We start from the raw sequence: 57,671 nt of genomic DNA, 5'->3' as shown, positions 1-57,671 counted from the left end.
CATTCGCCTTTCTTGGCTGATGAGGCTAAGACAGTTTTCACACGTGTTCGTCTCTGACCAAAGACGTGCCCTGTAAGATTTATGAGCAGATAGACACGCCGCGTCAGGTATGCATGATAAATATGGGTATTTTTGCTTGTAACATATCTATCAATGCTACTTTTTCATCTATTTTATAATGAAGTTAATAGAGAATATTTGGTTCTTGTTTGTGTTAATTGATGATCATTATTATTCCTGCATGTATTTGTGCGCAGAATAAGGCCGCAACGCCAGAGGTCGTTGTATTGTCTTTGGAGGAACCATGAAGGGGTCACCATAATAATATCCGGGGGAAAACCCACGCTAAGGAACCGATAGGGAGAGCGAATGCTCTATTGACTACTCTAAGCACTTTGACAATGTAACCTGACATTAAGAATTTTGTCTAGAAGAGCATCAGGAATAAAGCATCTGTGTGAATAGCCTTCAAGCAAAAATATATTATGGCGAATACTTGAGCGTACTGGATATATTAATTTTGGGATGACGCAATAAGGTGGTGAATGCGTGTTGATAGGCACCTTCCTCTTGAGCCTCCGGGTCCAACTCCAGCTCGTGACGACGCTGTCGATAGGTATGATAGCACTCGTTAAACGGCTTGAACGCCTGCTCATGCGCCTCGCACTGCTCGGCGATATGCGCCATCGTCATCGATATATCGTTCTCATTCTCATCACACCATGTCGTCGTACACTGAGCCTCCTCGGCATATTGACGGAAGTGGCGCAGCAGGCTCGTCTTGCCGATACCACCTTGCCCGAACACATTGAAAATAAAAATGCGTCGATCATCGCTCAGATCGAGTGCGAGGTTGCGCCGAAACGAGTGCAGCTGTCCCTCGCGTCCGACGAAAGCCTCTTGCTGGCGACGCTTCAAGATGGACTGCAGGCTAATAGGGTTTTTGTATCCATCACTATAGTTCCTTGCGAAGAAAATTGGCAGATAGACGACGTTATTAGAAACGTGTAAACGCCTCATGTATAAAACTTCGAAGTATTATATATAAGTTTACTCTATTTAAATGGCAAATTGTTGATTGCCGAATAAATTTGCGGCTTTCCGATACCATATCTCTTCACTGCTCATCTCTGAATGAACCAGAAGAGCGGATTGGAGCCATTTGTGAGCTGTCCAACTCTGCCAGATAAATTTTCCAGGCAGCATGAAACAGTTTTTCTCGACCGAAACTATCCTCTCGCAAATGAAAACACACGATTTTCTGCCATATAATCTTTCGTGCAGGGCTTTGAAGGAGAACCCGAAGCGGTGTCAGAAGGCAGTATTTCTGCCTTCTAACTTTTCGCGATTCAGCGAAAAGGGCCGTTTGTACGATCCTGGTAGACAAGAAAACGCTTGGTTTGCTGCAATGAAATTTTATAAGGCAGAGTGCGCCTGTTTTGCATCTCAATTTTGTTGATACCGCGAAAAGTTATGGCATAGATACAGAAATTTATTTTGGCAAACAACAGTGAAGTGCTAGAGGTGATTTCTCCTCGGAACTGGTGGAAAAATCTACGAGGGGAGAATACGCAGGTTTCGGTCTTGCTACAGGGACAATGGTACCGTGGCGTAGCGGAAACGTTTCATGGTGATGAGACGGTTGCCGCTGGCTATCTCCGCGCGATGCACCGTTCCCCCTCTCTGATCCGCATGTATCATGTGCAAGTGGACGAAATTGGTCAGCCAAAGCCAGAGCTTGATCTGGCTACAAGCCTGAACAATTTGGCAGCCTTCTATCACAAACAACGCACTTACGTGGAGGCTGAACCATTGTACCAGCGGGCGTTCACAATCCGTGAGCAGCAGCTTGGTCCTCATCACGCTGATACGGTCTTCGTCCTCAAAAATCTCGTGGATTGCTATCGGGAACAGGGGAAGATGGTAGAAGCTGAGGCAGTGCTCTTGCATTCCCCTACCAGAGGTTGACCACAGGAAAGGCCGTTTTTTTGAAGTGTCTTGAAGAGTAACAAAATCGTCCGTTTCTTGGCACTCACCGTTCAGCTGAATGCGAGTGCCTCTGAACACGCTTAGCGTTCAAGCTCTTGTGCTTTTTGCAGGAGGTGTACGGCTTCGTCTGCGCGTCCGAGTTCTTGGAGAATAAGGGCTTGACCTCGATAGCCGTCGGGGTCGTCTGGGTTCAGGCGAATCGCTTGTTCAAAAGAAGGGAGGGACTTCTTAAATTGTCCAAGCTCGGCAAGCACGCATGCTTTGCTGTAGTGGGCAAGAGCGTTGTCAGGCGCTAGACGGATAGCCCACTCAAAAGCAGGGAGAGCCTTTTTGAACTGTCCACGCTCGAAGAGTTCAGCACCTATCACAAGATAGACTTTGACATCGTCAGAGTTCAAACGGACCGCCTGCTCAAGAGTGCGCAGAGCCTCTTCGCGTCGCCCAAGTTGTTTAAGCACGTTGGCTTTTCGGAGGTAAAGATCAGCATCGGCAGGGTTTAGACGAATAGCCTGCTCAAAAGCGAGAAGGGCTTCCTCGAAGCGTCCAAGCATACCGAGCACTAACCCTTTGTCCCGGTAAGCAGTAGGATTGCCAGGGTTTAGGAGGACGCCGTCCTCAGCAGAGGCAAGAGCCTCCTCAAAGCGTCCAAGCTCGTTGAGTACAGACGTATAGATGAAGATACACTCAGGTTTGAGTCTGATAGCAGCCTTAAGAACAGGTAAAGACTTCTCTTGCTGCCCAATTTGTACAAAGAGACTAGCTAGCTCAAGGTAGGGATTAAGATCGTTAGGCTTCAACTGAATAGCCTGCCTAAAAGAGGACTCAGCTTCCGCAAGGCGTCCGAGCTTGACAAGTGCAGATCCTTTACCATAGTAGGCATTGGCGTCCTCGGAGTTTAGGCGGATCAATTGATCGAAATTGGCCACAACCTGCTCGAAGAGTCCCAATTTGGTGAGTACCAACGCTCTTTTGGAGAAGACAGCAGAGTTGTAATGTTCAGGTACAATAAACGACATCGATGTGTCACGATAGGCTGAATACTCGTCAAGTTGCAATGGCATCGCCAGCAAGAGGGCTGTTAAAGCCTCACGGAAGCGTCCAAGCGTAACGAGTGCATCACCTTTTTGGTAATACGCAAAGAGATTGTCAGAGTTCAGGAGAATGGCTTGCTCAAAAGCGGGCAGAGCCTCCTGGGCCCGTCCAAGGCTACTAAGTGCAAATCCTCTGTACTGGTAGGCATCAGAACTTTTGGGATTCAGACGGATAGCTACGTCAAGAGCAACTAGAGCCTCCCGAAATCGGTTGAGTTGCGTGAGTACAACACCTTTATAGTAATGAGCCTCGGCATCTTTAGGAGCGAGGAGGATCGCCTGATCAAAAACGGGCAGAGCCTCCTCAAAGCGTTTGAGTTGCGTGAGTACAACCCCTTTGTGCCGATAAGCAACAGTAGCCATATCTTTTTCATACCCACCGAAAGCAATGAGCGTGAGTGGGTGATGAACATTGCTAGAAGCGAGGAGGATCGCCTGATCAAAAACGGGCAGAGCCTCCTCGAAGCGTCCAAGATCGACGAGAGTTTTGCCTTTGTTGTAGAGGGCATGGGTACTGTTTGGAGTGAGGCGGATAGCTTCGTCATGGGCGAGCAAGGCTTCTTCTGGACGTCCGAGTCGTCCGAGCACATTTCCTTTAGCGGTGTAAGCAGAGCTATTATCCCGTTCCGAGAGGATCATCTGCTCAAAAACAGTAAGGGCCTCTTCGTACTGTCCGTTTGTTGTGAGTACGAGACCCCGGACAAAGTCGCTGGGAGCAGGAGAGGTATTGGCAGAAGCGGCAGAAGTTTCCTCGAAGTTAGGGGCTTTTGGTTTTGGCGTGCCTGGACTCTTGTGTCGGGGGCCAAAGAGTTGTTGTAGCCAGTTCGTTCTGCCGTTCATATCTCTACCTCATTTTGTGATGTAGTAATGGTTCCTCTACAACCTATTTTACCTGAAAAAGGGGTTCTTTGATAGAGGCTTGTATATTCGATTCTCTTCGTGTTCCTCGTCCGATGACAAAAACAACGTCTGCCTCTCCTCTATTAGTGCCGCCTTCTTTGGCTTTGAGCTTGCCCCGTTTTTGACACTGCTGGCAAATTCCTAGGACGTGTTTTGCTTGAGTTTGCTAGGATGGGAAGGAACAAACACCTTGTCGTGTTGGAACAGATCACCAGAAGGGAACCAGATTATGACCTTGCGTGCTCAAACGGAGTTCACCATCCCCGAAGAAACTGTTCGTGTTGCCCATGCTGCCTATCCACAAGGAAATCCCCTCATGAAGATGCGCAATGTACTTGGAACTCTTTACCAGGATCAGGCGTTCGCTTCCCTTTTCCTTCACAATGGGCGAGGCGTTGAGGCCCCGTGGCGCCTGGCTTTGATTACCGTGATGCAATTCATGGAAGAACTCTCCGACCGACAAGCGGCTGACGCTGTGCGCGGTCGCATTGATTAGAAATATCTGCTGGGACTGGAGTTCACTGATCCCGGCTTTGATGCCAGTATCCTCTGCGAATTCCGCAAGCGCCTGGTGCAAGGGAAAGTCGAACACCTCCTGCTCGATACTCTATTGGCTCTCTGTAAAGAACGAGGATGGCTCAAAGCGCGGGAACGCCAGCGCACCGACTCGCCCTATGTCCTGGCCAAAATCCGAGCAATGAACCGGCATATGTGTGTGGGAGAAGCCATGCGCTTTGCTCTCGGGCATCCTTGCTGTTGTGGCACCTGACTGGCTTTTGGCCCACAACGAGGCTGAGTGGGTTGAGCGCTATAGGCATCGCATCGAGGAGAGTCGTTTGCCCAAATCGGAGGCCGATCGACTTGTTTTGGCCGAAGTGATGGGAGAGGACGGCTGGAAAATTCTCTCTGCAGTGTTTAATCCGCTGGCTCCAGCCTTTCTGCGAGAAGTCCTTGCCGTTCAGATCTTGCGTTAGATCTGGGTCCAAAACTCCTGGATGGAGGATGGGCACCTGAGGTGGCGAGATGCAGAACATATTCCCCCTGCCACCCTGTTCATCAACTCGCCTTACGATCCTGACGCCCACCTGGCGAAAAAGCGCAGCATCCTCTGGACCAGCTACAAGGTTCACCTCACTGAAACGTGTGAGCCAACACTCCCCCACTTGATCGTTCATGTGGCCACGACTCCCGCTCCTCGAACGGATGAAGCAATGACGGAGAGCATTGAGCAGGAGTTGCACCAAGCCGATGTCCCGCCAAGAGTCCATTTGATGGACGCCGGGTACGTGAGTGCTCGGGTCCTGGTCAAGAGTCAGGAGCGATTTGGGATCGAGGTTGTTGGACCTGTCTCTGTTGATACCCAGTGGCAGGCCCATACCCCATCTGGCATTGATACGAGTCAGTTCGTCCTTGATTGGGAGAACCGACAAGCGATCTGTCCGCAGGAGAAAACGAGTACCAGTTGGAGTTGGCTCAGCAGGAAGAGCCATCCTGACCTGATCAAGATCCAGTTTTCCACCACTGATTGTCGGTCGTGCCCGCGCCTTTCCGACTGTGTTCAGTCAACGAGCAAATATCCACGCCGAACACTGTTCATCAAACCACAGGCGCAGCATGCCGCGCTGCAAGCTGCACGACAGCGGCAGCGCACTGAAACCTTCCAGCCATGATATGCTTTGCGGGCAGGGGTTGAGGCAACCATTTCACAAGGGGTACGGGCCTTTGACCTGCGTCGTTCTCGATATGTGGGGGTGCCGAAAACACATGTGCAACACCTCGCCAGCGCGACGGCGATCAATCTGGTTCGCCTTATCGACTGGCTAGATGGCAGCCCGCTCACTCCTACCCGCGTTTCGGCTTTTGAGAGTCTCTACAAGTCTGCCTGAGGAGTTTGCCAGCAGTGTCCAAACCGGGGGAAGCTCAAATTCTCTCCCACCTTTCATATAAGGAAAGCGCCTTACATCCTCATACTTGAAAGTCGGGAGATGTAAGGCGCGCTTCGCTAAAGGAGCATGTAATCCTTAATTGATACTGATGTCATCGATGTAGCCACGATAGCCGCCGGTGTTGGCAGGCTGATCGTAGCCTAGGTCGATGCGCTGGATGGTTTTGCCATTGTTTTGGCTACCCAGATTGACGGTCACATGGTTCCAACTATTGAGTGTCAGATGGTTACACTGATAGGCTGGGTGGGCACGATTGCCATTCTGATCAGTGGCCCCTGAATCGCGCAGATTTGTATTGTTACTAAAGATTAAGTCGATTGCTATGCAGGTGCTATTACTGCCACTGGCCAAATTAGCGCCCTGTGTTGTTCCACTGGAACTCTGCGGGAAAATCCAATAGGAGAGTGTGGTGTTGCTAGAAACGGTCAAGTTAGCACTACTGACATCAAACAGTTTCATATAGGCGTAGGACGTAGTGCTACTGTTGTCGAGACCAGAATACAAGAGTGCATTGCTACCGGTATGGGTACTCTCAGCACGTATTCCGGTCTCCGGTCCACTTAAACCGCAACAGATGGCATTAACGTTCTGGATATCTCCGGCTGGACCTCCTCCATTGTCAACTGAATTGGTCCATGTGGGCTGTGTATCAGCGTTTTCGAAGCCGCTAGTGAAAGTATTTCCACCGCCGCCAGTGGTGCCAAAGCTGATGGCAAAGATGTGAAGCTGACCACCTTTATTCAGGATAGATGGTAAGGTGATGCTTTTTACCGTTTTCCCATCATTGATGCTGACATTATTGGCAAAGACATGGGCTTTGTTCGTATCTTTACCAGTAATGTTGTTCCGATAGCTGGTTGTCAAGGCGACCGTTTCTCCGTAAGACGGCGAGGTATTTTGGCCGCCGTTCAAGGTCCAATCACTCAGGCCCAGATTAAAGGTAGCGGTCGAGTTATCTGTGTAGGTAACGGTGCCGCTACCGGTGACTGGTCCATTGGATGAGGCTCCCAAGAAGCCGATTGAGTTTGTCTGCGGAGGTGAGGAGAAATTGATGGTCTGGCCGTTGGCGACAACATTATCGGAGGTACCTGCATTGGTGTTAGGCCAGATGTAGGTTTTACCGCCTGCATTGATGGTACCGCCAGGAGTTGCTCCTTGGGTCGAGAGGGCATCGCGGGAATAGCTATAGTTTACACCGTCGAAATTAGCCGCACTCGTATTAGTATCGCTGCTGATGCCATTATTGTTGAAGGCCTCTGCAACACTATTAAATGTGCCGGGACCATAAGAAGGTGGGGCATCATTGGCATTTGTTCCCCAGTTTGATGCGGTCGTATCTAGTGCATAGGAAATGTTGGCTCCTCCGCTAATGGTATTCAACGCGAGCCAGGGACTATTGTAGGTGTTCCCGTTGAGCGACATACTCTGTACATAGCGTGAGGGTGCATTATTTGCAGTGATGGAGACGGTATGACCATTGCCTAGGGTCAAGGTTGTTGAAGAGAAGAGCGGAGACGCCAGGGCAAAGCCTGCGACCCCTGGAATCTCTGGGTACATGCCCAGTGCGCCCCAGACATACCAAGAAGAGGTTGCCCCTAGATCATCATTGCCAGGTAATCCACCCGGGCCGGTAGTGAAGGTTTCATCGAGCACGCGGCGCACCACATCCTGTGTGTGTGAGGGGGCTTGGGCCCAGTCGTACATCCAGGGGGTGGCGAAGTTTGGTTCATTACCAATGTAGAAGTTGGGGTCGTTCAGTCCGGCGTTGAGTTTGGTAAAGAACTGGTCTAGCCGCAAGACGGCGGTGTTATTTCCGCCCATCTTATCAAAGAGCGTACGTGGATCGTAAGGGACCATCCAACTATACTGGGCGGCATTGCCTTCCACATAGCTATCGGTGGAATTGGGATCGAAGCTACCTTTCCAACTGCCATTCTGGTTGCGCGGTTGGATATATTTTGTGTTGGTATTAAAGAGATTCTGCCAATAGGTTGAATGGGCCAGCAAACTGTGATAGGTGCTGGTATCATTCTGTGCTTTGGCAAATTGGGCTACGGCAAAGTCTGCACTGCTATACTCGAGGGTCGTGGAGGTACCTCCCCACTCCGGTGAGTTGTCGTATGGGATGTAGCCATTGCCCTGGTATTGATTTTGAGCCACACGCAGCCCGTAGCCCCCACAGTTCACCCCAGGTTGTGTGGAACTCTTGATCATATAGGAGAGGGCCGTTGCGGTATCGAAGTTGGTGGCTCCGAAGGCGTATCCACTGGAGACCACAATGGAATCTGGATCTCCGACCATGACGCCGGTATCGCTGTTGTTCTGGGCCCACTTAGGAAACGCGCCACATTGTTGTGCATCGTTGACGAGCGACTTGAGGATGTCACTGGCTTCTGTTGGGAAGAACAGAGAAAGCAACTGGATCTCGGAACGATAAATATCCCAGCCCGAGTAGTTGGCATACTGTGTAGTAGTAGTGGTATGTATCTGATTATCAAATCCAATATACTCTCCATTGGTATCACTGAAAACATTGGGATGCAGCAGAGAGTGATAGAGGGCCGTATAGAACTTGGTGAGATTATCGGTTGTGCCCCCGCTCACCAGTAGGTGATTGAGCCGATCATTCCAGGCTGAATGGGCTGCCCCTTTGACTCCATCAAAGTTCCAGCCGGTATTCTCAGCGTTGATGTTCCCACGGGCGTTGTTTACGCCCACATAGGAGATACCAACCTTGATATTGATCGTTGGGTTAGAGGTCGTGTCAAAGCTGACCAACACTCCGCCATTCCAGGTTTTGGCAACCGTGAAATCGCGATCGAATTGCACATCAAAGTAGATGGTATAGTGATTGCCGGCTCCACAGAAATTGCCACTGGTCTCCTGCCCACTTACTTCGTGCGTGCCTGTGACCGTCACACTGGGATTACTGGTGCCGGTGGCGGCTCGGCTGGCGTCGAGGGCGATGTTGGCATTGGTGGTTGAAGGGAAGGTATAGCGTCCCATGCCGGTGCGCTGGGTCACAGTCATTTCGGATTTGACTCCGTTCGCTAGCGTCACACCGTAATAGCCAGCGGATGCAGACTCTTGACTATGGGAGTAGGTGCTACTGGTGTTGGTGTTCCCGGAGCCAACTGTTGGGGTGATGGGAATATCGGCGCTATTGGCACAACCAGGACCACTAAAATGTGTGAGGCTAAAACCGTTGATTGTGGTGTCACTGTAGCGATAGCCAGAAGGACTGGCATTTGGGGTATCGGGGCTCCATTGTATCATACCAAAGGGGTAAGCTGCCCCTGGGAATGTACTACCGCCCGCTCCTCCTGGAACTGCATTGGGTGCATTACTATCATCGGTACCGATCAATGGATTGATGTACTGCGCTGGATCTTGCGTTACATGTGGAGATGCATGGACTGAGGCTGGGAGCAGGCTGAGGACAAATCCCTGCGTGAGAAGGAGACCCAGCAGAACACAACAACGAAAAAAAACGCGTTGCATATTGTACATGACCTTTCATTGTCATCCTAGACGTACGGCTTTTGTACAGAACAAGACTCACGTGTGCTACTACCCAGAAACATCCTTGAGGGTATAATTATGCATGCACATCATCTGAGTCATAAGCGTATTTTGCTCGACTAGTCGAATGCAACGATGCATTCTTTGTTTAGATAAAAAACATGTACCTGGATGGCTAAAAATAGGTGCACATCACCTCCTTTCCAAAAAAGATTCTGTGTGTCCGAAGGATTTTCTATTAGAAAGGCAAGAGTTATTTTTTATATAGATATGTGCATAAAAGCTGTAAAAACTATCAGAGGGAAGAATGAGTAATGTAGGGAGAAATAGGTGAGATTGTGGGCATGGCGAAGGCGGCGTCGATGACAGATAGAGCCGCCCCCAGCGCTACCGCATGTCCGCCTAGTTCGCTGGTCAAAATAGTTGTATTGCATCTTGCGATTGGCAGAGAAGAAGCTTGCGCTACCCGGCGCAAGGGAGTCAGCAACAGGTCGCCCGCACGGATCATTCCTCCGCCGATGACGATGGCTGAAGGATTAAAGCTATTGATCAAACCCGCCAGAATAATGCCAATACGCTCGCCTGCCCGCTGAATAGCAGCGATACAGGCGGCATCTCCCTGTTGGGCAGCCTGTATTACTGCTGAGATATCGCTGATTTTAACGGGACTCTCTTGATGTGTAGAGGATGACTGGACCGGACGTTCTCTGCTCATCGGAATCTCACCCATCTGTATTTGAGCTTTTGCTTGTTTCTGCAAGAGCGAGGTTCCGTGTACTGCATCGGCTACAATTGCGTGGGTACCTGCGAAGGTTTCTAGGCAGCCATGATTGCCACAGACACAGAGTGGACCGTTTTCATCGATGGTCTGGTGGCCAATCTCGCCCGCGCTCCCGCTGTGACCACGATAGATATGGGCATCGAAAATGAGACCCCCACCGATACCGGTCCCGCTCTTGATATAGGCTAGATTGAGATGACCCCGACCAGCGCCGCAGCGATTCTCAGCCAGCGCACCCATATTGGCATCTTTATCGATAATTAGTGGAATGGAGAATGCATCGTGCACTGTTTGCCAGATCTTCACATTATCCCAGCCAGGCATGTGCGGTGGAGAGCTCAGTGCCTGAAAGTTTGACGTGAGAGGACCGGGGATGCCCAGTCCCATACCAGAGATCGCGTCCCAATTGACTTTTGAGCGCTCGATGAATTCGCGAATCTCGGTGATCAATAGGGGGATGCACTGTTCGGGGCCGGTCTCGGTATAGAATGCACACGTATGTTGCGCGAGAATATCGGCGGAGAGGTTGGTCAATAAAAGGGTCAGATGCGATCGTCCGACATCGATGCCGAGCACACAAGCGACCTCGGCATTAAAATGGACCAGAATAGCACGCCGACCACCACGCGGAGTTGCATCCAGCAATTTGCCCTCACGAATCATGCCATCGTGCAGTAGGACATCGATAATGCTACTCACAGTTGCCCGCGATAAGCCCAGACGCTGTGCAATCGACACGCGTGTTAATGGGCCAAATTGCCGAACGTGATTGAGGACTAATAGACGATTAAACTCTCGCAACAGATGCATATCAGCCCCTTGCATTGCTGCTAACGGCTGATCATATTCGTGCGATGCCCGCGTAATGCGTTGCGTAATCTCTTCCATGAGTAGCGTGTCTCTCTCTTTGCCGACGCTCTAATCGTCTTTGTGTTGGTTAGTTTGTAATCCTAACAAACCAGTGCTTAAAATAACTATACAATAAAAATAGTTATTATTCAAGTAGTAATGGATAGCAGATAGCACGGCAGGGCTTCGCAAAAGTCCGGGGGAGGTGAAAAAGAAGAGTCAATCCAGTAGAATGAAAAAAAACAAATCAACGCCATTCGAGGAAAGACTCTCCATGGAATAGACCACACTGAAGACGCAAGGCAAACCATTGAAGAGGTGAGCGCATCGCACCTGCGTTCGTTGTACGAGATCTGTCTGCAGATCACTGATCAACGAGCAGCCCGCGGAAAGCAATATGCATTGGCAGATGTACCCATCATATTGATTCTCGCGAAGATGGCTGGGATGAAAAGCTTGTTGGGAGCCAGCGATTGGGCGCGAGACCAAAGGGAGAGGCTGCGCGAGCAGTTGAACGTGAACTGGAAGCGCATGCCATGTGCCAACACCTACAAATACGCGCTCGCTCGATTGGAGAGCCAGCAGATCAATGAACGCTTTCGCGATTGGTTGGTGCGCCAGCAAGCAGAAAGTCGGTGTGGGGACGAACCAAGTCGTTTGGCCATGCAGGCAGATCAGTGCGCGGTTCATGTGGCCATAGATGGCAAAGTGTTGCGGGGAACTGGCCAGCAGAGCTACGGAGGAGAAAAGCCACAGAAGCACGTTTTCCATGTGTATGAAGTGAAAACGGGGATTGTCTTGCATCAATGTCCAATTGTTGACAAGCAAAATGAAGTTAGTGCCCTCAAGCCATTATTGACAGAAGTGTTGTGCAAAGGGCGCATTTTCACCGTCGATGTGGCTCAAAGGTATCATGCGTTTGGACGCATGGTCAAACGGGCAGGAGGAGAGGTGATTCTGATCATCAAAGACAATACTCCAGTGACGCGGCAGGATCTCGAGTTGTTTTTCGAAGATCCCCACGCAGATCGAAGCACCTGGCATGCCTACGAACAGGTCGCAAAAGGCCATGGCCGACTGGAGCGGCGCTCCCTGCTCACTTCACCGGACCTCAACGAGTTTCTGCATCGAGAATGGGGAGAAATCGGACAGGCCTTTCGCTTACAACGGGAACGCAAAACGGCAGAGAAAAGCAGCGTAGAGGTCGTGTACGGCTTGACAACGTTGAGCCGAGAGCAGTGTTCGATCCAGCGACTTTTCCGGATGATTCGCGCCCACTGGGCGGTAGAAAACCGTTTCCACGGACGCCGCGATGTGACATTGGGAGAAGACCGATGTGGTGTTCGCGTTCCCCCAGTCGCTCAGATGCTTGTCGTTCTCAACTCGCTCGTGCTTTCCTTGATGGATTTGCATCAGGTTTCCAATGTGGCTCGTCAAATCCGGCGATTTGCATCTTACCCCGAGGAGGCACTTGCTTGGTTGTTCTGACTTTTGCGAAGCCCTGTATGTTCTTATTGATCCTATGTTTCCTCATAATAGGCGTGATATACTATAAATATGCATTTGTTGATAAGATATCCCGTATTTCCTCTCCCCCATCCCTCCATAAGACTCGTGGTGAGCAAGAAAGAAGACAAGGATGTTCGAGCTTTTTCGCTATAGAAACTATACCTTACTGTGGTGTGGGCAATGTATTTCCAATATTGGAGACTGGGCGATCTAGTTTGCACTGGCGTATTACAGGTAGTAAAGGGGAACTATCAGAACTGCTCCAGCGTCCTTCTGAGAAGAAACTATATTGTGAGTAAGGTATCAAAGGAGCCTGCCTATGTCGCGCTTTTCTCTTATTCCATTCTGGAGATATCCTCTCCTGTTTTGTCTTTTCTCTGGTGTTCTCTTGCTCCTCGCAAGTTGTAGTCAGAATACTACCGCCGGACAAACCTCAACCCAAGCCGGAGGAACATCCACTCAGGGTTGCGATATCGAGGTGAGCTGGGCTGTGGGCTATGGCTCGCTCAAGGAGTTAAAACAGGCCAGGGTTCTTGATCTCACGGTCCAGGGGACCTTTACTGCCATCCAGAGCACACAAGGTCAAGCTTCACCCAGTGGGCAGAATAATCTCCTCTCCACCGATTTCACCTTCCTGATCAGCAAGGTGCTCCTAGACCCGCATCATTTCCTCAAGGATTCTTACTCTAAGATCACCATTCACCAGACCGGCGGAAGTATTGGCAACACGCTCCACCAGGTTTGCGGCGACCCACTGTTTGGCATTGGCGAAGAGGCTATTCTCTTCTTGCAGCAATTGAGTCCGGGCCACTACTTCGTTATGGGTGGTCCCTCGGGCCGTTTTGACGTGCGCAAAGGCCTTGTACAACCAATAAATGATGAGGGAGTGAAGTTGCCGCAAGGCGCGACTGAGCAGCAATTTTATACTCTGCTGTCTGCAGCATGAGGATGGAGATCCTCAATGAGGTTCCTCTCCTCGAGATGAGGTCATACCAACCTGACAAAAGGCTGATTTACAAGGCGTCAATGGAAGGAAACCAGATAGGAAGTGGCATTGCTGGTCTCTAAGCGCTCCTCGAGTGGATGAAGATTTCCCAGGCACTCTCGTTGCGAGCTCCTGGTTGACTGGGTAGAGAGCACGAGCACGATGGATACCTCTTCATGGTGGTGGTGTGTTGATTTTTTCTCCCCTCTGGTGGACGTTGCATGAACCCGTTGTTTTGCATGGATGGCCTGACGAGTTCCCCCTTGGTTCCAGTTACATGGACTGGAACCAAGGGGGAACTCGCGTTTGGAGGATGGGGATGACGGAAAGACGGGAGAGAAAGATGAGGCTGGCGTGCTGGAATGGCTCTACCAGACCAGGGCGCCGTTTCCATTATCATTCTCGATGGCATTGTACAATTGTTGCTGAGAGATGGTATAGTGGCCCGTCCCCGCCGTTCCACAGACTCCAGCTGTGCAGGTCTCGGCATAGGTGAAGGTGCCGGAATTGTTGTCGTAGCCGATGACCGCGATATCATGGCTGCCGCCACGGTATGGGCTATTGCTCCAGTCTGGTAGGTAGGCATCGTTAACCGAGACCACTGGAGGCACATTATAGTTGGCGATATCAGAGGCGACATTATTTTTCAAGGTGGTCAGCGATAGATTGCTGGGTTGGACGAGCAGATAAAAGTAGGTAAACCAGTTTGAGCTATTGTGGTTGGAAGCTTCCCAGTTCAGGGCGTCTGTCAGATCCTGATTGGTGGTGCCCGCGTTGGGATAACTTCCGTAGCTCATTTCGCCGGCAGATGTGTAGTAGGGGGGATAAACCTGAGTGGCGATATACATCATATAGGCTTGTTCATGGCTATCGTTCCAATAGGTTGTGATGTACGGATCACTATAGTTATGGCCACCTACAGCACGGGTGTTAACATTATTCCAGTAGTCCAGGGCAACAGTGGTTGCTCCGGGGCCACACATCTGGCCCATGTAGTAATCGGTATAGGAGTGTCCAGCGGCATCAGTGCCGGCTGTGGCTGGCTCCCAGATGGTATCAGAGTAAGAGGTGCTGAGCGTTTTAGCCGCTGGCACTGATAAAGGGTGAACCCCATAGCCGGGCCGAACTACCTGATAGGCCTGTTTGCTCCGGGCCCAGGCTGTGTTCTGCGGGGTATGGTGCGATTTTCCTGATCGGTTCAGTTGACCATAGGAGAGATGTTGCCCCGGTCCTGTCATTGGGGTGCGAGCAGCGAAAGCGGCAGGGGTACACGCTACCATCCAAGCAAGCAGAGCAACAAACAACCATAAACCAGACCAGCGAGGCGTTAAAACAACTTTCATTGGTTCCTTCCTTCCACATTATGTAGAGTTGAACAATAACCACATCGGATACCCGCCATTGAAGAACATCTGCCTTCACGTTTCGAACGAAAGATTTTGCGCCTGAACGTTCTCTTGACGCTTCGCTGTTCTCCGCATCACCATCTCCGTTCAGCTCCCTGGCGCAGATCTCGTATCCGGAAACCGAGGAGTTTTCCTGGCATCCTCACTGTTGGCGGGACCTGCTTCGACTATACGCGGATCAGCTCACCGAATCTATGCCGTTTTGCTATCGTTTCCTTGCCTTTTGTACGGTGACATGGACATTTTTACCGTATCTTGACTCATTTAAAAAGAGCATGCGATATTGTATAATATTCTGGCATGAATTATTTATTTTACCGTCGATTCCTTGCTATGGAGATGTTCATGGAAGAAACTCAGGGAGAGAAGAAGAAGCGTGACCCTCTAATGAAGGCTCAATATGCACCCAATTTGAAATTAAAACGCGAGCGAGAATTACGGGGCTGGTCTCAGGCGCTGGTGGCGGAACAGATTGGGGCACAATCTAACTTGATAACGCGCTGGGAAACCGGGGCTGCTTTTCCCAGTCCTTATTACAGGCAGAAGCTGTGTACGCTCTTTGAAAAAGATGCCGCCTATCTTGGATTGATAAAAGGTGATGCGGATAGCGCCGTGAGTGAACTTCATAAGGATGTCCCTGTTCCTCATGTGCAGCAGACCGACCAGGAAGTTGGAAGTGTGGTTCAAGGAGAGCAAGTATCTGAGCCACCTGTCCGTGGGACTCCTGCTGTGGGCCGGCGAACGCTCATTTTAAGCGGATTAGGTGGAGTCGCTCTGTCTGGAATCATTGGGTGGCGTATCTGGTGGCTCGGAGGAGTGGTAAAAACGTCTGCCTCTTCATTGCCTGGAGAACACGCTCCATCAAATCCTTTGCGGTATAGGTATACACCACAAGCGGATGTATTCGTCAATGATGTAGCCTGGTCGCCGAATGGAACACAAATTGTATGCGCTGTCGGAGATAATACGGCTCAGATTCTTGATGGGAAAAGAGGCACAGTTATACGTGTGTATCGCGGCCATAAAGACTACGTGAATTGTGCGCAATGGGCCGCTGATGGGATACGGGTGGCGTCTGCTAGTGCCGACAAAACTGCACAGATATGGAGTGTGGCGACAGGGACGTTGCTGACAACATACACCAGACATCAAAAATCGGTACTCTATCTTGCGTGGTCGCACAGTGGAACGATGGTGGCTTCTGGCAGTCGAGATGGAAAGGTTCATGTCTGGGATGCGTTTACTGGCGAGAAAATCAGTATATATACAGGCCATGCGGGGAGTGTCTGGAGTATCCGTTGGTCTCCAGATGATAAAAGCGTGGTATCTGGTGGAGATGATGGTATTATTCACGTCTGGGAGCCAGTTGAGGCGAGGCCAAGCGCTGATTTTCATTATGTTGGTCCTGCCACAAGTGGCATCAATGAAGTTGATTGGGCTCCGAATGGGAAATGGATTGTTTCTGCCCATGGAGATGGACATGTCTCTATCTGGGATGCCTTAACCGGGACCCATGTACTAACCTACCCAGAGCACAAGGCAGTGGTCAGAACAGCCAGGTGGTCGCCATCTGGTACATTGATTGCCTCGGGCGGCGCTGATACTGCGATTCATGTGTGGAATGCAGTAACTGGGAAACGCCTGTTACAGTATCAGCAGCAGACGAATGACATCTTGGAAGTTTCATGGTCACCTGACAGTAATCAGCTTGCTTCTGCTAGCAAAGATAAATCTATGGTTGTGTACGCAGTAGACGCACCTCATATGTGACTACCGCCGGCTAAATCAGGGGCTTCAAGAGGCAAGCCCCAATACCACTGAGATAATGAAAACGATAAGATCGCGAAAGACGTGGTATTGCTTCAGGTCCATTCTTGGGAGGATCTCTTTCGCCGTGTGTTGCTGCCAACGGAATCGCAGCCTGAAGAGCCGCAGTTTGAATCCCTTCGAGCGAGTAACCTTGGTCAGTATCTGCGATGGATTGCTGAGTATGGAGAAGGATATCCACCGGCAGTGGTGCCAGAGCGGCAGAGTAATGAGTGGAGTGGGCTTCTCAAGGAAGAGTGGCTCACCGGTGGGATACGCTCTGTGGTGTATGTGGTGTGCCTGGTGCTCTATGGTACTGTGCACGATAGCGTGGGATGGCGCTATCCTCGGGGGGCCAGCACACGGACATAGGGAGACGTTTGCATGCTGCGCTCCTGCAGTTTTATCGACAGTATTTGCCGAATGATCAGTTGATGAGTGAGTGTTGCCGTAGCGGTGGAGAAGGCTTGTATTGCCAGGCAGACGGTCCATGAGTGGATGACTGATGGCACGGTCCGGTGGATCTATGATGCGGATCAGGACATGATCTGGCTCGATCGAGATGAGGTGGCTCGTCTGAGGCAGCGGCGATTTCATCCGAAGACGCCGCTGCCGCCCCGCAAAGAGATCTCGTGTTCTGCTTACCTGTCCTGTCCTCACTGGTGCCCAAACGTGTCTGAGACGGCTTGAGGTCTAGGTTATGGGCTTGAAATACCTGGATGGCCTCCTCTGGAGATGAAGCCAGTGTTATGAGCCTGGTCACAACAGGAAAATGGTTCCTTGCAGAGGTGGCAGATGGCAGGTGCACCTATCCCTGGTGGGGAATATGCCATTCAGTCGAGCCAGATCCGGCAGTGGTTGAGAGCGTTTGTGGATGTGCATCGGGAGAGAAGATGCTATCTCGCGGGAGCATTTGGTGTGACCAAGGATGAGAAGGAAAGGTGTTTGACAGGCAGGTGATGGGAAGATATAATACATCGTGTAATATGATATTACATCTTATGATGAAAAAGAGAGGGGGAAACGAAAATAGATATGGAGCGGAAGGAATTTGGGAACCAGTACAGACGGCGGCGGTGGTGGGAGCAGCGTATGGGATTCACCGCACGACATTGACGCAGGCAGCGAAAGCGGGTGTGCTGGGAAAGAGTGTGTATCGATCGGGGGACACGTGGCTGATCAAGATGGATCATGACGATTTCTGGGCGTGGCTACGTGAGCATAAATATCATCCCCGCGTGAAGGGGTATCGCAAGCAGCAGGCGACCAGAGTGGAGCAGCAGCGGATGCTGGAGGTGCTGGAGACACCGGAGCCAGCAGAGGGGGTTCATGAGGAGCGTTCCTCCTCCATGGCGCCCCTGGACGTGCCGGGGAACCCGAGTCCAAGCCGCGCGAGGGTGTGTCGGTGGACGCCCAGGAAGCCGTTCAGCAGCGAGCGACAGCACGCGCCCACAGGGAGGCTATGACCGCGCTAGATCTCGCCGGCATCGTCGCAGAGGAGGCCGCGGATCTGCCAGCAGATGGCGCCGCGCTCTCACTTCGTCGCCGGCGGCGCTTGATTGCGTATGTGGATGTGGGCCGTGGGGAAGGGATGACGGATACGGGCGAACGGTTCATCTTTGGTGCGCAGGCCTCGTTTGGCTCGTATGAGGGCTGGGTGCTGGCCAAAGAGCTACGCCCGCGCTACATGACTGGCGCGCGGGCACTATCTCTCTGATGAACGTTCGGAGGAAACGGTGGCACGCTACCGACAGCGTGGGAGTGAGCAGGAACTGGAGATCCGTCACGTGTTCTCGTGGTTTGGAACCACCTGTACGGCGGCCGAGGCTCATGAGGCGATCGTGCTCCTCACACGCTACCTGCGGGCCACTTTTGGCGAGGAGGCCAGTGCCTATGCGACACCGGCGCTTACCTTTCAATCCCTCTGGACGCGCCTCAATCGCATCCAGAAACGGAGTTTTGCCTCGCTGCTAGCGCCGATTCGGGAGACGATCCGTGTAAACGCGAAAATTACATGAGCCCTTTTTTTCGTGGTGGCATGGTGAGAAGGAGGAAGGGGGGGACGGGGGAGAAAGCGCCTAGGGAGAGGGCAGAAGGCGGTTGAGGGAGAAGGGGAAGTGTTCAAAAAGCGAAGAAAAAAGCCCACCAAATACAAATGGAACTGAGTGTGCCAGCCTCCTTGTGTCATTCTTTGATCGATAGATGATGAATGTGTGAACAGTGAGGGGGGGAACGAGGCGAGCAAGCCCGGTGAACGTGCCGGGATTGCTCACTGCTGTGTGAGAGGAAGCAGGAGGCCGCCATGCGTGCGAGAGAGCACGCAGGAAGGCGGGCCAGCTGGGCGATGTGAATGATGTGGTCTGGGAAAGCCGTGAGGACGTGGGTGACGATGCGCTGGAGATCGGTGTCTAACTGCTGGGAGCGAGGCAGGAGCATGGCCTGCAGGCGTGTCCAGAAGGCATCGGTTGTGGCGTCGTGCAGGCCGAGCAAAGCGCGTTGCTGTGCGAGCGAGAGGCCGGAACGCTGGCGGTGGAGATGGAGGGCAGAGCCGAGAAAGCCAAGGGCACTGGCGGCAGAGATATATCAGGCTGTTAGGATGGATGTATCGTTGGTCATCATGGGTATCCTTTCAGTGGAGCCGAGAGAAGGTACCGAACGGAGAGGGACGAATGTTGGGAACTGAGGAATAGTCGTGAGAGAATGAGAAGGAAAGAACAAAGGCTGCTGATCTCGGGATCGGCAGCCTTTGTTTGTCGTCAATGTGTGTTGGCGTCCTCTGAGGGGGGTCTTACGGGGGCAACTTGGTCGACGTGGAATCGGTGTGCGATCTAGACCACTTTCTGATCGATGGCCTGAGAGGCGGGCCTTAGTACCAAGATTGGTCGGCATTACCATTACAATCCCATTGGATTGCATAGGTACCAGCCGTTTGGCTCGCTTCAGTAATACCCAAACATAGTCCTGAATTTTCATTGACAATGTTCCATATTGGCCACCCATCGCTCGTAAAAGAGCCTGTCCAAACCCACAGCCAAGATTGGTCGTGACTATTATTACAAGTATACTGAACTACCGAGGCTCCCTGGGCAGTTGATGCACCTTGAACTCCCATGCATTTACCACTATTAACGCTGGTTACTGTGAAGTATCCATAACCATTCGAATAGTAGGGTGCCATGGACCACCGTTGATTATTCTGACCATTGTAAGGCCATTGGTCGATATGCGCGCTGTTATTTGTAGAGTTCCCATAGACATCCATCTCCATATTCGCGTTGAGGTTCGTCCAATAAGATGGATTTGGGTATATATATTTAGGTACCCAACTATAGTAAGCACTGTATACTCCATTTTTGAAATAATAAGCGAAATCACATTCCCAATCTTCATTCACTCCACCGTTAACCTGTACGGTTATGCTGGCGTGCCAATAACCTGAACTTTCTGTACAGGGTGGTATTGTGGAAGCAGCATGAGCGTTTGATGGTGAACTAACAGGTATGATTAATACAAAAAGAAAGAAGGCGAAGAAGATACTTCTCAAAAGTGTTTTCATGTTCAATCTCCTCGTTGTTTTCTCTGACTGGACGTATTTGAAATGCGTAAGCTAATGTGGCCTTTGTAGGATCAGCATTGTAACTAGAGTTGCCTGAGGTCATCCTCAATCATCGCAAGACTTTTTGGCTCTTCACCCAAAAATCTGTCAACTCGTTAACTTATTAATGGATGATGTGTTAACTTTTCTTGTAGCATTCAGCATAGACCTTTGGCTGAAAGATGTGTGCTATTCAAGCTCCATGGTGTATAGTACACAATTATTTCTAAAGGATATTATAGCTGTATTGTAGGGAAAAGAAGAACATCATATAGTACAAGATGTATGACATTTATGACATTTTTTGTGATGTCCTGAAGCTGCAAAAGGCAAGGGTATGATTCTTCGTGTTCGCTTCAGCTATCGAGCACCAACATCTGTGTAAATGCGAAAATGAAATGACCACGTTTTTTTCGTGGTGGCATAGGGAGAAGGAGTAGGGGGGAAAGGGGAGAGAAAGCGCGTGAGGAGAGGGAGAAGGAGAAGTGTTCAAAAAGCGAAGAAAAAAACAGCCCAAAGAACCATGGAATTGATGGTGCCAGCCTCCTTGTGTCATTTTTTGATCGATAGATGAGATGAATGTGTGAACACGACGTGAGAGGTGAACAGCAGTGAGCAGGGCCGGCGCTCAAACCGTTCCTGCTCACTGCTGTGTGAGAGGGTGCTGGCTGCTATGGCTTCAATGGTGTGAGCAGAAAGGTGGCCAGCTGGTCGGTGTGGATGGAGGCGTTTGGGCACGAAGTGAGCACGTGGGCGACGATGGGTTGGAGAGCGGCGTCAAAATGATCTGGACGAGGGAGAGGCATAACCTGCAGGCGTGTCCAGAGTGTGTGCATAGGTGAGGCTATGACGCTGTTGATGGAGTGCGAGAGTGGCGGCGAGGAAAAAGAGGTTGAGGCTGGCACGGTGTCCAGCGCGATCGAGATGTGACATGGATGTGTCCTTTATAACATCCTCCACCTGAAGTATGTGGATGAACGAGCTGTGATGAAGATGATGTGTGAGACAGGGATGTGTGGTGATCTGCTGCGTAGGCAGTTGGTGTTTGTAATTTCACGAAAGAGACGATGATGAGCAATACAACCACTAAAAATACAAAACGTCTTTTTATAACTTTAATCCGTTCAATTCAATTAAAGTGTAAAAATCACAAGATGTTTTTATTAATAATATATCATCTGAAGTAATAATATGAAAAAATTACTACGATGAAAAGTGTTGAAAAATACAAAAGTTATTTCTCATTTTAGAGCTATATTCTTAGCTAAAAAGATGCAATAACTGATTGAAACAACTAACTGAATGCTCTTGCATGGAAGCACGATGCAGGTTCTCTCTACGATGCTCGAGGATGACCTTGCAATCAACATGCGCTATATCAAGATTTGAGTGACAAGAGCTCTTCTTCTGCCTCTAGACTAGTCGGTTGCCCTGAAGCAAACGCGCCCTACCTTTGCTTTGGGCTTTAGATAAAACATACGCAATATTTACCATACTGGCATAGAGAGAATATCCTTTCTTAAGTAAATTTTACCTTACTTGTGTAGCAAATAATAACATCATATAATACAAATCGTATGACATTTTTCTTGTCATATGCTGAAGAAGCAGAAGACGAAGACTTTCTCACGCTTGTTCTCTTCAACCATCCATCACAAGCAACAAAGGAGAGGAATGGTGACACCTAAGGTACGGATACCTTTGATCGAAGCACGACAGCAACGCCAGTGGTCGCAGCAAGAGGTTGCCGATCGCTTAGGGACCACACAGAATAACGTGAGCCGCTGGGAGCGAGGCATCACCACACCCAACCCGTATTTCCGTGCGAAAATTTGTACCCTTTTTGGCAAAAGCGCCCAACAATTGGGGCTACTCGAAGAAAAGACCCCGTCGACAACCAACGAGAAAGGAACATTAGCAGCAGTGGAGAGCTCCAGCGCCTCCCCTCCAGACAAAAGTACGCTCTGGACTGTGCCCTATAGGCGCAATCCACATTTTACCGGGCGCGACGAGTTGCTTGATTGGCTTGCCCAGCAACTCGCACCTCAATCACAGAAAGAAGAATCGAGAACGCGTGGAGCCACTCTCAGCCAACCACAGGCCATTAAAGGGCTCGGTGGCATTGGCAAAACTCAACTGGCCCTCGAATATGCCTATCAGTACGCGTTTGAATATCGAGCGGTCTTCTGGGTCGCTGCTGAAACGATTGATACTATCGACGCTAGCTTTACGACTATCGCTGAGCAGTTGCACTTGCCTGAGCATGAAGAAAAAGACCGTCATAAGATCATTAAAGCCGTTCTACACTGGTGTGCCACCCACAAAGAGTGGTTGCTGATTTTTGATAATGTTGAATCTCTCTCTCTTGTCAAACCTTTTCTTCCAACGACCAGGCAAGGTGCGATCTTGATTACGACACGCCTGCACGCTTTAGATGGCGTTGCGCTCGCCTTTGAACTTCCTCCTTTCTCGTGTGAGGAAGGTATCCAATTTCTTCTTCGTCGAACTGGGGGCAGTGATATGCGTTCGTTATCCGAGCAGGATAGCCTTGAACTACTGAAGGTCGCGAAGGCGGTCGTTGAGACAATGGGTGGATTGCCACTTGCACTCGATCAAGCGGGAGCCTATATTGAGCGAACGGGATGTAGTTTCACAGACTATCTTCATATGTATCAGAGCCATCACATCCAGTTGCTTGATGAGCGTTCTGCATTGGCTGAGCATCCTTATTCAGTGGTCAAAACAATTCTTTTCTCATTCCAGAAGTTGATGGAGGTGAATGAGGCAGCCGCCGATTTGCTGCGGCTCTGCGCTTTTCTGGCCCCGGATGCTATTCCAGAAGATCTTTTCACGCGAAAGGAAGTCTTCTTCGGGCCAGCACTTGATCTTGCCGTGAACGATGCCTACCGTTTTAATCACGTTCTAGGAGAAGCTTTACAATATTCGCTGTTATACAGGCAGCCGCAATCGCATACACTCTCACTACACCGATTAGTCCAGGTTATTTTGAAAGCCACCATGGACGAGACAACTTCCCATCTCTGGATCTCTCGGGATGTTGCTCTCATCTCGGCTAGCCTTCTCCCGTTCCAGGAGAAACATCATGGGGTATATGATGATCGCTATCTTCTACATGCACATTCTGTACTCCAGCATATCGAGCAGTGGAATGGAGGAGAGGAGCAAGCGCTCCTCGTGCCGATCTGGTATTATATTGGATTGGTGGCCGAACAGTATAGCCAGCTCACAGAGGCTAAAAATGCCTATTTGCAAGGACTTATGATTGCACACAACTCTCATTCGTCGCTTGAAGCCGCATTTCTTGTCCATGCCGGATTCATGATGAGTGATCTTGGTCATGATCAGCAGGCTCTTCAGTATTTAGAGCAAGGTGCAGAGCTCGCCAGACAGACACATGATGAGGGGACACTTTGCTTTTCCTTAGTTCATCTGGGGCAAATACAAGACAATCTCGGCAACTATCAAGTGGCCGCATCACTATACCAGGAAGGGCTAGCGGCTACAGTGCGTCGGCATGATTGGGCAATGGCAAGTGCTTTTTTGCAAGATTTAGGGATACAGTTGGTGCGACGTGGTGATTATGAGCAAGCAGAAGTGCTCTATCGCGAAGGGCTCTCGTATGCGCAGCAGAGTACTCATCTGGGTCGCCAGAGTGCCCTATTGATGAATCTTGGGATGCTCGCGATTCACCAGCAGCAGTACGATCAAGCGTTGACATATTCTCTTGAGAGTTTAGCCTTAGCTCAACAGGTACACAACCGCTATCGGATCAGTTCTATCTCACAAAATCTGGGTATCATCTACCGTTTGCTTGGTCAATTGGAACAGGCGCAGTACTACCTTGATGAGGGTTTGACACTGGCTCAGGAGATACAACATTCCTGGCTGATCGCTGAAACGCAGGGAGAGTATGGTTGGCTTTACCTGGAGCAAAAGCGCTTCACCGAAGCGAAAGAGATGTTTGAGCATATGCTTGTGGGAGCACAGCATATTCAAGCGCCAGAGCTCATTGCGCGCGCGCTCTTTGGGTTAGCCCGGGTTGCTTCTCAGCAAAGCCGCTGGGAAGAGGCACGATCTCTTGCTCAGGAAAGCCTGGAGCACTATACCCAGCTGGGAGATGCTCAACAGGACCATATCTCCCAATGGCTCGATGCCTTTTCATCCGGGCTCCCTGAAAGTTTTTCCTTCCAGTAAAGGCTGCCTTTTTTCTCGTGCAGGATCCACCTTGGTAGTGGAAAATGTGGTGTGTTCATAAATGGGGTATCTCCTTTGTATGTATAGATACAATGACGACGATCGTTGTATTCACAGGATAGCAGGAACGGAGGAGAAAGTGAGAGTGGGGTGGATCAGAAAAAACACGCACTTTTTCGGATGGCATGAATAGGGGCATTTCCGGGGCTGCGCTTCTGCTTTTGCAACACATGAGAGAGCGGATGTGGTGAGATCGGCATGCGAAAACAGAAGATGCCGGTGGGGACATGGCCCCTCTTGTTGTGTTGGAAATGTGGCGGTGCATCGTCATATTTACTCCCTGAGATGGCGACGTGAAGGAGACATGTGCTGATCGTTCACCGAACGTCTTGCCCAATCGTCTGGTCGAAACAGTTGCTACATGGATGCGTTCTCATCCAGAAATTACCATCGTGAGCCGTGATCGAGGAAGTGAGTATGCATCGGCAGCATCTCAAGGAGCGCCTCAAGCGGTACAGGTAGCCGACCGTTTTCACATCGCCAAAAACATGACAGAAGCAGTCCAAAATCTTCTTGCCCGTGTCCTGCCAGAGATGAAAGGACACGGACAGGAGGAAGATGTTTCTGAACTGACAAAGGCAACTGTCTCCCTTCCTATTGAGGAATGGCGTCCAGCGCAAGAAGCGAGCATCAAACAAACCATTGCCACACGACGTGCAGAGCGGCAAGACCGTTATCAACACGTGATGATTCTCTCTGAGCAAAAGATGACATCGCAAGAAATTGCGAACCATCTTGGGATGAAAGCACGAACGGTGCGGGATTGGCTTCAGAAAAAGGTTGCTCCTGATACGAGACCGCGTCGAAAACAGCAGAGCGATTTTGACCAACACGCGCCCTATGTGTTGAAACGATGGCGGCAAGGCGAGCACAATGGCCGACCGTTATGGCGTGAAATCACAGCTCAAGGATTTAGGGGTTCCGAACGTATGGTCTATCGGTTTCTAGAAACATTGAAAAACATAGACATTTTGTTTTCTGCTGGACATTCTCGTCTGCCTTACTACACTTCAAACACGGCAGTCTGGTTATTTGTACGTGATCCTAAGACACTCAATGAAATTGAGAGGCAAGATCTCGATGCCTTTCGCTTAGCGCACTCAACCCTTGATATGACTTATCGCTTTGTGCAAGATTTTTGGCAGATGCTTCGACATAGCGAAGGAGAACGATTGGAGACCTGGATAGAGCAGGTCATGCAAAGCCAGATTCCTGAACTCCAACGTTTTGCGAGAGGTGTGGAACTCGATAAGGCTGCTGTCCAATCAGGGCTGACACGTTCTATCAACAATGGACCAGTAGAGGGCCAAGTAACGAAAATGAAACTGATCAAACGGATGATGTATGGCCGGGCTGGCTTTCATTTGCTCCGCCAGCGAGTTTTACATATGTTCTGAGTGCGAAAACAACCAGGCAGAAATCACCAAAGTTGTGCCAGAGCCAATATATGTGTCAAACTACACCCTTCTGCTATTTTGAACGAGCGCATGTATTGTAACACAGGTATAAATTTATTCTCATGAATATGCTAGATTTGTCATTTCTGTTCTTCTTGTCCCTGACCTGTCAGGTGACAGGATACCTGCCTTCTTCCTGCTGTCAAGGGTGGGGGGATGTGGAGAAGTTTGTCATGTGAAAGGGTCCACGGACCTACACCCCAGTGCGTTATGAACCCTTATCCTGGGAGGGTAACGGAGGCGTGAAATATTCTTGTTGTGGTAGTGCAGAGAGAGGGGGACCTTGGGAAGACGAGTATGGAGCGGTGTGATCATCTGAGGATGGTGCCACTGAGGGTGCTTCCTTCTTAACAGCGATATGCTCTTGCGTGGGTGCGGCTTCTTGTATGAATGAGGTTTGCAAAATGGCCTTTTGGGGAGATATGGCTGTGGCGTTTTGCGCTGGTGGTGCTGATGGTGTGGCTTCTTCATCCACGATTGCGCCGTTGGCTTTGCAGTGAGCAATTTGTTTTGTTGTGAGTCCTGTGACACCAAGCAACAGGGTTTTGTCGAGGAGTGTATGTTTAAGATTGAGAGCATTTCTGAGATTAACTCCGCTGAGATCGGCTCCGCTGAGATCAACCATGCTGAAGTCTGCCCCTCTGAGGTCGGACCAGCGGAGATTACCCCCGCTTAGATCAGTATTGAATTCACCAAACTTACCTTGGAAGAGCTTGATCCCCCCGTTAAGATAGGCCCCATGGAGCGTGGCATTGCTGAGATCGGAACCGCCAAGTTTGGCCCCGCTAAGTTTAGCCCCGCTGAGATTGACTCCGCTGAGATTGGCCCCGCGGATATCAGCCTCGGCTAGAATGGCCCCATTGAGATCAGCTCCACTGAGAATATCCCTGCTGAGATTGGCCTTCATGAGATTAGCCTTCATGAGGTTGACTCCACTGAGATTAGCCTTCATGAGGTTGACTCCGCTGAGATCGGCTTTACTCCATTTGGTATTGCTGAGGTCAGCGTTCTCGAACGAGATAATGGGGTCAGGTTTCCCCGTCAACAGGGCTTCACTGAGAAACACAAAAATGGTGCGTGCCCTGTTACCATCCAATTGTGTTAATGTGCTGATGGTACGGGTACGTGCCACTTTGCGTACTTCGGCATCTGGCAGAGAGGTGCGCAGTCCCCTTTTTCTTTGGTGGAACCATCCGGTTGTTCCTGATTGGTGCTGTGCTTGACGCCGAGCGTATAGTCGGGATCTCCAGCAAGAACCTGATCTTTGTTGAAGCGATCGGAGACGTAAGCACGCATGTTGTTTTCTTTCACCCAGGCATACAGGTGCTTCACATCGAAGGCCACGGTCTCGCCGAGTCCAGGAATCTCGGCTTGGAGTGCAGAGACGGTGGCAGCAGAGCCACTTCGCCAACGACCCCATCATCGCCGCGGACAAACCTTATCTCTCTCAAGAGAGATTCTCGCTGCCATAAACCGCAGGATAACCTTGAGATTGTCCAGCTACACAAAGGGCTTGATGTTACAGATAAGCGCATCAAGCCCTTTGTGCTTCTTAATACATAGAAGAAGATTTTTTACCATATACCACGGCTTCTGGCCGCCACTTGAATTTTTTTAGCCTCCTCAGTCCTTCCCTGTTTGCGCAATATTTCTACCAATTCATGATACGCATCAGCATTGTTGGGATCAAGCTTAATTACTTTTTGCGCGTACTCAAATGCTTCGTCATATCGCCCTAGATAAAAGAGTGCATCGCGCTTTATGGTATTGGCAAAAGGGCTACGCGAATCCAACGCAAGAGCCTGGTCGCAAGCAAAAATCGCATCCGCATACATCCTCAATTGAAACAGGATACCCGCTTTCTTAATCAATGCCATTGTGTCGTAAGGATTTATACGTAAACTATGCTCTACCAATAATAACTTCTGCTGTTGTTTACCCACGGTTACCAGATCGGTTCTGACAGCGTTAGCAATATTGTCACTGGCATCACGCTTCAATGCCTGCTGGCAATACTCATAAGCCTCTTCATAACGTGTTAATCCGAACAGCGCCCGCGCTTTATAGGCCAGCGCCCGGCTGTTGTGCGCATCACGCTGTAACATCTGTTCACATGTCAACAACATTTCCCCATATTGCTGGAGTCCCACCAGAGCTTCAAATTTATGGAAATAATGAGAGGTATTGTCAGGCTGCAGGCGTATCAATTGCTCATATGCGGCGGCGGCCTGCTTGTAGTTGCTCGATCGGAGTTGAGCATCGGCAAACCGTTCCTGAACATATCTATTGTCTCCATTTAAACGCATAGATTGTTTATACGCATAAATAGCCTGATCATATTGTCCTAGTTCGAAAAAGATATCTCCTCTGCTGATATATGCTTTGTTCAGACGTGGATCTAACTGATTGGCCTGTTCAAATGCAGCCAGCGCCTCCTTGTAACGCTTCAATTGATAAAGCAAGGCCCCTTTTTCCATCAGCCAGGTTACGTTCGTCGGTTCCAGCTTGATACACTGCTCATAGACATTAACCGCCTCTTTATAACGCTTCAATTTGCCAAGCAACTGCGCTTTTTCCTTCTGCCAGTTTACATTAGCTGGTTCGAGTCGAATACATTGATCATAGACCTCAATAGCCTCGGCATAGCGCTTCATTTCGCTTAATGCCCTTATCTTATTACGATACACTATGACATCTTTTAATCCATGGGAAAGAGCCAGATTACTCGACTCCAATGCTTGTGGGTACCTCTTTGAGCGCAGCAACACAGTACTCTTATGCATATAAGCAGTACCCTGACCAGGGTTAAGCCTGATGGCACGTTCACAAATATCCAGGACTTCAGTAGTGCGATTGAGAGCCATCAATGCATTACACAATCCCATTAGAGCGGCATACTTATGCGCGCTTCCTTCATATGATTTTAGAACCTGGTCAAAGGCCGAAAGCGACTGTTCATACTCTTTTGCGCTCAGAAGTGAACTGCCCCTGACGAACCATTTCTGCGCAATCAGCTCCTTGACCACGCGTTGAATCTCTTTTACCACATCCACAAAGATCCTGTCGCGTTCGAATGAGGAACCGGCGGCGCTAATAGGCATTCCATCAGGCGGTAAAACCTGCAGATGGCTAAAAGGCGCATCCGCCCAATGGACATGGCGCACAATAATGGGAATGACGCGTGATTTTCCAATTTCATGGCGCTGAATCGCCAGCTTCATTTCTTTATCATAACAGTAGTCTGAAGCCAGAAAATCTGAACTGATCAGCAAAAGAACAATGTCAGCCGCCAGCAGTTGTCTCTTTGACTCCTGTTCCCACGGCTGACCTGCCCTGATCATACGATCATGCCAACTCTTGATCGAACCAGAACGCATCAGCGGCATTAAATGCTTTGCTAATTCTTCACGCGGGGAACTATCTTCCTGGGCATAGCAGTAAAAAAGCGAAACGGTTGGCGCTGGTTCACTCGCCATTTGTAAACTCCTGGTCTATCCATATCTGGCACTGCATAAATATTCACGCTATAAAGCATATCATCGCATAGTAGCATTTAGAATTCAATACTTACCTGTAAAGTATAGCAGCACTTTAGATGCCAGGCGAGTGGAGTATTCTTTGCCTAGCCGCAGCTGCTTAGAATTATAGAAAGCAATATTTAATGCTCTATGTGATTATTATATGCTAAAAGCATCGGAAAAATTTATAAGAAACACTTAGTCTGACTTGAATTTTGAAAAATATACGGTGACATAATACAATGAGGCCGCAGATAGCGGAATACAAATCGTCTCATGGTGGTTAAAGGAAAAATGAATGGGTGAATCTTCAGAGCAGCGCCAACGCCAGACCGGCACTTCTTTTGACAGATTAGCCTATGGTGCTGATCCATTTCAGTATGGTGAATTGTATGTACCAGAAGGACCTGGACCACATCCGGTCGTAGCATTGATCCATGGCGGCTTCTGGCGCAAGGCATATGATCTGACGCTGATGCAGGGGCTGGCTCAAAACCTGGTCGCGCAGGGCATCGCCGCCTGGAACATCGAATACCGGCGCATCGGCAATCCCGGTGGTGCCTGGCCAGGGACATTTCTGGATGTTGCGGCCGCCACAGATTACCTGAACGATCTGGTTCCAATCTATCAGTTGGATCTGCGGCGCGTCGTCGCCGTGGGGCATTCCGCAGGAGGGCATCTGGCCTGCTGGCTGACCTGTCGTCACCTGTTACCTTCCGACAGCGAAATCAATACCAGCCAGACGCCACTAAAATTAAGAGGAGCCATCAGCCAGGCGAGGGTCGTCGATCTGGAGCAGGCATGGCAGCTTCAACTCAGCCAGAACGTGGTACAGGAATTACTGCGGGGCAGTCCATCTGAACAACCCGCCCGCTACGTACAGGCGTCACCGGCAGCCTTGCTACCATCAGGTACCTCTCAGATACTGGTACATGGGAGCATTGATGATGTTGTGCCGATCAGCATTAGCCGCAGCTACGCCCACAAAGCCAGTGCAGCCGGAGATAACGTTTCAGCTACTGGAACTACCGGAGGCCGATCACTTTATACTGATCGACCCCAGTTCAGAAGCCTGGCAACTCACCGTAAAAGGGATCAAACACTTGATGGGTTAATACGGAAGCCCCGCATATGGACAACTCAAGGCATACAAATCTACAACCCTTGACAAATTCGAACGCGACTGTATCATAAAAACATGACGTTAACGTTACATTCGAGGTTGAGCAATGAATGACCGCATGCGCATAGGTGATCTAACAGAACGAGCCGGGGTTACCCCGCGCACCGTTCGCTATTACGAGAGCATTGGACTGCTCCCTCCCGGCGAGCGTGAAGGCCATGGCCAGCACTATTACGGCGAGGAGACCCTGGCGCGTCTGCGGAAGATTGATCAGTTGAAGAAACTAGGACTCAGCCTGGATGAGATTCGCGATGTCATCGACCTCTATTTCACTGATTCCAGCGGGATACAGCCCAAGCAGAAGGTTCTGGCCATCCTGCACCAGCACCTGGCCGAAGTGAATCAGAAGATTGGTGCGCTCCAGCAATTTCGCGCCGAACTGCAGAGCAACATCGAACGCTTCGAGTGCTGGCTGGAGGAACAGGAACATCGTTAGTCTTTTTTTGCTCTAAACATGATGTTAACGTCAACTTTAACAGCCCAACCACTCAGGAGGTCGATCAAGACCTCACGCTTCATTCAGCACTGTTTTGTAAATTGACAGTCATAGCATCGAGTAAAGGTGGAGAATACCAACAAACTTGCGCCGAGGAACAAGTGGAATGAGTCATCTCATTGCTACCTTAGCCAATATAGGCTTTTTTGGAGTCTTCCCCAACAAGTTCCCGTGCTGTTTCCTTGCTGCCAACTACTTCCCAAAGAAGCGTTGTGTGATTGTAGCAATTAACGTTACCTCGATGATCAGGCCAATGAAGGCTTCGAGGGCGGAGGCAAGGGCGAGGGGATCGCCAGGAGAGAAAGTGCTGGGAAAGAAGCCGCGTCCGTGAAAGGCGGTCATGCTGATTACAAAAGCTTCGTTCCAGAGAAGCTGTGGACCAAGTTGGTGATAGAACACCGTGAAGAAGACGATAATAAAGAGGTAAGCGAGGAAACTGCGTTCAGGCCGATAGCCATAGCCTGCTATGAGAAAAAGGAACCAGGAAAAGAGCCAAGAGCTTAGTGCTTGTCCTCGTTGCCTCAGCTTCACTCTCTGCTGGATCATCTGTAACCAGAAGACACGCCTCTGAAGTCGTTGCGCGTGGTAGGCAAATCGTGTCGCATGTTCATTCAGCCCTTGAGCTTGAAGAGCAAGGGCAAGCTGACGATTAGCCCGAACAGCTTTTTCGTGTTCATCCAATCGTATGGCACGGTCTTTAACTTGCCCATTGAGTTTCCCTTGTAAGGCATCATATTCATCCCTAAGTTTTTTCACCTGTGACCACTTTACCACTGCCAGATTTACATTCTCCCATATAGTGTCAGCTACCCAAGGCCCAATACCTTCCTGGTCACCCATGATCACGCCGGTAAGATAAGCTCCTTCCAATTTAGCGCTTCTTAGATTCGCACCTGCTAACTGCGCTTCTCGAAGATCTGCTCTCTCCAACCGAGCAAATCTCAGATAAGTACCTGTGAGGGAGGCTCCTCTGAGGTCAGCCTCCTCCAAATTTGCCCATCTGAGGTAGGTGCCAGTGAGGCGTGTCCATCGAAGGTAAGCACCTGCTAACTGCGCTTCTCGAAGGTTGGCATTCTCCAACCGAGCTACCGCCCAGTTACGTTGCTCAACTGTTGAATTGGGCCATTCTCGATATGTTAACCCTGCCCGCAAACGAGCCAATGGTAGTTGGTGCAAATCTACATCACGGAGGTCAGCTCCACGTAGATCAAGCCCTTCGCGGCCGCGTTGGCTTTCATCACTCCAGATTACTGGTCCACGTCCATTTTCATGCGTAGCCAAGAGCCACTCCACGTCAGCACGAGAGAGCTTTATCCTATTGAAGGAATAAATTCCCTTATCAATATCAGGACTTGCAGCTCGATGTCTACTCAATTCCCCCTGCCGTTTTGCATCTATCTCCGGTTCTGTTCGCCAAGGTTGGTCCTGTGAAAGCCAATACTGACGCCATTCTTCGGGAGAGGTAGGCAAACGGGACGGTTGGATACGAACGATCTGTGGTATTGGCTTGCTCGGGAACCGCACTCCGAAAAGCTTGCGAACATAGTTGTTCATTGTGGCTTTTCTCCATTGCTGACCCCTCCCCCAACAATTTTCCAGATCCCGTCCCGCCTAACCCATCGCAAAGCGGCGGGTTGCCCCTTCGTTTTGCGTTTGATCCTGTCATGCAGTTTAAAGCAGAGAACGCCACGATGCAGCGCGAGCGTCCGGTTTGCTCCGCACTCAGGGCATTCCCACATCGAAATAGCTTTTCTTGAGGTGGTCTTCATAACCAGATCTTCTCCATCACACGAATATAATACATCGATATGCATCCATGCAGTAAACGTATGACGGAGAAAAAAGTACAGGATCATTTGGAATATATACTACAAGGATATGAACACGCGTCACCGTTCCTCGACGTGGTAGATGGATAGACAAGGGATTTTCAGAATCCCACCGTTTGAGAAAGCGATCTGATTGAATGTATTGCGACAATGTTGCTTCTGTGCGTTTTTTCGTTCTGTTGTAAATCATTTTACTTCATATTGTCTCGTTTTCATGTGATATTTGCCCCTCCTACACGTTCTACATAGAAGAGAGTCAATACGCTGTCTCTCCCCACACTATATTCAGATCGTGTATCACCCAAGGAGGCCCATATGGCAGAGTTCCACCAAGGGCATCAGCACATCGTTGGTCAATAACAAAACGCCGAGACCATCTATAATAGTGACCAGACGCTTACCGTTGCGCCTCCGCAATCCTCGGCTGATCTTGCTAGCTTACTGACGCAGTTACACACCGTCATTATCCAGGCGATGCAGACCGGGTCCCTCTCCCCAACCCTCGGGACCACTGCACAGACTCTGGTTGTTGAGGCGTCGGAACAGGCCACACTTCCGGCTCCCGATAAGCAGCACCTGCTTGACCACCTGAGCACGGTCAAAACCTTGTTGGAGAGCGCGACCGCGGCCAGTACTCTAGTGCCAGCTGTCATCGCCGCTATTGAGGTCGTTCATAAGCTGTTCTAGAAACGAGATCCGGAGCTATGACCGAATTTTGGCAACCAGAGCAGCATGTGCAGGCGCAACAGAACGCCGAGGCCATCTACAATAACCAGGCTACTTATCACACCTATGCGCCCGCGACGCCGATCCCCCAGGTCCCGGCGATCCTGCTGGCCGGACGCACCCAGACGTTTGTGGGTCGTGAGCAGGACCTGGCCTGGCTGCTTCAGCAGCTGCACGACGCCGCACAGACGGTGGGCCGCACCATTGGTATTTGTGGACCGGGAGGCATGGGCAAAACCGCGCTGGTTACCGAGGCGTTGGCCCACCTCGTCACGCAGCCGGACTTTGCGAGCTGGTATCCTGATGGCATCTTCTATCATTCCTTTTACACAACTCCCTCCCTGGAGGGCATGGCCGAGCACCTGGCGCGCCTCTTTGGGGAAGAGCCTGCTGCTGACCCGCTGGCTGCCGCCCGGCGGGTCCTCAGTCGTAAGCACGTGCTCCTCGTCTTTGATGGCGTGGAAGTCTTGTCTGAGGTCCGGCCATTACGCGACCTGGCCGGGCGTGGGACCGTGTTGCTGCTCTCACGGCGCAAAGCTGATGCGCCCGATCACGCCCATCGGCGTGAGGTCGGCTTGTTGTCCCTGGAGCAGGGCTGTGCGCTCCTGCGCGCTGTCGCAGGCTCACGCGCCGCCGATCAGGAGAGCGTCACCCGGTTGGTCCAGACCATCGGCGGCTATCCGTTGGCCCTCCAGCTCATTGGCAGCTATCTCGATACCTCTGGCGAAGAGGTATCCGAGTTTCTCTCCAGCTTTGAGCAGGAGCGGCAGCAGGTCCTGGCCCACCCACACCTGCATCAGGGTGAACATCAATATCAAAGTGTTCACCTGGTCCTGCAGCGCAGTTATGCCGCCCTGGCTCCTCAAGAGCAGCAGGCCCTGGCAGCTATCGGCTTGCTGGCTCTGGCGCCCTTTCCACTGGTCCTACTCCAGCCCATCCTGGAGCGTCCCGAGCAGGAGGTGCGCCAGAGCCTGGGCCGGCTTGTCAATCTCAGCCTGCTGCGGCGTCCGCAGACCGCGTATGAAGTCAGTCATCCCCTCGTCCATACCTTTGCCGTACAGCTGCTTGCCCCTGCCTTCACGACCATTCCAGCAGCAACGCTCCAGCAGTGGCGGACACGCTGGCTGGAGACGCTGGTCAGCCAGTTTACGGCGAGTGATCGCTATGATGCGTCCTTCCTCACTCTCTGGCTCCCCCACGTGCTCCCACTCCTGACCCTGCAGGAACTGACCGCCGCCCAGCAACTCTCTGCCGCAACTGTGTTGAATATGGTGGGAGCACGTACTAGAGCCCAGGGCCAGTATGCACAGGGGGAGCCGCTGTATCAGCGTGCCCTGCACATCTGCGAGCAATGCCTGGGTCCTGATCATCCAAAGGTGGCCTATCCACTTAACGGCTTGGCGATCTTGTACCAAGGACAGGGCAAATCTGCGCAAGCGGAATCGCTCTATCAGCGTGCGCTGCACATCAGAGAGCAGCACCTGGGTCCGGACCATCCTTTGGTGGTTTCTTCGCTCAACGGCTTGGCGACCTTGTATCAAGGACAGGGCAAGTATGCGCAGGCGGAACCACTGTACCAGCGCGCCCTACACATTGGGGAGCAACACCTGGGTCCTGAACACAGGCTCACTCAAAGGGTACGGGACAATTATGCCATCCTCCAACAGGTGATGGGATCGAAGGAGATCTCTTGAGAAACGTTAATCATTATTCATGGAGATTGTTTTCACTTGAACACAACTCCTCCCAGATCTCTTGGAAGCGTTGATGCATGTGTAAATTTGCACATTCTGCGGTTCATGCGCACTTTGTGTGGGAGCTCAAAATGTGATAAAATAAAGGAGGTTTTCTCGCTATTATCTTCCTCTTCATGAAAGTACCAATGGATCTTCTCACAAGCGTCTTGTTTCCTGATAATCCCGATGTGATCATCGAAGATGTGACCATTGAGGACCATGTGTTGATCTTTTCTCTCCGATCAACCCGATTATGTGCAGAGTGCCCAGTATGTGCCTGTTCATCAACCAAGGTGCATGGTTCTTATGTGCGCAAGCCAGCGGATTTGCCTTGCCTGACGTCCTCTGTCCGTTTACACCTCCATGTTCGCCGTTTTTTGTGCCAAAATACCCAGCGCGAGCGCAAAACGTTTGCCGAGTCATTTGCTGGGCTCGTCGTGGCCTATGCACAACGAACACTTCGCCAACCCCATGTATTGCGAGAACTGGCTTTCAGCCTTGGAGGCAAGCCAGGAGCTCACATGGCCGCGACACTTGCATGTCAAGTAAGTCGTGATACCTTATTACGCTTGCTTCGACGAACTCCTTTGCCTCCAACTCCTGTTCCCCAGGTCCTTGGCATTGATGACTGGGCGTGGAGACGAGGGCATACCTATGGAACTATTCTCATCGAACTCCAGCGCCATCAGCCAGTGGATCTGTTGCCTGATCGGGAAGCGGAGATCCTGGCAAACTGGCTGCGCGAGCACCCTGGGGTACAAATTGCCAGCCGTGATCGTGGGGGCAATTATGCAGAAGGACTTCGCGAAGGCGCACCGGGAGCCATTCAGGTAGCCGATCGTTTCCATCTGTTGAAAAATCTGGGTGATGCTGTCCAGAAGCTGCTCACCCGTCATCTTCTTGCTTTTCGCCGAAAGCCTGCCACTAAAGTTTCACAAGAAGGGAACCAAAAGCAGAAAGCTGGTCCTCCCATCAAACAACCTCTCAAGGTCACTCCCGAACTCGCAGCTATTCGAGTGGTGAGAGAAGAGGAACGGCTGGCTCGCTATGAACAAGTCATCACGCTGCGAGAGCAAGGATGGTCTCATCAAGCCATAGCAGATCGTCTTGGCATGGGCTCCAGCACGGTTCAGAGTTGGTTAGCAGCAGGGCACTTTCCCAAACGCAAATCCCGTCAACAGTCGAGTAAACTTGATCGTTTTCTTCCTTATCTCCAGCAAAGAAGGGCTCAAGGGTGTTTCAATATGGTCCAGCTTCATCAAGAGATTCGGGAAAGAGGATATCAGGGGTCATATGAGGCGATGAGGCATATTCTTTTGCGTGTTTTCCCAAAAGAACAGAAATGGCAACGCATTCCCTCCGAGAAAGATGTGCAGCCTCATGTGGCTCTTTCCCCGCGAGAGGCCATGTGGCTTTTTCTTCGTCGACCTGAGAAGCTGACAGCAAAAGAGCAACACTCTCTTGAACATCTGTGTCAAATCCATGAAGAAGTCGCTCTGGCCTACCAACTCGTTCAGCAATTTGCCGAGATGCTGCGCACGCGCTCTGGAGGCCAGCTTGATGCCTGGCTGGATGCCGTCCTTGCAACGTCGCTGGCGGATCTTCATTCCTTTGCTAAAGGCATCAAATCGGACATTGAGGCAGTTGAAGCGGGCTTGATCCTGCCTTGGAGCAACGGCATGGTTGAAGGCCAGGTGAATCGACTCAAGTTGATCAAACGACAAATGTATGGACGAGCTCATTTTGATTTGCTCCGTCTGCGAGTTCTTCATCACGATGTGTCTTCCCACACAAAGTGCGCATGAGCCGTTTAAAGTTCGTATTTACAGCAATATGATACTTGTTGATACTTAAAATGATACCTAATGATCTATTCTGAAAGAAGAAAAATTAGGTAGTATTGAAGCATGGAGAAAGAGGAGAACGAAGAGTCTTCATCATTCCCTTGCTCTCTTCTATCGGCATCTTTCGGCCAAGCAAACACACTCTAATGTTTGAAACAGTGTAAAGATGATGAGGAAACGATGTGAAAACGAAGTGGAGTACGGTAGCGGTTTGAGCTCATACTAGAGAAGGCGTAAGAACGATATGGAAACGATCACTACGCTCTTATTGATCTCAACGTAAAGAACTAAAGAGCATGAGGCTTAGATACATTTGCACTGCTAGTCCCTGTAGTTTTACTACTCGGGGGAGGGAAAAAGATTTGATGAGAAAAATAGCAAAGATATGGATTGTTTTGCTTGGGATGATTATTTTAATCTGTGGTCTTTCTCTTCCTGCATCCGCTCATACGAAAATGAGCAGCCAGCAATACAAGGTCACAGCCTTGTCGTATCCAGGAGATTACATAGAATGTGTACCTACTCGTCAAGATGGATCTCCTGATGGATATGGGGTGGGAAATGGATGCGGTGGAGGTTCATTCCCCTGGAAGGTAACAACTGCTTCTGACCCCACCTGGACAGCAACCTGGGTTTTGGGTTTGTCTGAAGAGCGAGAAACTGCATGTCATATTTGGGCTTATATTCCTGATAATTATGCAGGTGCTCCCCATGCTCGTTGGGATGTTTGGACCACTGATAATGACGGATTGAATGCCCATTGGGAAGGATGGCGAGGATATTACATTAACCAGAACAATATTACTGGTTGGGTTGACTTAGGTAGCTATAACAATACAAATTCAACCTACTACAGTGGTTTTAAAGTGACGTTAAGCAACCAGGATGATTTAGGGGTAAGTGGATGGTATATTGCAGCAGCTGCTCTTTCTTTTTCTTGTAGCTAGTTTTAAATACTTTGCTTATATAGATAGGATTAACAGCTGTCACCGCATGTACTCACGTGCAAATAGCGAAAGTAAAACGTTTCCAATTCTGGACGATCCGTAGAAATGGGGTTCGCCCCTAAAAAGTAAAAAAGCAAGAGAGGGAAGTAGTTTTGCGTACCAACATTTTTTTGTCGAGAAACTTTTCGAGAAGATCAAGAGCAATCGTATGTTTATTTGTACTGTTCATTTGCATAAGTGTACCAGTAGCTCTTTTTCCTTCTACTGCTCATGCATCAACCCAAGAACATTTTGCGCTAGTACACCCACATGATGTTCCTGGACAACCTGGAGAAGCTATCGATTGTCCCCCTTATATCACTCAAAATGGCGATGCAGATGGATATGGGACAGGGAATGGATGTGATAATGGAACGTTCCCCTGGAAATGGACCACCGCTTCTGATTCTACCTGGACAGTACGGTGGGGTCTTCGCTATAGTGAAGATGGCGAAAGGTCATGCCATATTTGGGCTTACATTCCTGACAACCATGCAGGCGCGCCTCATGCCCGTTGGGATGTTTGGACAGTTGGTCAAGTTGTGTCGACTCCTCACTGGGAAGGGTGGCGAGGATACTATATCAATCAAAATGACGTGACTGGTTGGGTTGACTTAGGAACCTACTATAATACCAGTGGAAGTTTAGATTCAGGCTTTTTTGTGACGATGAGTAACCATGATGATCTCGGTGTTAGCGGCTGGCAAATTGCAGGAGCTGCTCTTTCTTTTACATGTGTACAGGCTTAGCGTCTATAACGAACATTTACGCCCTATCCTACTGAAAAATGGTGGTCCTTTTTATTAAGGGCCGCCAAATTAATGTATGATTTGCCTAATGATAAGATGATGCCCCATTATTTCCGGTGTCCCCCGTATCAGCTCCTCACTTGATAGAAATCTGTATACCTGTCAATCGGTTTCTGATCAAGGTCCCTTCAACGAACTGATTGCCTCTCCGGTACGGGCCAAATATATCATCGAGCACTGGGAAGAGATGCAACGTGTCGCCTCATTGTTTCGTCATGAGTCCGTTTCGGCGTCGCTCCTCATGTGCCAATTGTGTGCCTACTGGAGTTTTCCCTTCGTTCCAGTCGATGTGACTGGAACGAAGAGGAAACTCGCTTTTGGTTGATGGATGAGGGAAAGACGGGTGAGAAAGAGTCAGGCTGGTGTGCTGGAGGTGGCTCTGATCGATCCTGCCCGACGTTTCTTTGTCCAAGAATGCGTGAGTTGGGTGCCATTTCTCCGACAAGCTCCCAGCATCTATCCAGCATCTCGCCACCTTTTATCCGACATGCTCTTGTCTGGTGCGATGATGAGTGGTGGTGTGAGTGCATGGTGAGAGGAGGCGTCAGGAAATCCATACGATATCGTATTTTCTTGCCGAAGGCGTCATCGGAGAGCGGCCCATGGGGATAGAGGGAGAGGACGGAGGGTGGAGGACCAGGTGTTCGCTGGGTCATCCAGGTATGGATGGTGCCACCGACAGCCATGCCGACGAGAACGGCATGAGCTTTTTCCGGGCTCATGGCCTGTGCGACTTGCAACCAGGCCTCGTTGGCCTGACGCCAGGCTTCGCAGGGGCGCTGAAAGCGTGGAGCATCATGGTGGACGGTTTGTTGCATGATGGTTTCACTGTCATGGATGATTGTTTCCATTTCGTGGATAAACGCATGTCGTTCCATGGTGGTGTGTGCTGAATGCATTGTCTGCTCCTTTCGTGAAGGTCCTATTGGTTGGCCGAAGTGAATCAAGAGGAGTGTAGCACCTATGGCAAACACAGCCTGGTTGTCTTTTTGCGGAAACGTGTCGTTGCGACGACAGAGGTACGCATTAAGGATGGTGAGCGGAGATGGTTTCTCTTGATGTCTGGATCCCACGTTCCTGGAGAAGCGTTCAAGCCGTGGTGGAAACGGCGATGATGGGAAGCGCCCCGCGGGAATTGTGAGAGGAGGCGTCAGGAAATCCATACGATATCGTAGGAGTTTGTATGGAAGATCGTACCTGGTCTAGGGGCAAGGGCGAAGGAATGAGCGACTGGGTTGGAGATGATTTAGGAATGGAAAGGTGTTGAGACGATCCTGCAGAGTGTAAGGGCTCTCAGGATGCTTCATGAGCCAGATCCCTCTCGCACAGAACATCTGATGCAGCAGCTACGGCAGTGGCGCCGAGAGGAAGGAGAGCGTCGGGTTGGTTGGGTAGAGATCCGTGAGGTGAACGGGAATGGCTCCTATGTCTCCTATAGTGGGCTAGAGGAAGGAGAGCGCAAAATGCGCCCCGTGTCGTATGGTCGAGGGGATCGGTTGTTGTCTGAGTTGTTACTGGAGGTTGTGGCCATAGCAATGGGAGAGCTGAGACATGGAACGGAACAGGAGGAAGGCTGGAGAGGAGAGCGAAAAGTGGTGAGGTGCCTCCTCTTTTTGTGCCTCGGCTTGGCCAGTTTGTTCCTCAATCCCGATCCTCATGGTGTCTGTGGATTGGCGCGACAGGCGGCAAGCAACCACTGGAGAACGGCTTCTCGCAGCTTGGCTGGGTGACCATGTCTTCCGTCCTGCTTGCAACAGGCGATACGCGGTTGATCGACTGATCTGAAGCCCTGCTATTGTAGCGGCCTTGTGCCAGGGAGATCCTGCTTGCATGAGCGAGATCAGAAGCACTTTCACGATCTTCGAGGGTTCAAGGCTTTTCTCATCCTGCTCTTCCATATCGTGTTTTCCTTTCTATCCAACCAAACACATGCGAGACGGCACTGTGTTCTCTTTTCGTCTCAGCCATGAAGCATGAGCGTACAGTCTCTCCTGGAAACATTATGAGCCTGCATCCATGACGTTTCCAGGAGAGACTACACATACGTCATCAACCAGTGACAGCACGAAGAGAGTTGCTCATCCAGTACTGAGGCGATCATCCGTGGTAGTAGTCGGCGAGTACTGTGAAGGCCACCTTGGGTTCCCAGGGCATGTCGGGGTAGGTGTCACCAAGGCGGTGTTCCAGGACCTTAACCACGCCCCAGCTAGCCATATCGAGGTCTTCGCGGGGATCGCTGCGGTGCGGCAGGCCGTAGCAGACGAAGGTGCACACGAAGGCGGCGTCGACTCCCTCCGTGATGAAGATGTCCAGCAGCTCGCGCATGTAGGTGGCTTGCTCCTGCTCGTCGCGGATGTAGTCGCCGTTGAGCCGCACCGGGGTGGTCCCGTCGTACTCGACGATCTCCCCGCTTCGTGCGCCGTTGTCTGCCGCACCGCGGTGGGGGGTGCAGCCGAACTCAGTGATCGCGACCGGCTTGCCCTGTGTGACCAGCGTGCGGATGCCCTGCTGGTAGATGTGGGCGACCTCCTTCGCGCGGTGGGCGTCGACCGAGATGATGTCGAACGGCGTCCAGTCGACGCCCTCGAACGGGATGGAGGCGTAGGTGACTTTGCCACCGAACCGCTCGCGGACTGCGGTGACGGCTCTGGCGAGAAAGTCGTTGATGTGGGCGGGCAGCCCGGAAAGCCTCTGAAATGTCTCCGGTTGTCGCCGAAGCAGATTGCCGACCCGCTCCTGGAGGCTGTCTCCGGGCAGGAACCCGATGTTGAACAGGCTCAACTCGGCACCAGTGACGAACACGACCTCGGCTCCCCGGCGGCGGATCTGCTCTGCGCGCTCTGCGCCGTCGGCGAGCAGATTGAGCATCTCCTCGGGGCCGAGCTGGTAGGTGAACGGCGAGAACCAGACCTCCAGGCCCAAATCGGCGGCGTGGCGCGCAGCGAACTCGAGCCGGTCCAGGTCATTACCGAACAGGCGCACTGCGGTGCAATGCAGGTCGTCGCGGATGATCTGCAACTCGCGCCGGACAACCTCGTGGTCGAACGGCCGGCGGGTGACGCCGTCGAAACTGAATCCGGCGTCATAACCGATGCCCTTTGCTCGCAGGGATCGTTTGTGCTGTACGACTGATTCGGCGTTACTGAGTTTCATACCTGTTTTCCTTTCGGACACTTTTTTGCTTCATACATGAAAACGAAAGAAAAGGACAAGAGGACATCAGAACATAGTATCCACTAAAGCACTATTTCCTTCAGCCTCACTGCCTCGCTGCTCTAGGATTGTTCTGAGGCTTTCTTCTCTTCTGTTGAGGGCTGAAAAAGTCTCAGAACGATCTGGGCATCAGGAACATAGGTGCGGAATTGTTCTGGATCTCGCAGAGCCCAGCGAGTGAGGCCATCAAGACAGGCGCTCATCACCGCTACCAGTTGATCTGGGTCACCCAGCGCAACCGAGCCTTCGGCTTGGCCCTCGACAATCAGTTGTCTCATCGTCGCCAGCAGCATTTGATAGCGTTTGCTGAGCAATTCACGTATCTCCTCGGGCATAACATCCGCATCGAGGGCATGATTAATCAGTTGATGGGCCTCAAGTGGTTCGCGCTGCCCACGTGCTCCCACGATACTCGAAATCAGCGTAGCAAGACGTTCCCCCGGTGTTCCAGGCATCTCCACCAGTTTCTGGAACGCGGCAGAATCGTCCGGTATTGTCTGCTTGATCAGCTCAGAGAAGATAGCCTCCTTGTCAGCAAAGTAGCGATAGGCCAGTCCGAGACTGATTTGAGCTTCAGCGGCAATATCCGTGATCGTCGCCTCCATCCCTTTGCGAGCAAAGACCCGCCTGGCACTCTCCAGGATCTTTGCACGCTGCGCTTCGCGGATCTGTTGATTCGCTTCTGTCGTTCGAGGCATTTCACTGTCCTTTTCAATGAATGAAATTTTCTTTCATTGATAAATATACCTCTTCGGTCTATCCTTGTCAAGCGACAGAGCAGGAGATGTGCAGAGGAGAAAAACGACCTGCCTTCAAAGGAGAATGTGGAGAGTGCGGGATGGGATCATGGTGAGAGATGATCGTTGCGGATCTATGGCGCGAGATTGCGATGAGGGAAAGTTGTTTCATTCTAGATGTGCAGTGTTAGAACTGGCCCGAGACCCTGATAGTGTCCGCTCTCGAAAAGATGCTCCGGCGTCATTTCCTGGTGTTGTGTATGGGCACGCGTGTTGTGAGGGCCATGTCGCCGTTTTCGTTGTTCCGCCACCTGAAATCTCCGTTCCATAAACCTGAACATATCTATGTGAACCAATTATAAGGGATTACAGAATAAGCCTCAAGAGCTTCAAATATCTCGAAGAAAATATCTTTAAGGTACTACTTGCTCCGCCTCAACACTCCATGGCATGTTGCCCACAGTGTGTGCAATCACGACCTGCCCGTATCAGCATGCAGCGGAAAAAAAGATGATACCGGTCTGTTTTCAGGAATTTATAGGTCAGTTAGAGGTTTTTTCAGGTTTCTTTACAGGCGCTTTCAGGGTGGTTTCCGGTGGTTTTTTAACGCGATAAGTACACTCAGGAAAAGGAGTGCGATATTGCCTCGCGTGATATCAGTTGCTATGAGCGAAAAGGATGGAATGCATGAAGAGAGCGCATCGAGCGTGGTGGGTATCCGCGCGCGGATTGGTGATGAGCCTCCCCTTGTGGGTTGGCATTTTCCTCGTATTGGGGGCGGCGGCCCCGCCTCCTGACCTGTGGTTTGGTTCTTCGCCGGATGCCACGACATGTGTGGTGACGGTGGATCGTGGTATCACCGGGACGGTGATTCGGCTGGATGCCTGTGCCCAGACTTGGTTTGCGCAGGCCTCCGACGGGATCGCGGTTCCCGAGTTTCAGGTGGTATATCAGAGCCATATGGGGGGGATTTCCTTGTTAGATACGCCGCAACCCCTTTCGGATCAGGCAGTGCAGGCGGTACGCAACACCCTGGATGTGCATGGGGATGATTTCCGTCAGGATGATCGCTTCTGCAGAAAGATGCGGGCGAGCCTGACGATCAGGCAGGTATATCTGGGCAATTTCTGGAATGATCTGAATGATCCTTCCCAGTGGGTGCTCGATCATGTGGGGACGGCGCAGTTTCAGTCTGGGTGTTGATCCGTTCCACCGAGGGGTGTTTGATGCAGAATGGTGAGACGAGGGACGAGTGTGCGCAAACCTGCGCGTGTGGAAAGGTCAGGATGTGGGATACCGACTCGTTGGTGCGTCAGCATGCTGTGGGGATGGGCGTTGAGGTGGAATGTGCAGGCGGTGTGTGGCGAAGAGAGGCGTTGGCATAGGCGACGCTGGTGCTGAGGTTGCAATGCATCTGGACGCGGCTTACGTGCAGACAGCAGATGGATGTCCCGCTGCTGTCTGCTGCTTTGTGTCTCTGGCCAGCACCGTCTGGAGGGTTCGGTGGTCGAGAGAGCAAGTGGAGCTACTGTGTGCGCTGTGTCGGATTCGGCAGCAGCAGGGTGTGCGCTCTCTGGCGATCCAGTGTAACGTGCCGGTGTGGGTATGGATATACTGGGGAGAGGCATATGGCGTGGGGGTGGGGCAAGTGCAGCGAGCGATGCAGACGTGGGCGCAGCGGCGTTTTCCAGGCCGGATGAAGGAGATCAAACATGCAGCGCGACACCTGGTGGAACTGGTGAATAACGACACGGAGGGAGGGCGACGGCTGGCGCAGCGAGAAGTGGAAGCCTGGTTCTCATCCGGAGCGCATGACATGGACGAATTAACGGATCGTTTGTGGCGCGTGTACCAGATTACGATGGCATTGCACATTTTTAGCTTAGCGGTGCCACCGGTGGCGAAATACGCTGATGTGTTTCCGTCTGTGGAACCTGCGGCCAGTGGAGAGGTCAGTTTGGTGGATGGCCCGGCAGGGGTCTCTGTAAAGAGCCGATCGAAAGAAAAACATCAGCGAGTGCGGAGGAGAACGTTTGGTGGTGAAGAGCATTCTGGTGGAGAGTCTGGATAATGGGCGTGTATTCGAAAAGGTTGAAGAAGATGTGGCTGAACAGGAACATCTTCTTTTTGTTCGGATGGGGTTTTGATGCGTTGTACGCACTTTGTTCAGATATAGAATGTTTCTGGATGTGGTACCGCTCAAACATGAGACTGCTAGGCTGCTGGCAGTCTCATGTTTGAGCATGCAGGTGGACGTTGAGATTGCTAGACGTCTCACCAGATGATGGCCGATCAAAAGTCAGTGCTATACAATGACTCGTGAATATGCACATTTGTATATAGACAGCTAAGGTAACAGCGCATTAATATCAACAAAGAGTTTGGCAAAGTGTTCGAGCGCGGCGTCTACCTTGCTAGTTGGTATTTGCTCTGGATGTTCAAGCAGATATTTTGCTGGAGCATAGTGATCGTATTCAGGTACAGTAGGCGGTAGCCTCATAAAGTGCTGCTTTACTTCTTCAGTTACACGTTCACTGCCTTCTGCTGGCCGCTCGGCGGGAATGCGATGCTTACCAGTAAGCTCGTAGGTGTGATTAACGAGATTAACGTAAAAATCCCTTCCAAGGACATCCTCTATATCTGCTTCTTTTGCATTGTTGCTATATTCTTGAGCTGTTAGTACATGGCCTTTTCGGAGTAAATCCGATTCGCGCAGTTCTTCCACCTTCTTTTTATCACCTTTCCCATAATCGGTGAGTACTGCAACATGCAACTTATTACCGCCAAATAGAGACATGAATGAAAAGACTTTAGCGATGCCGCCACATGGCGTGATAGTCCACCTCTTATCGAGACCTTTATGGCCACGAGCGGTAAGCTGCGACGAAGCCCATTGGAGGTAGTGTAAATCAGATGGCCCTTCTACTAACAGGCAATGCTCGCCTATAAACATGTTTTGTGTGATGTCATATCCTAATGCGGCTTGTAAGGGGAATAAGGTATCGCTATCAGTACTTAATACGTTGTCACCAACTTTTGTGCCAAGAATCTCATCATCTTTTGTGACGACATTCTCTACTGTGCGGCAGGAGAGTAAATTGTATGCTTCAATCATAAAGGGTGAATGGGTTGTATAGATCACTTGGTATTTTGGTACTAATTCTTCTCTTATGAAGCGCAGAAGATCATACTGTGCTTTGCCATGAAGGCTTAAACCTGCCTCATCAAGCAAAACGATTAAGTTATCGCCATATTCGCGTTGCACTTCCGAAAACCAAACCAAAAAGGAGAAAAACCACACAAATCCAGTACTACGTTCGCTAAGGTTAATGGTTGCCTCGTGTCGGGTATTCTCTATGCGTGTTTGGAAGACTTTGCCCAAATTAAAGGGGGTAACATCGCCAGGGCTCGCTTCGCCGTAAAAAAAGCGCACTTTAAGATGCTTATTTTGTGACCAGTATTTAAAGATACGTTTGGAGATACGGCTCTGCACTGCTTCTAATTTACTGATAAGCTCTTCCGATCTATTAATTTCAAGTAACTTTTGCGGTGTAGTACCCACCATAGATAAAAGGGCGATAAAGATCTTCGATCCATCAATCTGATTGAGATTCCCATATGTTTGGGCATTGATGAGTTGGTCAATTGATACACGACCTGGCAAAACGTCGTATTGAGAGTAGTATACAAATTTTGGCAGCCGTTTCTCTAAGTAAGCTATGATATGCCTCAGCAGGTTTCCTTCAGAGAAGCGGTTTTCAAGCTCAGCAAGGAAGGTTTGGTGACGGGCACTTGTTTCTTCCCCCAAATCGCGCAATGCTTTAAAGAGAGCATCTGTGTTTTGAGGGGTACCAAGTGCTTTTCTGTCTTCCTCCTCAAGCCCACTCTTATTAAGTAGTGAAGTAACAGCTTTGTCATAATCCAGGGATATATCCCAGTCAAGTTTGTTATTATAATTTTTAGTGATTTTAATCACTGGAGATTTTAGAACAGGCTCAGGTGTCGATTTATTGATAAATTCTATTTCCTCATTGTCAAGCTGCCATTCAGTTTCCAATGCGGTGGCTACTTCGCCAGATTCCTCGTATTCTGACCAGTTCATGCGTGGATATTCAGTGAGGCGAAAGTTAGCTCGGCTAGCATCTGTCGAATTCAGTTTCTCAAGGGCCTCTAAAATGGCTGTCTTACCCGATTCGTTTTTTCCGACGAGGCAAGTAAGATCATCTACGGTAAACCAGTTTGAGTCAAGAATGGATTTAAAATTTATCACGCGCACTCTGTGTAACTGCATAATCCCACCTTCTATAATAATCTTACCTACTATTTAATAATAGTAATGTTAGTAAGTAATCTATCCAAATAGGACAAAAGGATATTTTTGAGATTAATTCAACAGAAGTAGAGTTGCCAGACTCGTGGTTGATGAGGCTCATGCCTGCTACGTCAATTCCAGAGTTGAGGGTTGTAGATAGCATCTTCCTGATGAATGCATTGGCTATCGTGCACAAAGGCGGCAATAACTGGGTCCCATAGTGGCGAATCTACCGGTGTGGAGAGGATGTGGAGGGTAGAGTCTGGGTCATTGTCTGGTAGAAGCGCTCAATATTGGAAAGAGCGATCCCTTTTTGAAGTGCCAGGAGGATGTGCTGGCATTCGCGTTCAAGTCCGTGAAGCACGACTTGGGGCTTGGCGAGTCCATTGCTCAAGTTGAGTCTATGGCTGAGGGTTTTGGTGACTTCTGGATACGAGGTGGCATGAGTAATTTCGAGAATGGGGAAGGAGAGGGAGCCCTCATGGGCGATGGTGGAGGTAATGATAGCTTGTCGGAGAGCCGTAATGGATCTTTGTAGTTCATTATTTGGTCATTATATGGATGAGTTGGTGCGGCAAACTATCAGGTGTCTGTTTTGTCGGACTAGTAGTCAGTCCATTTTGATATTGACAAGGATGAAGCGTTCATGGAACCCAAACCTTTTTCCTTCCGAAATCCCCACTCATAGCCGACTTTTCTGCATTGCTGAGTCATGTATGCCTCAGAGCATATGCTGATAGCATTGTTCCCTTGCAAACATCTGCTATCAGCATATATTTCCTCTTTTCACTCAGAGAGAGACTCGTGTATCATTTTGTACAGAGTACATGAGAGAAAGAGAAAAAAACATGAGGCTTCTTCTTTTTGGCGGGACTGGTTTTCTGGGTCGCCATCTTGTTCAGACAGCGTTAGAGCACCAACATACAGTGACACTCTTTAATCGTGGACAGACGCATCCTGAACTGTTTCCGCACGTGGAACAACTCCATGGCGACCGCAAGAGCGACCTCCAGGTGCTCCATGGACGCACCTGGGATGCAGTGATCGATTCCAACGGGCAAAATCCGCTCCAGGTACGCGAAAGCGCCAGCCTGCTTGCTGAGAGTACTCAGCACTATACCTTTATCTCTACCACTTCGGTCTACGCCGACTATACCGTCTCGCCTATTGATGAACGCTCACCTGTCTGCAAACTGGAAGATCCCACCAGTGAGGACACGACGCCGGAAACCTATGGTGCGCGCAAAGCGCTCTGTGAACAGTACGCGGAGCAAGCACTGCCCAACCGCGTGTTGGTTATTCGTCCCGGCCTCATTGTGGGACCGCATGATCCCACTGATCGCTTTACCTACTGGCCGCATCGTATCGCCCAAGGTGGGCAGGTTCTCGCGCCCGGTGATCCAGAACAGCCTGTTCAGTTCATTGATGTGCGTGACCTTGCGGCGTGGAGTATTGCCATGGTCGAAGCACGCCAGATCGGTGTCTATAACGCGAAAGGACCTGATGGTCCCTTACCAATACGCCAGTTTTTAGAACGGTGTCGCGAGGTGAGCGACCGCGAGGCACAGTTTGAGTGGTTAGACGAACAGTTTCTTCTGAAACACGAGGTCATGCCCTATCTTCAATTGCCACTCTGGGTACCCAGCGAGATGGTTGGCTTTCCACGGGTTGATTGTCGGAAAGCGATTACTGCAGGTCTGCGCTTTCGTTCGCTGGCTGAGACGATTCAGGACACCTTCGTTTGGGACAAGACACGCTCAACAGACTACGTATTGCGTGCTGGTCTCACGTCTGAACAGGAACAACAGCTTTTACGCGAGTGGTATCTGGCAGTCAATTCAGGTCGTTTTTGATCTCAGGATAGAGATCATGTAGTTTCTCACGAGCGTCATGGGAAGTAAAACGCCAGGAAATGGTAGCGTGTTGCGCATTGCGCTTGAGTTCCAGCGTGTTGATGCGCCGACGCAACGTTCCCAAGCAATCCACGCGCCGCGACAAGCAGCCACGCTGGAAAATGCTGATCTCGATTTCGGCCATATTCAGCCAACTCCCATGCTTTGGAGTGGAATGAAACTCGATCCGCCGCAGGATACGCCGCGCTTCTACGGGGGAAAAAGCTTCATAGAGGGCAGCAGGCGTATGGGTATTGAGATTGTCCTGCACAATGCGAATAGACTCTGCCTCTGGATAGACGTGATCGACCAGCCAGCGAATCCGTTCGGCATAATCGAGCTTCGTACGCCGCTCAGTCATCTCCACATGACGCCACCCGGCCAAAGGCTCGACCATAAAAAACAGGTTGGCTGTATCCAACCGCTCGTATTCATAATCGATCCGTTCGGGCTGCCCAGGTTCAGGGGGCTGCGGAGTACGGACAATCAGCGTGCAGGATAGCGTCTGATGATGCCTTCCCACGACTGGTATATTGCGGATACTGGTTGTTGTCCCAGGGAGGTGGTAAATAAGGAGAAGAGCAAGCAACTTTTAAGGGTCATGCACACATTCAGTAGAAAAGCTCATCAGCATATGATGCTACTGTTCCAGTTGATGCTCAGGGAGACAAGTATTCCTCGCTAAAGTAAGCGGCCTCTACCGAAAGTGAGCAAGACCCACTTTTAAGGCGAAAGGTGAGCAATCGGCACGAAGAGTGAGCAGTGGCACTCGTCTTCCAAGCAATGCCGCTTTTGATGAGGTTCCATCTTTCAATAACTGGTAAATGAGACCTCTCCGATTTGGCGGTGGACACTCAGGATAGATCTCTCACAAATTACTTACAAAAGGAGTTTTTTATGACAAACACGACGAACCATCCGATAGGAAACTACGCCGCGGTCAATGGAATCAGCCTGTACTATGAGGTTCATGGGCAGGGCTCACCCTTGATCATGCTTCACGGTGGCTTTGGGAGCTTTGAGATGTTTCGCGCGTTTTCTCCCGCGCTTGCGGCTTCCCATCAGGTCATTGGCGTTGATCTGTATGGGCATGGACACACCGCCCTCACGGATCGCCCTCTCCGCTTTGAGTATCTGGCTGACGATATCGCTAGCCTGATCGAGTATCTCGGACTCGAAAAAGCCGACCTGCTTGGCCTTTCTCTTGGTGGTACTGTGGCTCTGCAAACCGCCATTCGCCATCCAGAACGGGTTGACAAACTCGTGCTCATCTCTGCCCCCTTCAAACGGACTGGCTGGCATCACGAACATCAAACAGGTATGGCAGCCATCACTCATGAGAACTTTCTCAATACTCCCATCTATGCTGACTATCTGCGTGTTGCTCCCAAACCAGATGATTTTCCTCGCTTAGCCGCCAACATGCGGGAAGCTATGACTCAGGACTATGATTGGACCGAGCAGGTCTCCGCATTGAAACCCCCAACGCTGATTATCGCTGGCGATGCTGATGGGTTTTCTCCCTCGCATGCCGCAGCGTTTTTCGCTCTCCTGGGCGGCGGCTTAAAGGATGCTGGCTGGAATGGTGAACATCTCATCCCATCGCAACTCGCCATCTTGCCTGGTGCCACCCATTACAATATCCATCTCCGGGCTGATCTCCTGCTCCCAGTTCTTGTTCCTTTTCTTGGCGAATGAGAGCCTGTTATGGGTGAGCTTTGAGTCAGGAGAGAGTCAATGGACACGTTGTCGAGAGAGAAACCCTATCGGGAGCAACCTTGTCTCGAGAACAAACGCTTCTGTCCACTCTTCACGCCAATTGCTTACCTTTGGCCTTAAAAGTTGCTTGCTCTTCGTCTTATTTACCACCAACAGGAGCGCTACACTTGCAGGACGGATCGCCGCTACGCACAGTTGACCAGCGTATCTGGGATCTCATCGCCGGAAAGCGGGAACTGTCTGATGTCGCCATCGATGGGCAGTACACGACAACTGACACGACGAAGTATTTCATCATAGGGTGAATAGGAGGATGTAAAACCGTCGCTGAGGCTTTTCTGTCGACGAGATGAGTGGTTGGCAGTGGGCATGAACAGGAGCGGCCGCCTGGTCCAGGTCCATGAATCGGTCTTTATCCTGCATGCATGACTGGAACATCTGAGGGGAGGGTAGGGAAGGCCAGAGGGAATGCGGCGGCAGCTCTTGGTGTTTGTCTCCGCTTCTCTCTCTGCTCTTTGGCTCGGCCAGTCCGTTGCTCAATCCCGATTCTGCTGGTGTTGTTCCTCTGTGTGGAGAGGATGGGAAGGAGCGAAGGGAGACAGAGAGTGTTTCTCTCAAGGAATCATGTGTGGATGACAGTGCCCGCAAGAGAGCTCATGGTATGAATGGCGTTTCTTCTTCCCATCCTCGAGACGATAGCGAAGCGTTTTCCACCCAGAATCTGGCAGAACACCTGGAGAGAATGATGTTTTGAACGGGGAGAGGTTCATGCTCATCGCTAATCCCTCCCGGCCAGATGCTGGTATGTGCAGAGTGAGAAGTATTGCATGGTAGGATGAATATGAGGAGATGGAACCTCCTCTGAGGGTCCGGTGCTGGCCAGGGAATGGCGGCAGCGGTCTCCGACTGACAGGTGGCCGTGGCCACTCACTCACTCTGCGAACCGGTGCGCCACCAGTGCTCCCAGCTGCGCCCTCGTCGCTTTCCCCGCTGGTAGATCCTTTCCCCATGCCAGGGCTGCAATGTGTCTTGCTCCCCTGGTTACATTGATGGCCCTGCCCCTTTGCAGCTTCTCGCCTTGTCACAACCTGGTTGGAAACCTGTCGCTCTGGAGGACCTATTGACAGCAGAAAAGGACGCGAGTAAATGCGAAAAATACATGAGGTCTTTTTTTCGTGGTGGCATGGGGAGAAATAAGGAGGAGGAGAAAAGGGAGGGAAAGCGCATGGGGAGGGGAAGGAAGCAGGGTGAGGCAGGAGAAGGAACGTTCAAAAAGCGAAGAAAAAAGCAGACCAAAAACAAATGGAATTGACTGTGCCAGCCTCCTTGTGTCATTGCTTGATCGATAAATGAGATGAATGTGTGAACACTATGTGAGAGGGGAACCAGGTGAGCAGGACTGGTCAGCTTGCCAGTCCTGCTCACTGCTGTGTGAGAGGATGCTGGTCGCTATGGCTCCCCCTGGGTACGAAGGAAGGTGGCCAGCTGGGAGATGTGGATGGTGTGATCTGGGAAAGCCGTAAGCAGGTGAGCGACGATGCGCTGGAGATCGGTGTCGAACTGCTGGGAGCGTGGCAGAGGCATGGCTTGCAGGCGTGTCCAGAGGGCGTCTGTCGAAGGATCGCGCAGGCCGAGCAAGGCGCGTTGGCGTGTGAGCGAGAGGCCGGTACGCTGGCGATAGAGGTGGAAGGCATGGCCGAGAAAGCCAGGGGCGCTGGCGGCGTGGGCATACCAGGTGGTGAGGATGGATGTGTCGTCGATCATCAGAGTGTCCTTTCAGTGGAGCCGCCAGAAGCGGCGTTTTCATGTTGTCTCACGTGAGTCATACAGCCGCAATATGAACGTGTCGCACGAAGAGAGGCGAATTTGGGGAACAGGGAGAAAATTCGTGGAAGGGTGCGCAAGAGGAGTGGCGACTGATCACCGTATCGGTCGCCCCTCCTTTGTGTTCAGTGCGCGTTCGCGTCTTCTGAGAGGAGCGTGGAGAGGGCGGCCTGGTCGTCGTGGAAGCGATGTGCGAGGTGGGCTACGTCCTGATTGGTGGCCGGGAGACGGCAGAGGTGCAGGTGCGTCAGATTGCCAGGCGAGCATCGCAAGAGCGTGGCAAGATGTGCATCGGTGAGGCTATGACGCTGTTGTGTTGTTGATGCCGTGCGAGGGCTGTAACGTACCTGGTAAAATAGACAGTGAAAGAAGAGAGGTACGGAAACATGACAGGGAAACGAAAAACCTATACACCCGAATTTAAATTCAAAGTCGTGATGGAAAGCTTTCAGCGTGAGACGACCCTTGAAGAAGTGTGCCGGAAATTTGGTTTGGCCAGCTCAGTGATCAGCCGATGGCGGCAAGAATTTCAGCAAAAAGGGCCAGAGATTTTTGCCGATCAACGCGATCACAAAACGCGCAACCAAGCACAAGGCTATGCACCAGGAGAATCACCTGAGGAGTTGAAACAGCTCATTGGCGACCTGGCGGTTCAAAATGAACTGCTAAAAAAATCCCGGGGGCTACTAGGCAATTAAGCGCACATGAGAAAGTTGAGATCGGGCGTATGCTCTGCGCTTCTGGTGGTCCGATCAATAAAAGTCAACTCGTCCGCGCCCTTGGCATTGCTCGCAGCAGTCTGTATCTGCATCCCAAGCGGCCTCACCTGGATAAAGCGTTGGTTGTCAGCATTGAGCAGTGGCATGAACACGATGATACACTCGGACATCGCAAGCTTGCGGTGCTCATCAAGACCGGAAAAAATCGCGTCAAACGGGTGATGCAGAAATATGGCATCGCTGCTCGGCGCAAAAAGAAAAAGTACATCTATCCAGGTAAGGCGACGCACACGGCTCCCAATCTTGTCCGAGAGATGACCGAGGAGAGTCTGCAAAAGGTGGTGTTTTCCGACATGTTTGAAGTCCATCTCGCTGATCAATCACGTGTGCGAGGGTGTTTTGCCCTCGAGAAGCAGACGCGCCAGATTCTCGGACTGGCATTTGATTATCATATGCGGGCAGATCTGGTGACCAGTGTCATTGAAACAATGACGTTCCACGCTCCAGGAGCCATTTGGCATAGCGATCAAGGAAAACAATATGGGGCGCAAAGCACACGAGAACTGCTGTTACAGAAAGGGTTTCTTCAATCGATGAGTCGTGCAGGAACGCCGACAGATAATGGATTGGCCGAGCGTTTCGTTGGGACCTTCAAGTTAGCGGTGGCTGAACGCCGTTCCTATCGAACGCTGGGTCATTTCTTGCGAGCAGCAGAATCGTGGGTCAATTTTTACAATAGGATACGTCCTCATGAGGGCTTGGGAAATTGTTCACCGTTACATTATGCTCAAACACATCAGTTGCATATGGCTCCTTTCATTTCCTTATAGGAGTGTCTCTTTTACTGGGTACTTTACAGGGAAGATCGAGCGTTTTTTTCGGACGGTGGAGCAGTTGTTTGCGGAGCGAGAGGCGGGATATGCGCCCAAAGGGGAATGGCCGAAGAAGGCAGGGAAGGAACCGAGGCGAGAGCGGGCAGGGATTGAGAGCCTGGAGGAAGTGGAGCAGCGATTTCGCCGATGGGTGATGGAGGAATATCACCAACGCGAGCATGGGGAACTGGGAATGAGTCCGAAGGAGAAATGGGAAGGAGGAGGATTTTTGCCACGGATGCCCGAGAGTGTGGAGCAATTGGATCTGCTGCTAGTGACGGTGGCCAAGAAGAGACGGGTGCAGCAAGATGGAGTGTCGTTTGAGGGGTATCGGTACATGGATCCGACGTTGTCGGGGTATGTGGGGGAGGATGTGGTGCTGCGATATGATCCAGCGGATATGGCTGAGGTGCGTATTTTTGCGGAGGATCGGTTTGTATGTCGAGCGGTGTGTCCAGAATGAGCGGGAGGGCAGGTGAGTTTAAAAGAGATTGTGGCAGCGCGTGTGGAGCAGAGGCGAGAGGTAGAGAGAGCGTTGAAGGAAAGACAGGGAGCGGTGAGGCGAGTGAAAACGGGAGTGAAACGAGGGGTGAGTGAGGAGAAGCATGCAGGAGGGGTGCCGGGAGAAGGATCGGTGGAGGCGGAGAAGCCGAGCGGGGAAGAACCTGGGCGGGTGACGTTGAAGCGATATTTTAATGAGTAGGACGTGGAAGCAGAAGGGAGCCGAGGATGGTGGATGGACGAGGCAGGTTTGTGGAAACGAGGGAATACTACCGGTTCGTGGAACTGTGTGAAAGTTGCCGGAGAGGCAGGACAATGGGGATCTGTTGTGGGGTGACGGGAGTGGGCAAGACGAGAGCGGCGAAGCAGTATGCGCAGTGGGAAGAGATTGAGCCGTTGTTGACGTGGAGAGGGGTAGTGGAACCATCGTTGTCGCCGGAGAATCCGAGGCCAAGAACGGCGGTATATACGCCGCGAGCGAGGGTGACGCCGCGACAGATGGAGCATGAGATCCGGTTGCTGAGATGGAGTTTGCGGGTGATCGGAGTGGATGAGGTGGACCGGTTGAAGCCCCTGGCACTGGAGGTGCTGAGAGATCTGCACGAAGAAAGCGAGGTGGGAATGATTCTGCTGGGGTTGCCCGGGCTAGAGAGAAAGCTGTCGAGATATGCGCAAGTGTATGGGCGTGTGGGATTTGTGCATCAGATGAGGGCGCTGGGAGTGGAAGAGCAACGGCAGATCTTGTTGGAGCAAGTGGAGAGGATAAGTGAACGGCGAGTAAATGCGAGGGAACCATTGCAGGTGGATCAAGAAGCGCTGGCGACGATGATCCGGATGACGGAGGGGAATTTTCAACGGCAGAAGCATGTATTGATGCAAATCGAGAGAATCGTGCAAATTAACCCGCAGGTGGATGTGGTGAGTAAGGAGGTGGTAGAGGCAGCGCGGGAGCAACTGGTGTATGGGCGAGGGTGAGCGCGAGAGGGGAAAGGCAAGCAGAGAAGTGCGAAGACAGGAGAGGTATCGAGCAGGTGCCTCTCCTTTGTGTATCCTCATGCACCTACATTGTTTGGATCCTGGGAGGAGAGGATCGCGTTTGAGGCAGTCGAGATCGCTGGGAATGGGTTTGATTGTCTTGGGAAATGCGCGGTGGTGGAGAGTGGGCCGGAGGGGATGCTGCTGCTGCTGGAAAGAGTTTTCTTTGTCCTGTGTCCTGTATCCCCTGGGCAGGTGTGTGCTGTGTTCAGATGGATAATTTTGTATACGGAGATATATTTCATCATATGATGAATAGATGTAGGTGAAATGCTGTTGCGGCTTTTCTGTTGACGTGATGAGTAGTTGGCAGTGGGCAGGAACAGGAGCAGCAGCCTGGTTTAGGTGTAGGGATCGGTCTTCATCCTGCAAGACTGGAATGTCGGAGGAGCAGCGCTGCTGCTGGGAACCTGTCTGCGTGGCATGTGGGGAGGGAGAGGAAAAGAGAGGGAAATCCTCTGATGAATGCAGAGCATCATCTCGTGATATCCATGGATCAGAACACATGCGCCTGGCTGAGAACAGAGGCGGTAGATGATCCCCAAGGAGATGTCCATCTGCTAGCTGCACCTCTGCCTGGTGGGGGATGTGCCATGGTGTCGAGCTAGAGTTGTTCGCGGTGCCGTCCGACGGGGAGTACCCGAGCTTGTGTCTGACATTGGGAGAACAGATGGTGGGCAATCAGTGTGATGGGCATTCGTGGAATTGGCTGGCCAGACACATGAAACCTGGGTGGATGGCTCGAAACTGGAGGTGCTGTCGACAGCATCCTCAAGTACCGAAGAGAGCTCTGCTTCTTGGAGTATTCCGATGCTGGAGCGGATCGTGTTGACGCCAGAGAACCCCTCGATGAAACAGGTGTGTTCCAGCTGGTACGTGGTGGTATCAGCATCATCGTGGTGCATGGCCCTGGTTCCTTCACCCAGTTGAGCCGTAACGTGATGTCCATCCTGGCATGGATGAGCTTGCCCCCAGTGGCGATGTTTGTCGCTGGGAGATTGATGACACCATGGTGTGGTAGCGTGTGCTGGAGGTGACAGGAGGGAAGTGCAATACGTTTGATCACCCCGAAGAGGCTGCCCAAGTCTGGGTATGTTGCCGCTAGAGAGCCTCCCCAAAATGCAAGGCGCGTAGCGGCCTGAGCATGAATATTTTTGGGGGCATGAATGCGTCCTTTTTTGGAGAAAATGGCCTGGCTGAAAGGATAGTATCTGTTGAAATACAGGCTTCACTGTCACTTCCAGGCCATTCATGTTTTCTGTTGGAGAGTGTAAGCGCGACAGCGCGTTGAGTCTGCCAATTCCCTATTCCAAAGGAGGTGGTGAGCTGAGGAGTGGCAGAAAGGACAGTAAAATATGCTAGAGAGCTGATGGGCGTAGGGAAAAAGAGGGATCTTAGCACCCTTAAGAAGAAAAGTACTGAAAAGAGCATATTATCTATTTATAGAGATATAAGAGTAAAAAGAGTTAAAATGATTATACATATAAATTCCAATAATACAATACTTTGTTGATAGAGTATCAAGTTAGCTAGCAATAGAATGATGAAGTTCGAGAGGAGCGACAGCGACTCGATCGAGCGACTGCGACAGCAGGAGCGCGCTGCCCCC

General features: G+C 50.9%; 51 protein-coding genes and 2 pseudogenes. 35 read left to right on the top strand and 18 right to left on the bottom strand.

The window, feature by feature from the left end:
• Positions 1–483 precede the first annotated feature (483 nt).
• Positions 484–1,020: an ATP-binding protein gene (locus EL633_RS22460; RefSeq protein WP_126629545.1), complete on the bottom strand. Its 537-nt coding sequence runs from the start codon at positions 1,018–1,020 to the stop codon at positions 484–486.
• 477 nt (positions 1,021–1,497) lie between these two features.
• Here EL633_RS22460 and EL633_RS37600 point away from each other — a divergent pair, with 477 nt between their 5' ends.
• Entirely contained in the window at positions 1,498–1,968 is a 471-nt protein-coding gene (locus tag EL633_RS37600; RefSeq protein WP_126629544.1) for a tetratricopeptide repeat protein, read from the top strand.
• A gap of 101 nt (positions 1,969–2,069) precedes the next feature.
• Here the strand turns inward: EL633_RS37600 and EL633_RS22450 are convergent, their stop codons facing one another.
• Positions 2,070–3,920 carry a tetratricopeptide repeat protein gene (locus tag EL633_RS22450; RefSeq protein WP_126629543.1) on the bottom strand — a complete coding sequence of 617 codons (1,851 nt, stop codon included), beginning with the start codon at positions 3,918–3,920 and terminating at the stop codon, positions 2,070–2,072.
• 289 nt (positions 3,921–4,209) lie between these two features.
• Between EL633_RS22450 and EL633_RS22445 the strand changes: the two genes are divergently transcribed.
• The 3 genes and pseudogenes from EL633_RS22445 (at position 4,210) to EL633_RS37595 (ending at position 5,866) form a co-directional block, all read left to right on the top strand.
• Positions 4,210–4,476: a transposase gene (locus EL633_RS22445; protein ID WP_126629542.1), complete on the top strand. Its 267-nt coding sequence runs from the start codon at positions 4,210–4,212 to the stop codon at positions 4,474–4,476.
• A 217-nt stretch (positions 4,477–4,693) separates the two neighbouring features.
• Positions 4,694–4,954 (top strand): hypothetical protein, encoded by a 261-nt coding sequence (locus EL633_RS22435; protein WP_126629541.1) that lies wholly within the window; start codon positions 4,694–4,696, stop codon positions 4,952–4,954.
• Positions 4,955–4,975: 21 nt separating this feature from the next.
• A pseudogene (locus tag EL633_RS37595) lies at positions 4,976–5,866 on the top strand (transposase).
• A gap of 135 nt (positions 5,867–6,001) precedes the next feature.
• Here EL633_RS37595 and EL633_RS22420 read toward each other — a convergent pair.
• Both EL633_RS22420 and EL633_RS22415 read right to left on the bottom strand, forming a co-directional pair.
• On the bottom strand, positions 6,002–9,427 hold the full coding sequence (locus tag EL633_RS22420; RefSeq protein ID WP_161982349.1) for a GH92 family glycosyl hydrolase: 3,426 nt from the start codon (positions 9,425–9,427) through the stop codon (positions 6,002–6,004).
• A gap of 316 nt (positions 9,428–9,743) precedes the next feature.
• The gene (locus EL633_RS22415) at positions 9,744–11,117 is read right to left on the bottom strand and encodes an ROK family transcriptional regulator (RefSeq protein WP_126629537.1); all 1,374 of its coding nucleotides are present in this window, start codon (positions 11,115–11,117) and stop codon (positions 9,744–9,746) included.
• A 279-nt stretch (positions 11,118–11,396) separates the two neighbouring features.
• On the opposite strand from EL633_RS22415, the gene EL633_RS22410 reads away from it, so the two are divergent.
• Together EL633_RS22410 and EL633_RS22405 are read left to right on the top strand one after the other, a co-directional pair.
• Positions 11,397–12,566 carry an ISAs1 family transposase gene (locus tag EL633_RS22410; protein ID WP_246039232.1) on the top strand — a complete coding sequence of 390 codons (1,170 nt, stop codon included), beginning with the start codon at positions 11,397–11,399 and terminating at the stop codon, positions 12,564–12,566.
• Between the two features lie 340 nt (positions 12,567–12,906).
• Positions 12,907–13,533, top strand: a complete 627-nt coding sequence (locus EL633_RS22405; protein ID WP_126629536.1) for a hypothetical protein — start codon at positions 12,907–12,909, stop codon at positions 13,531–13,533.
• Positions 13,534–13,940: 407 nt separating this feature from the next.
• On the opposite strand, the gene EL633_RS22400 is transcribed toward EL633_RS22405, so the two are convergent.
• A complete protein-coding gene (locus EL633_RS22400; RefSeq protein WP_126629535.1) occupies positions 13,941–14,915 on the bottom strand; it encodes a hypothetical protein in 975 nt (324 codons plus the stop codon).
• Between the two features lie 408 nt (positions 14,916–15,323).
• On the opposite strand from EL633_RS22400, the gene EL633_RS22395 reads away from it, so the two are divergent.
• The 6 genes from EL633_RS22395 (at position 15,324) to EL633_RS22370 (ending at position 18,802) form a co-directional block, all read left to right on the top strand.
• The gene (locus EL633_RS22395; RefSeq protein ID WP_161982348.1) at positions 15,324–16,748 is read left to right on the top strand and encodes a WD40 domain-containing protein; all 1,425 of its coding nucleotides are present in this window, start codon (positions 15,324–15,326) and stop codon (positions 16,746–16,748) included.
• A gap of 126 nt (positions 16,749–16,874) precedes the next feature.
• Positions 16,875–17,156, top strand: coding sequence for a hypothetical protein (locus tag EL633_RS22390; RefSeq protein ID WP_126629533.1), 282 nt, complete (start codon positions 16,875–16,877; stop codon positions 17,154–17,156).
• 66 nt (positions 17,157–17,222) lie between these two features.
• Positions 17,223–17,474 (top strand): hypothetical protein, encoded by a 252-nt coding sequence (locus EL633_RS22385; RefSeq protein WP_126629532.1) that lies wholly within the window; start codon positions 17,223–17,225, stop codon positions 17,472–17,474.
• Between the two features lie 311 nt (positions 17,475–17,785).
• Entirely contained in the window at positions 17,786–18,250 is a 465-nt protein-coding gene (locus tag EL633_RS22380; protein WP_126629531.1) for a hypothetical protein, read from the top strand.
• Positions 18,247–18,501, top strand: coding sequence for a hypothetical protein (locus EL633_RS22375; RefSeq protein ID WP_126629530.1), 255 nt, complete (start codon positions 18,247–18,249; stop codon positions 18,499–18,501). The genes EL633_RS22380 and EL633_RS22375 overlap by 4 nt, the downstream gene beginning before the upstream one ends.
• Before the next feature lie 19 nt (positions 18,502–18,520).
• Positions 18,521–18,802: a hypothetical protein gene (locus EL633_RS22370; RefSeq protein ID WP_126629529.1), complete on the top strand. Its 282-nt coding sequence runs from the start codon at positions 18,521–18,523 to the stop codon at positions 18,800–18,802.
• 848 nt (positions 18,803–19,650) lie between these two features.
• On the opposite strand, the gene EL633_RS22365 is transcribed toward EL633_RS22370, so the two are convergent.
• Positions 19,651–20,340 (bottom strand): RICIN domain-containing protein, encoded by a 690-nt coding sequence (locus tag EL633_RS22365; RefSeq protein ID WP_126629528.1) that lies wholly within the window; start codon positions 20,338–20,340, stop codon positions 19,651–19,653.
• Between the two features lie 816 nt (positions 20,341–21,156).
• Positions 21,157–21,312, bottom strand: coding sequence for a hypothetical protein (locus EL633_RS36675; protein ID WP_161982347.1), 156 nt, complete (start codon positions 21,310–21,312; stop codon positions 21,157–21,159).
• Between the two features lie 741 nt (positions 21,313–22,053).
• Here EL633_RS36675 and EL633_RS22360 point away from each other — a divergent pair.
• Positions 22,054–24,594: a tetratricopeptide repeat protein gene (locus EL633_RS22360; protein ID WP_161982346.1), complete on the top strand. Its 2,541-nt coding sequence runs from the start codon at positions 22,054–22,056 to the stop codon at positions 24,592–24,594.
• 383 nt (positions 24,595–24,977) lie between these two features.
• Positions 24,978–26,051: pseudogene (locus EL633_RS22355) on the top strand (ISL3 family transposase); the annotation flags it as partial.
• Positions 26,052–26,319: 268 nt separating this feature from the next.
• Here the strand turns inward: EL633_RS22355 and EL633_RS22350 are convergent.
• The 3 genes from EL633_RS22350 to EL633_RS22345 all read right to left on the bottom strand — a co-directional run bounded on the left by EL633_RS22350 (position 26,320) and on the right by EL633_RS22345 (position 29,587).
• Entirely contained in the window at positions 26,320–27,243 is a 924-nt protein-coding gene (locus tag EL633_RS22350) for a pentapeptide repeat-containing protein (RefSeq protein WP_161982345.1), read from the bottom strand.
• The gene (locus EL633_RS37590) at positions 27,213–27,407 is read right to left on the bottom strand and encodes a hypothetical protein (RefSeq protein WP_246039231.1); all 195 of its coding nucleotides are present in this window, start codon (positions 27,405–27,407) and stop codon (positions 27,213–27,215) included. Before EL633_RS37590 ends, EL633_RS22350 begins: the two co-directional genes overlap by 31 nt.
• 278 nt (positions 27,408–27,685) lie before the next feature.
• Positions 27,686–29,587 carry a tetratricopeptide repeat protein gene (locus EL633_RS22345; RefSeq protein WP_126629524.1) on the bottom strand — a complete coding sequence of 634 codons (1,902 nt, stop codon included), beginning with the start codon at positions 29,585–29,587 and terminating at the stop codon, positions 27,686–27,688.
• A 340-nt stretch (positions 29,588–29,927) separates the two neighbouring features.
• On the opposite strand from EL633_RS22345, the gene EL633_RS22340 reads away from it, so the two are divergent.
• Entirely contained in the window at positions 29,928–30,797 is an 870-nt protein-coding gene (locus EL633_RS22340) for an alpha/beta hydrolase family protein (RefSeq protein ID WP_246039230.1), read from the top strand.
• Between the two features lie 61 nt (positions 30,798–30,858).
• Positions 30,859–31,248: a MerR family transcriptional regulator gene (locus EL633_RS22335; protein ID WP_126629523.1), complete on the top strand. Its 390-nt coding sequence runs from the start codon at positions 30,859–30,861 to the stop codon at positions 31,246–31,248.
• 252 nt (positions 31,249–31,500) lie between these two features.
• Here the strand turns inward: EL633_RS22335 and EL633_RS22330 are convergent, their stop codons facing one another.
• Positions 31,501–32,589: a pentapeptide repeat-containing protein gene (locus EL633_RS22330; RefSeq protein WP_161982344.1), complete on the bottom strand. Its 1,089-nt coding sequence runs from the start codon at positions 32,587–32,589 to the stop codon at positions 31,501–31,503.
• 1,022 nt (positions 32,590–33,611) lie between these two features.
• Here EL633_RS22330 and EL633_RS22325 point away from each other — a divergent pair.
• From EL633_RS22325 to EL633_RS38215, 6 genes are all read left to right on the top strand, one after another.
• Entirely contained in the window at positions 33,612–33,824 is a 213-nt protein-coding gene (locus tag EL633_RS22325) for a hypothetical protein (RefSeq protein WP_126629521.1), read from the top strand.
• Between the two features lie 17 nt (positions 33,825–33,841).
• Complete coding sequence (locus tag EL633_RS22320; protein WP_126629520.1) at positions 33,842–35,557, top strand: tetratricopeptide repeat protein; 1,716 nt, start codon at positions 33,842–33,844, stop codon at positions 35,555–35,557.
• A gap of 176 nt (positions 35,558–35,733) precedes the next feature.
• Positions 35,734–37,404: an ISL3 family transposase gene (locus tag EL633_RS22315; protein WP_126629519.1), complete on the top strand. Its 1,671-nt coding sequence runs from the start codon at positions 35,734–35,736 to the stop codon at positions 37,402–37,404.
• 404 nt (positions 37,405–37,808) lie between these two features.
• On the top strand, positions 37,809–38,390 hold the full coding sequence (locus tag EL633_RS22310) for a hypothetical protein (RefSeq protein WP_126629518.1): 582 nt from the start codon (positions 37,809–37,811) through the stop codon (positions 38,388–38,390).
• A gap of 152 nt (positions 38,391–38,542) precedes the next feature.
• The gene (locus EL633_RS22305; RefSeq protein WP_126629517.1) at positions 38,543–39,178 is read left to right on the top strand and encodes a hypothetical protein; all 636 of its coding nucleotides are present in this window, start codon (positions 38,543–38,545) and stop codon (positions 39,176–39,178) included.
• A 106-nt stretch (positions 39,179–39,284) separates the two neighbouring features.
• Positions 39,285–39,563: a Tn3 family transposase gene (locus EL633_RS38215; protein WP_126631854.1), complete on the top strand. Its 279-nt coding sequence runs from the start codon at positions 39,285–39,287 to the stop codon at positions 39,561–39,563.
• Here the strand turns inward: EL633_RS38215 and EL633_RS22295 are convergent.
• Positions 39,478–40,137 carry a hypothetical protein gene (locus EL633_RS22295; RefSeq protein WP_126629516.1) on the bottom strand — a complete coding sequence of 220 codons (660 nt, stop codon included), beginning with the start codon at positions 40,135–40,137 and terminating at the stop codon, positions 39,478–39,480. The genes EL633_RS38215 and EL633_RS22295 overlap by 86 nt on opposite strands.
• A 30-nt stretch (positions 40,138–40,167) precedes the next feature.
• Here EL633_RS22295 and EL633_RS22290 point away from each other — a divergent pair, with 30 nt between their 5' ends.
• A complete protein-coding gene (locus tag EL633_RS22290; protein WP_126629515.1) occupies positions 40,168–40,353 on the top strand; it encodes a hypothetical protein in 186 nt (61 codons plus the stop codon).
• 396 nt (positions 40,354–40,749) lie between these two features.
• On the opposite strand, the gene EL633_RS22285 is transcribed toward EL633_RS22290, so the two are convergent.
• From EL633_RS22285 to EL633_RS22275, 3 genes are all read right to left on the bottom strand, one after another.
• Entirely contained in the window at positions 40,750–41,136 is a 387-nt protein-coding gene (locus EL633_RS22285; protein WP_126629514.1) for a hypothetical protein, read from the bottom strand.
• A 199-nt stretch (positions 41,137–41,335) separates the two neighbouring features.
• Complete coding sequence (locus tag EL633_RS22280) at positions 41,336–42,346, bottom strand: glycoside hydrolase family 113 protein (protein ID WP_161982704.1); 1,011 nt, start codon at positions 42,344–42,346, stop codon at positions 41,336–41,338.
• A 167-nt stretch (positions 42,347–42,513) separates the two neighbouring features.
• Positions 42,514–43,149, bottom strand: coding sequence for a TetR/AcrR family transcriptional regulator (locus EL633_RS22275; protein WP_126629512.1), 636 nt, complete (start codon positions 43,147–43,149; stop codon positions 42,514–42,516).
• 726 nt (positions 43,150–43,875) lie between these two features.
• Here EL633_RS22275 and EL633_RS22270 point away from each other — a divergent pair.
• Together EL633_RS22270 and EL633_RS22265 are read left to right on the top strand one after the other, a co-directional pair.
• Positions 43,876–44,391, top strand: a complete 516-nt coding sequence (locus EL633_RS22270) for a hypothetical protein (RefSeq protein WP_126629511.1) — start codon at positions 43,876–43,878, stop codon at positions 44,389–44,391.
• Between the two features lie 157 nt (positions 44,392–44,548).
• Positions 44,549–45,259 (top strand): hypothetical protein, encoded by a 711-nt coding sequence (locus EL633_RS22265; protein ID WP_126629510.1) that lies wholly within the window; start codon positions 44,549–44,551, stop codon positions 45,257–45,259.
• Positions 45,260–45,535: 276 nt separating this feature from the next.
• Here the strand turns inward: EL633_RS22265 and EL633_RS22260 are convergent, their stop codons facing one another.
• The gene (locus EL633_RS22260; RefSeq protein WP_126629509.1) at positions 45,536–47,479 is read right to left on the bottom strand and encodes an ATP-dependent nuclease; all 1,944 of its coding nucleotides are present in this window, start codon (positions 47,477–47,479) and stop codon (positions 45,536–45,538) included.
• 334 nt (positions 47,480–47,813) lie between these two features.
• On the opposite strand from EL633_RS22260, the gene EL633_RS22255 reads away from it, so the two are divergent.
• Complete coding sequence (locus EL633_RS22255) at positions 47,814–48,038, top strand: hypothetical protein (protein WP_126629508.1); 225 nt, start codon at positions 47,814–47,816, stop codon at positions 48,036–48,038.
• 310 nt (positions 48,039–48,348) lie between these two features.
• Entirely contained in the window at positions 48,349–49,353 is a 1,005-nt protein-coding gene (locus tag EL633_RS22250; RefSeq protein ID WP_126629507.1) for an NAD-dependent epimerase/dehydratase family protein, read from the top strand.
• Here EL633_RS22250 and EL633_RS22245 read toward each other — a convergent pair.
• The gene (locus tag EL633_RS22245; RefSeq protein ID WP_126629506.1) at positions 49,334–49,981 is read right to left on the bottom strand and encodes a transposase; all 648 of its coding nucleotides are present in this window, start codon (positions 49,979–49,981) and stop codon (positions 49,334–49,336) included. The two genes, EL633_RS22250 and EL633_RS22245, sit on opposite strands and share 20 nt — an antisense overlap.
• Positions 49,982–50,289: 308 nt before the next feature.
• On the opposite strand from EL633_RS22245, the gene EL633_RS22240 reads away from it, so the two are divergent.
• Both EL633_RS22240 and EL633_RS36665 read left to right on the top strand, forming a co-directional pair.
• Complete coding sequence (locus EL633_RS22240) at positions 50,290–51,090, top strand: alpha/beta fold hydrolase (protein ID WP_126629505.1); 801 nt, start codon at positions 50,290–50,292, stop codon at positions 51,088–51,090.
• A gap of 188 nt (positions 51,091–51,278) precedes the next feature.
• A complete protein-coding gene (locus EL633_RS36665; RefSeq protein ID WP_161982342.1) occupies positions 51,279–51,416 on the top strand; it encodes a hypothetical protein in 138 nt (45 codons plus the stop codon).
• Positions 51,417–52,560: 1,144 nt separating this feature from the next.
• On the opposite strand, the gene EL633_RS22235 is transcribed toward EL633_RS36665, so the two are convergent.
• Positions 52,561–52,875, bottom strand: a complete 315-nt coding sequence (locus EL633_RS22235; RefSeq protein ID WP_126625230.1) for a hypothetical protein — start codon at positions 52,873–52,875, stop codon at positions 52,561–52,563.
• Between the two features lie 239 nt (positions 52,876–53,114).
• Here EL633_RS22235 and EL633_RS36660 point away from each other — a divergent pair, with 239 nt between their 5' ends.
• From EL633_RS36660 to EL633_RS22210, 6 genes are all read left to right on the top strand, one after another.
• Positions 53,115–53,258 (top strand): hypothetical protein, encoded by a 144-nt coding sequence (locus EL633_RS36660; RefSeq protein WP_161981820.1) that lies wholly within the window; start codon positions 53,115–53,117, stop codon positions 53,256–53,258.
• A 63-nt stretch (positions 53,259–53,321) separates the two neighbouring features.
• Entirely contained in the window at positions 53,322–53,633 is a 312-nt protein-coding gene (locus EL633_RS22230) for a transposase (protein ID WP_126625229.1), read from the top strand.
• Positions 53,634–53,662: 29 nt separating this feature from the next.
• Positions 53,663–54,484: an IS3 family transposase gene (locus EL633_RS22225; protein ID WP_126625228.1), complete on the top strand. Its 822-nt coding sequence runs from the start codon at positions 53,663–53,665 to the stop codon at positions 54,482–54,484.
• A 64-nt stretch (positions 54,485–54,548) separates the two neighbouring features.
• Positions 54,549–54,989 (top strand): Mu transposase C-terminal domain-containing protein, encoded by a 441-nt coding sequence (locus EL633_RS22220; RefSeq protein ID WP_161981819.1) that lies wholly within the window; start codon positions 54,549–54,551, stop codon positions 54,987–54,989.
• 536 nt (positions 54,990–55,525) lie between these two features.
• The gene (locus tag EL633_RS38210; protein ID WP_246039055.1) at positions 55,526–56,002 is read left to right on the top strand and encodes a TniB family NTP-binding protein; all 477 of its coding nucleotides are present in this window, start codon (positions 55,526–55,528) and stop codon (positions 56,000–56,002) included.
• Between the two features lie 857 nt (positions 56,003–56,859).
• A complete protein-coding gene (locus EL633_RS22210; RefSeq protein WP_126625225.1) occupies positions 56,860–57,099 on the top strand; it encodes a hypothetical protein in 240 nt (79 codons plus the stop codon).
• Positions 57,100–57,671: the final 572 nt, after the last annotated feature.

It is taken from the genome of Dictyobacter alpinus (genome assembly GCF_003967575.1).
Taxonomy (GTDB): Bacteria; Chloroflexota; Ktedonobacteria; order Ktedonobacterales; family Ktedonobacteraceae; genus Dictyobacter; species Dictyobacter alpinus.
The sequence above is the reverse complement of the archived record's forward strand: the minus strand, read 5'-3'. Positions and strand labels throughout refer to the sequence as shown.

Bases quoted from the DNA above. Each gene is read 5' to 3' on its own strand.
- EL633_RS22460 (WP_126629545.1), bottom strand. From the start codon at position 1,020: ATGAGGCGTTTACACGTTTCTAATAACGTCGTCTATCTGCCAATTTTC.
- EL633_RS22450 (WP_126629543.1), bottom strand. From the start codon at position 3,920: ATGAACGGCAGAACGAACTGGCTACAACAACTCTTTGGCCCCCGACAC.
- EL633_RS22445 (WP_126629542.1), top strand. From the start codon at position 4,210: ATGACCTTGCGTGCTCAAACGGAGTTCACCATCCCCGAAGAAACTGTT.
- EL633_RS22420 (WP_161982349.1), bottom strand. From the start codon at position 9,427: ATGCAACGCGTTTTTTTTCGTTGTTGTGTTCTGCTGGGTCTCCTTCTC.
- EL633_RS22415 (WP_126629537.1), bottom strand. From the start codon at position 11,117: ATGGAAGAGATTACGCAACGCATTACGCGGGCATCGCACGAATATGAT.
- EL633_RS22405 (WP_126629536.1), top strand. From the start codon at position 12,907: ATGTCGCGCTTTTCTCTTATTCCATTCTGGAGATATCCTCTCCTGTTT.
- EL633_RS22400 (WP_126629535.1), bottom strand. From the start codon at position 14,915: ATGAAAGTTGTTTTAACGCCTCGCTGGTCTGGTTTATGGTTGTTTGTT.
- EL633_RS22395 (WP_161982348.1), top strand. From the start codon at position 15,324: ATGGAAGAAACTCAGGGAGAGAAGAAGAAGCGTGACCCTCTAATGAAG.
- EL633_RS22380 (WP_126629531.1), top strand. From the start codon at position 17,786: ATGATGAAAAAGAGAGGGGGAAACGAAAATAGATATGGAGCGGAAGGA.
- EL633_RS22375 (WP_126629530.1), top strand. From the start codon at position 18,247: ATGACCGCGCTAGATCTCGCCGGCATCGTCGCAGAGGAGGCCGCGGAT.
- EL633_RS22365 (WP_126629528.1), bottom strand. From the start codon at position 20,340: ATGAAAACACTTTTGAGAAGTATCTTCTTCGCCTTCTTTCTTTTTGTA.
- EL633_RS36675 (WP_161982347.1), bottom strand. From the start codon at position 21,312: ATGTCACATCTCGATCGCGCTGGACACCGTGCCAGCCTCAACCTCTTT.
- EL633_RS22360 (WP_161982346.1), top strand. From the start codon at position 22,054: ATGGTGACACCTAAGGTACGGATACCTTTGATCGAAGCACGACAGCAA.
- EL633_RS37590 (WP_246039231.1), bottom strand. From the start codon at position 27,407: ATGCGTGCTTACGTCTCCGATCGCTTCAACAAAGATCAGGTTCTTGCT.
- EL633_RS22345 (WP_126629524.1), bottom strand. From the start codon at position 29,587: ATGGCGAGTGAACCAGCGCCAACCGTTTCGCTTTTTTACTGCTATGCC.
- EL633_RS22340 (WP_246039230.1), top strand. From the start codon at position 29,928: ATGGGTGAATCTTCAGAGCAGCGCCAACGCCAGACCGGCACTTCTTTT.
- EL633_RS22335 (WP_126629523.1), top strand. From the start codon at position 30,859: ATGAATGACCGCATGCGCATAGGTGATCTAACAGAACGAGCCGGGGTT.
- EL633_RS22325 (WP_126629521.1), top strand. From the start codon at position 33,612: ATGCAGACCGGGTCCCTCTCCCCAACCCTCGGGACCACTGCACAGACT.
- EL633_RS22320 (WP_126629520.1), top strand. From the start codon at position 33,842: ATGACCGAATTTTGGCAACCAGAGCAGCATGTGCAGGCGCAACAGAAC.
- EL633_RS22315 (WP_126629519.1), top strand. From the start codon at position 35,734: ATGAAAGTACCAATGGATCTTCTCACAAGCGTCTTGTTTCCTGATAAT.
- EL633_RS22310 (WP_126629518.1), top strand. From the start codon at position 37,809: ATGAGAAAAATAGCAAAGATATGGATTGTTTTGCTTGGGATGATTATT.
- EL633_RS22295 (WP_126629516.1), bottom strand. From the start codon at position 40,137: ATGCATTCAGCACACACCACCATGGAACGACATGCGTTTATCCACGAA.
- EL633_RS22285 (WP_126629514.1), bottom strand. From the start codon at position 41,136: ATGGAAGAGCAGGATGAGAAAAGCCTTGAACCCTCGAAGATCGTGAAA.
- EL633_RS22275 (WP_126629512.1), bottom strand. From the start codon at position 43,149: ATGCCTCGAACGACAGAAGCGAATCAACAGATCCGCGAAGCGCAGCGT.
- EL633_RS22270 (WP_126629511.1), top strand. From the start codon at position 43,876: ATGAAGAGAGCGCATCGAGCGTGGTGGGTATCCGCGCGCGGATTGGTG.
- EL633_RS22260 (WP_126629509.1), bottom strand. From the start codon at position 47,479: ATGCAGTTACACAGAGTGCGCGTGATAAATTTTAAATCCATTCTTGAC.
- EL633_RS22250 (WP_126629507.1), top strand. From the start codon at position 48,349: ATGAGGCTTCTTCTTTTTGGCGGGACTGGTTTTCTGGGTCGCCATCTT.
- EL633_RS22240 (WP_126629505.1), top strand. From the start codon at position 50,290: ATGACAAACACGACGAACCATCCGATAGGAAACTACGCCGCGGTCAAT.
- EL633_RS22235 (WP_126625230.1), bottom strand. From the start codon at position 52,875: ATGATCGACGACACATCCATCCTCACCACCTGGTATGCCCACGCCGCC.
- EL633_RS22230 (WP_126625229.1), top strand. From the start codon at position 53,322: ATGACAGGGAAACGAAAAACCTATACACCCGAATTTAAATTCAAAGTC.
- EL633_RS22225 (WP_126625228.1), top strand. From the start codon at position 53,663: ATGCTCTGCGCTTCTGGTGGTCCGATCAATAAAAGTCAACTCGTCCGC.
- EL633_RS38210 (WP_246039055.1), top strand. From the start codon at position 55,526: ATGGAGCATGAGATCCGGTTGCTGAGATGGAGTTTGCGGGTGATCGGA.